Source organism: Pseudoalteromonas luteoviolacea (genome assembly GCF_021654285.1).
GTDB classification, from domain to species: domain Bacteria; phylum Pseudomonadota; class Gammaproteobacteria; order Enterobacterales; family Alteromonadaceae; genus Pseudoalteromonas; species Pseudoalteromonas luteoviolacea_J.
In genome coordinates, this window is the sequence record NZ_JAKFZS010000034.1 from 1 (window position 1) to 54,418 (window position 54,418).

Below are 54,418 nucleotides of genomic sequence, written 5' to 3' on the forward strand. Positions count from 1 at the left end.
ATATGAGTTCGATTAAGAGATTTTGTTCAATACTGAGAAAGCGTTCTGCAGAGCATAAAGAAGCGATTAATAAAGTGCAGGGTCTGCACGGCATAGTGGTTTCAATCCTACGACAAGAACTAGACTCAATGGTACGAGCTATTTATTTGCTTAATATTTCCGAGCAGGATGAGTTGGAAAGGCTTGTAAAGCAAACCCTTGATGGGGAGGTTTGGACAGTATTAACGGCAAAAGGGAAAGTAGCAAAGGTGACTGACAGAGATATGGTTGAATTATCAAATGAGCTGAATGGATGGACGCGCTCAGTTTACAAATTTGGATGTTCTTTTATACATTTATCAAATTACCATGACTACAGCAGTGAAAACCCTTTTGATCAATTAACTGAAGATGATCAAGCCAGTATTTTAGAGCATATGCGAAAATATCACGGTGGACCAATGAGTGATTCACCAAGCTTTACAGAGTTAGCTTATTACTTTCCCAGTGTCTTTAAGAAGATCTCTGGTAATCTGGAATGTTATATTAAAGAGTTAGAGTCAAAAGAACTGCAAAACTAAAATGCAATATTGGAATACGAAATCGAGGGATAAAAGTGGATAATTACGAATACACTATTGATGAATTATCTTATAATGAAATACAAGTCTTACTTTGTGAGATAGCGCAAAAATCGGGACTTATGCCGCCAGAATGTGAGGATGATGGGATTGTTTTAAAAGCACTTTCTGAAGCGATATCAAACAAACTTGAAAAAGCAAAGAGAACAAAAGTTAAAACACCATTTTGACTTTTTTTCAAGGGGTTAACTCAACCGCGACTTAATCCCCTGACTCCCTCTAAACACCCGAATTGAACTAGTCACAACCCCTTCAAAACTAAAATCGTCATAAGCATTAATTTGAACGGGCGGGTACTCTGGTGATGCAGACAGCAATCGGCCATTTTTAAAATCTAAAACCTTACACACAAATTCACGGTTGTATGATGCGACAATCACGTCGCCTTCTTCTGGTCGTGTGCTGCGGTCAATAATCAGCAAGTCACCATCGAATATTCCAACGCCTTGCATTGATGTGCCAGACGCGCGGCCGATGAACGTTGCGCCCGCGTTCGGCATGATGAGCATATCTAAGCTTTGTTCAATCTCTGTATACTCTGCGCCACCATGACCAAAGCCAGTGATCCCCGCGCTTGCTTTAAGCGGAATTACTTTCATAGACTTTCTTAAAATACTGTTTGGATGTACAGTATAAATAGTTACAAGACACGGAGCAACACCACTTTGACAACCATTGCTTATTCAAAAGAACATGCGCAAATTGCGTGTGACTCTCAAACAACTGACGGCAGTGTAATTGTAAGCAACACAACTAAAAAATGGTTTAACACCCGATGTGGCTCGCGTGTGTTTTCATCTGGCGATACGCTCGACATTTATGCATTTGAGCAACACTATAAAAACGGCGCTGCACTGCCTACGTCTATGAACCTGGTTAAATACATTAGAATTACGCCTGGTCGTGTGTTTTATGGTGAGGTAAAAGGCGGAGTACTCAAAGAGGAGGCGCTAACCACTTCCCATGCAATCGGCAGTGGCGACAAATATGCCTTGGCGGAAATGACGCGCGGTGGTGACGCACGGGCCGCTGTGCAATTATCCTCAGAGCTAGACACACAAACCAATGACAACATTCATACGTTTTGTACTCAGTGCGCTAGAAAAACTCAATCATGCAAGTGTAGACAGTCCATAAGTATAAATATCTCCCCTAATCCCTTATTATTGAAATCACTGGCTTAATAACCGCTGTGTTTTTAACCAGTGTTTTCTTGTCACTTATTCTCTAAATGCGCTAAGATACTAAAGCGCTTGTTACAAACACACAATTAAGTTAACATTTGTGCAATATAGGGAATAGGGACATACCAAAATAATGAATAAGGATTAAATGATGAAGCTTAAGAAAAAAAGGTTAAAGCAGCTATCAGCCAAAGATGTGATGAATGTCAAGGGGGCTGGTAGTGGCGCTGGTACAACGGTTGAACCGCCGCAACAGGCCAGAGCAATATTCTTAACAATGGACAGATTTAGCGGTTAGAACCCGCTTATATTCTTTTAAGGAAAAGCATGGGTGACATTGTATTAGTAGTAAGATGGGCAACTATAACACTCCAAGTATTGGTTGTTTTATTTTTACTAATTAAATTCAAGCAACATAAATTGAGTTTATTTTTTGGTGGTAAAAATCAAATTCAATCCCCCAAAGATAATGAATTGCACTCGTGCTTTATTGCAGCGCTTTGTACTGCTGTTTTTTTTATTATAGGGATGGTACTAAGTAATCAGGTTTTAGCTTTAAATCTTGATAAGTTAGAGTTAAGACGTGTTTACTATTTTATTATGTCTATGAACTCATGTGCTTATTCAGTTGCAATATATTTTTTGCACTTTATAAGAAAGTGCACTTTTTCAAGTGCGGCAAAGTGCTGTTTGTATCTGTCCGTCGCAACGGTTTTACTTTGTATAATGCAACTAGTAGCACGTGGAATATTTGATTATAACGGTTTGTCGACTCTATTTCAGGTTACATTATTGGTTGTAAACGCAACGGCATTGTTCGTTGTAGCTTTGTATCCACTAAAATTAATTAAACAATCTAGACAAAATGCTAAGGAAGCGTGATGGCAATTTTAATTATTACTTTATTTGTACTTGTGGTCGTCGTGTCGATTGCCGTAGCAAGTATAATGCAGAGTGTAAATGTGAATGCACTTGAGAAGTTTGTACAGGAAAAGATAAAAAATACTTCACTATATGAAAAAATTTATCAAGAAGAACAAGAGCCTGAGCTATTTACTAGTACCAAAGCGCAAGAAATAGTTATGAATATTGGTGAAGCACAGGTTGAGTTTGGTCAAAGCTTGGAAGCATTAGATGTTACAAAGAAAGAAATTGACCGATGTATCGAAGTATATAGAAGTACAAAGCAATTACCCGTACAGTTTATACCAAAAGAAAAGCCCATTTTAAGAGTTATAGAAACTCAGGTTAATTCAAAATAAAAAGGCCGCAATTGCGGCCTTTTTATTATTCATTTCCAGTTTTATCTAGCATTTTTTCCATGCTACTTTTAGCGCCGACCAACGGCCCAACCTGTTTTAACATGTATTTCCCAGCTGCTTCAAAATCAATTTTTTCTTTGTTGATTTTAATCCAATCGAAATAGTGGTACATCATGAGGGAATCAGTAACTTTATCAACAAAATCCTGTTCAGACATTGGAGGACGTGGCGTAACTTGTTGCTTATTTTTATCAATATTTGGTGCTTCTGTTGCGGGACTTACTTGGCCAGCCTCGGGAATGGTATTTCCTGTTAATAGCCAAATAGTATATTTGCCAACTTCTGGGTGGTTTGCAATCTTTTCCATTACACCAAAACTAGGCTCTGAATCACCGACCTCACACTTTTTAAGAGATCCAACACCTATACCAAGGTAATCACAAAATTTACTTTGGCTCATACCCATTAAAAGCCTTATTTCTTTTAATTTCTCACCAACATGACTTGACATGGTATCTAAACGATCCTATTTTATCTCATACGGTACCAATGAGTACCAAAACGGTTTCTAATGATACTTAATGAATGTGTAAGCTACTTTTTATCTCAAAAACAAAGATTAGCATACCTTTGGAAACTTTAGAAACCACTTGTAAATAACGTTGAGTTACTTGTGAGGTTCAAATGGAATGTTCGAATCTAAAGAAAACACTTGAAGGTAAGCTTGTCACAAATCCGAATGATATGCTTTCTATTGGTGAAGTGGTCGTAAAAAGTGGCATGTCTAGAGCCACAATCTATAGGCTTACAAATGCATTTAAATTTCCGCCTAAATTCAAGCATGGCATGAAAAAGGTGGTGTGGATAAAAGAAGATGTAGAGACTTGGTGTTCGATGTCTCCTAATTGTTTCTACGAAAAGTATGGCGCTGCACTAGAGCTTCAACAAAAGGAGCAAGCAGCATGAACGCAGAATCTCTATACATAAAAAACTTGCGCGGTGAGATTGTCACAGGAAATGACCGCTTCATTAGAATTAAAGACGCAGCGGCATTGTGCTCGTTTGGACGAACCACGCTATTAGCGCTAGAAGAGCAATTTAAGTTCCCACCAAAATACACCATCTCGAAAGGTCGTGTTGCATACATCTTGAGTGATGTTGAAGAGTTTATGCGCTTAGGCGCTGAGAACTTCAAAGTCGTGTATGGCGAACAACTAGCATGCAGAAAAGAAGCAATGCAAGCAGCCGAGAAAGAGTTCTTTAAAGTGAATAAAGCTGAGCTAGAAAGCAACAAATCGGCAAAAGCCAAAGCACTAGCGTTGTTTACCGATATTTACCAACAAGTGCTAAATGGCACTGCGGAGGCCGCATGATTGCTCAACCACTTAACAACCAAGTACAAGAAAGTACACCGCAGCTAAAAGCCATTGACGGCGGTAAGCGCCCAATCCCGCAAGGTTTAAAAGACATTCATAAGTTGTTCGGTGATGCGCGCCACACACCTGGTCATGTTTATACGACCATGCTCAACGACAACGAACGTCAACTACTCACTTTTGTAGCTGGGTTTAATCGCATCGAGCAGGGCAAACCATGGGACCAAATGACGCATGACCAGCGCGTAGAACTTCGCAAAGCGTTGATGTTTATAAACAACATAGTCATAGCATTCATTGATGCCAACGCCATGGCCCCACATAAGTTTTACACAAACGCTGCACCGGACGAAGTTAACTACAACCCAGCATACTAAGGATTAGACCATGCGATTATTCAATATTATTTCAGCAATTATGCGCAGAGTACCGGAGGCCCCGCAGTACACAAAGCGCCGTTTAAACTCCGGTTACCCAGAAGTTTATGATAACTATATAGGTGATTGGGTACTTCAAAAGGTATCAAAAGTTACCCCCGAGCAGTACGCAGAGCTACCCGAGTGCGACAACGTAAATGAATACGTAATTGGCTTTGATTTAGCTAACACACCGGACCGCACTGCTGTTGTTCAGCCGCGCAGTGCAGGCAAGACCACAAAGCACAAAGCGATGTTAGAAGGGGCTAAGTTATGAGCTCAACTAACAGAGGTGCTGAGCGCAACAAAGAAGATTACTACGTTACCCCGCATTGGTTAGTCCGTGAGTTTTTAGAGTCGATTGACTATGGTGGCCCGAAATGTAAAACCATTTTGGATTTGGGCGAGCGAATATTAGACCCATCCGCTGGCGGGTGTGAAAAGTACGAAATGAGTTACCCCACAGTGCTTAACCAATTCAATTTTGACGTTGAAACGTGGGATATTCGTGAAGACAGCCGCGCCGCAAGAACTGGCGTCGACTTTTTGCAAGCAGAAGGCAAGGGCGAATATGATACAGTGATCACTAATCCATCATTCATACTTGCAACGCAATTTGTTGAAAAAGGATTAGAGCATGTGCGTGAACGCGGCCTTGTTATTATGTTACAGCGTTTAAACTGGTTAGGCTCAATCAAACGTTTTGAGTTTTGGGGTAAACAGCCACTGCAATCTGTTTTTGTTCACCACAAGCGCCCAGGTTTTGACCCAGAAAATCCCAATAAAACAGACTCAATCGAGTACGCACACTTTGTGTTCCGTAAAGGCTACAACAATCTTTTTGCCCCTAACCTTTATATAATTTAAGGACCGAAAATGACACATATCAAAGACCAAGTTGCGCCTGAAACAAGGGTAAAACTAAACCCCGCAGTGAAAAGAGCACTTAGGAATGCATGTAAATTTATAAGGGGCCTTAAATCAAACTTTGGCAGTGTAGACATGTTTATTTTGAGAGCCAGAGCGCCAGAGTTGTTTTGTCGTGTACAGAAGTTTTTAAAGTCGGATAACCGTTATTACATGAATGTTGATTGGGACTTTTATGTACTAAACGAAGTAAAAGCGCAGATGCAATCTGATACATACCAACACATAAAAGTTGGCCACTATCGCCCACGACCCATTGTGAAAGCATTACCTACCAGCCCACTTCGAAACGAAGTTGACGATCTAGAAGTACTCCCGTTTACCTAAAAAGGAATCACTGAAATGAACACTATCAAAGACCAAGATCTGCCTGAAAGTCGCAAGTTAGCTTTAAATATGGCTGAACTACTTTGCATACAGGCGAACGAGGCTATCAACCTAATCCAAAAGCGCGACACCAGTAGCGCAAGAATTTCCTGTGAAGATGTGCTAACAGATTTGCTTCCAATGGCGAAGTTAGTCGACGCGCATTTACCTACAGGGTTATCAAATGGAATCACAAATGTAATAGAGCAGCTATTAGAAAATGCTGAGTGTATTTCCAATGTGGAGATAGTGCTGTGATTTTAGAAAATGAAATCATTGTTGATAACTTTGCAGGTGGCGGTGGTGCGTCAACGGGGATAGAGCAAGCGTTAAATCGCCATGTCGATATTGCAATCAATCATGACCCTGATGCCATTGATATGCACAAACTCAATCATCAAAAAGCAAAGCATTATTGCGAGTCAGTTTGGGATGTAGACCCTGTTGAAGCGTGTGCAGGTCGCCCAGTTGGGCTAGCTTGGTTTTCGCCTGATTGTCGGCACTTTTCAATTGCCAAAGGCGGTAAACCCGTAGATAAAAACATTCGCGGTTTGGCGTGGGTTGTTGTGCGTTGGGCTGCGCTGGTACCAATGCGAGTATTTAAATTGGAGAATGTCGAAGAGTTTTTGACTTGGGGACCACTTGTTGAAGTGTCGCCAGGTAACTTTAAACCTGACCGAAAAAGGCAGGGTGAAACGTTCGACGCATTTATTAAATGTATGACCACCGGCTTAAACAAAAAACACCCAGCTTGGACAGAAATTAAAGAGGCACTTGGCGATAACTTTCCGTATGCCAAGCTTGAAAAAGGCTTAGGTTATAAATTAGAGCATCGCATTTTAGCTGCATGTGATTACGGCGTGCCTACAACAAGGAAGCGTTTGTTTATGGTTGGCCGAAATGATGGCAAAGCAATTGTTTGGCCCAAACCTACACATGGACCAAAAAACAGTGGCTTAAAACCTTACAAAACAGCCGCTGATATCATTGATTGGTCAATTCCTGTGCGTTCTATATTTGGTCGAAAACGGCCATTAGTAGAAGCAACGCTAAATAGAATAGCGAAAGGAATCCAGAAATTTGTAGAGTGTGAAGACCCATATCTGGTTCCCGCAGAAAATGTGATCCCATTTATTAATGAGCATGCCAACGCATCAAATCAGCGGGTGATGAGCGCTAATGAGCCATTACGTACAATATGCTCCCAAGTTAAAGGCGGGCACTTTTCTATTGTTACAAGCCACGTAATTAAGCTCAGAGGTGACAATGTAGGGCACAGAACTGATGAACCTTTACATACGATTTCAGCGGGCGGAAATCATCTAGGTGCGGTTCAAGCGTTTTTAATTAAATACTATGGGACTGGCGCGCCAAAAGCTGCAAACGAACCTTTGGGAACGATCACTTCAAAAGACCGTTTTGGAATTGTTGTTATCAAAGGTGAAAAATATCAGATAGTTGATATCGGCTTACGCATGTTTGAACCGCATGAATTGTTTGCTGCAATGGGATTCCCTAAAGAGTACATTATTGCATACAACTCTAGTGGTAAGAAAAACAGTAAACGTATTCAAGTGGCTAGGTGCGGAAATGCTGTATGTCCGTTGGTCGCGAAAGCTTTAGTAGAAGCGAACTTTATAACTGAAGACAGCAGAATTGCAGCGTAAATCATGACTGATTTAGCCACTTTGCAATTCAACGTATCCCCGCCAGTCGTAGCACTAGCGCAGGCTATTGAGAACCAAGAGCATAGGCAGTATTTGCTCTCTGGACTCAGGCTTTTTTTGCCGTTCACGCAATATAAATTAGCTAAGAAGTACATTAGCAAAATTGATAACACCCCTAGTCGATTTGAAGACAGACCTAATTGCCCATCTAAGGCTGCCCATGATTGGCTGTATGATTTTTTAAACACAGTACCAGCGCGTTATGAACTAGAAGGCACTCATGTAAAACGCGCTGCTAGAAAGCTGTTAGATAAAGTTGAGGATAATTTTCAGCACAACTATATAGCTGAAGAAATCATACAAACAAACATGAAATCGAGCTTACAGCCAATTTTTGTTCGCAGAACATTACAGACGTTTAAATCTCATAAAAAAGTTAAAAAAGAATACAAAGAGCGCCAAAAGAATGCACCCCTTGACTTAAATATTGAGACCCTTAAAAAGCTGTCACCTAGTACAGTTTCGAGTGCAGTTGAGCAGCTTTTAGAAATCATAACAGATAAGCAAGATAGAGATTTTGTTCATCGTTGTTTGGCATTTGTACCAAGACCTTTGCAAATGCGCTTTGCTAAACGTTACTTAGATAAATACGACCATAGCAGCGCTAAAAATCAGTACTTTGCAAATGATTGGTTCAGACGCAGTGTGACCAGGTTAAAACCGAGATTGAAGATTCTTGAGCAGATTATCGCTGATATGCCTTTGCCTTGGCACATTATTAAAAGTGTTGAACGTACCAAAAAACATAGTGGCGATTTAGCACAAACAGTCACACAAATGATGACTGATTTGAGTCAAGAAAACCCCACGTGGGACATAATTGATATTTATATCGCGGTACAAAACTTTGCAGAGCCATTAGGCGTTAACCTTGATTACTCAAACAAGTTAGAAAAGCACTATTTGCAAGCTGAAGAGGCTGAATGTGCTTTGCTCAAAGCCCAGTGCCAAAGGTTTTGGTGGCGCAAGTTAAAGCTTATTAGAGCGCGATATTTAGAATATTTGGAAATTGCGACGGGTGAAGTTGGTAAAGACATTTTTAGCCATGCTAACAAAAAAGGCGACCAGAAGTGGGGCCGTAGGGGTGTTAGCGCTTATTGTTCAAAGCAAGCGGTTAAAGAGCACAAAATAAGCCGAGAAAAGGGCCGTAGATTTTTAGAAAGCCTAGAGCTGGTAAATGAATGCAGTGATGTGATCAAGCTAATGACTGCGGTAGAAAAGGGCATGGGTAACCCTGAAAACATGCGTAATGAATTAATGTTACGACTACGCGAGACTGAAGAATTAGCTATGGAAATGGGCTATCAGGGCGGCTTTTTTAATATCACTGCACCTAGCCGCTTTCATGCAAATAGCGCAAGCTGGGATGGCTCAACACCGAAAGAGGCTAGCCAATATCTATGTAAAGTATTTGCCCAAGCCCGAGCAAAACTAGACCGCCTAGACATACCTTATTTTGGTGTACGGGTAGCAGAGCCGCATGTTGATGGATGCCCTCATTGGCATATGCTGTATTGGGTACCAGAGCGTTACTATTACAAGTTTAGCCACGTATTACGCCGCTATTTTTGTAAAGATGACCGTAAGGTGTTTTTTGAGCGTTTTAAAAGCCGTAAAAAGTTAAAAGCACAGTATACCAAAGCCCGCAGAGTATGGGGTTTGAACAAAAAGCGTAAAAGATTTACGCAAGAACCGAAGAAAGACTATTTTCCAAGTTCACCTAGATTTTTAGCCATAAAAATGGACCCGCCAACAATTGATGAAAATGGCAGGTTAAAAGGCGGTGCTACTGCCTACATAGCAAAATACATCTCTAAAAACATCGATGGCTTTTCTCTTGCCAATGAATACGACGCGGAGTCGGGCGAGTTGCTACAAGAGTCGATTAATCCGGTTAAAGCTTGGGCCAGCACGTGGGCTATTCGTCAATTTCAATTCCAAAAGTCACCACCGATTACTATTTGGCGCGAACTGCGCAGAATACGTGATGAGATAGAGGGCAATGACGAAATGGAAGCAGTACGCGCTGCGGCAAGCGGTAGCGATTTTAAAACATATGTAAAGCTAATGGGTGGCATGGGTATTGGCCGTGATGCGCGTTTTAAAGTGACGTATGAATACACTGAATATGGGAACAATTATGGTGAGCTAACTAAGCGTCTCAAGGGAGTTTTAGACACGCATGGCCTTTATTGCTTGGTCACACGTGTTCACACGTGGGAAAAGCAGCCTATGGGCACCGCAGCCGCCAACAGCACCGTTGATGAGGCATGGCAGGATGCCAATATCGTCGGCGCAGCCGACCTGTCTTGGACTAGTGGGAATAATTGTACGCTAAGCACGACGGGGCATAGCGACGAGTTGATCTTAGATATGCCAGGTTTTTCATTAGATGAGATCAGGGATATGAAAAAGGATCTATTAATGGGTCGAAAGGTCAAAAGAAACGACCATGTTTACTTCATCAAAGACAGTAAATTAGAAATTTGGGACGTTGAAAAGTGCAAAATTGAGCAGCGGAGAAGTGAGATTGAAGCTGTAGCACAAAATGAGGCCTACAAATCGTCTGTTCTTGGCGGAGGTGTGTCTGCTACTTGCTGCAATCACATGTGGTCAAAGCTCAGTCTTGATCAGGTTAGAAAGCTGCGGGCCGGTGATTGCATAGATTTTGATGGTGCTGCCTATTTTGTTGAAGGAACAGATTTACTGTCGTTCTCAACTATGAAAGTAGGGCGCATTAAACATGATGTATGGCCGCTATTCCCAACGCAATTAGGGTTCCAGCTTAACAAGCCTATTTTTGAACCATCGTTAGGTGCTGATGGTGTTGGCGCCGTTTGGGAAAATGAAATCAACAATACAGGCAATCAAGATATGTATAGCTCATCAATTGGCTATGACGGCGAGGCTGTTGTGTTTGAAGATCACGTTTACTACGTGCAAAACGGTGAGCTGTTCTCGTTCGCCAAAGGGGTGAGCACAGAAGCGCCAGACATAGAACCAAGCTCAAAACATTGGGATTACGCGCGTGATTTGGTTGCACTGGCTTACACATCTGCAGAAGTTGCTGATAGAGAAGAGTTACTTCGCTCCGAAGGAAGCAAGCATTTTGTAATCGGTGATTTGGATTTAGCTCGACTTGTGTTGAGCGGTGAGGCGTCTGCAATCAGTGACAATGATTGGTGGGCAAATGGGTTTAAGATGGCGTAAGGAAAATATATGAAAGTTCTAGATTGGAATGAGTTAGCTGAGTTAGGTTTATTAGCAAAGATTAATAAAGAAATACTTCACCCTTTGGGGCTTGCAGCGGTGCGAGACTCTACAACAGGACAAAGCGCGGGTGCATTGGTGTCAGATGATGGGGTTTGGGAGTACGATCCAAAGGTTGAGTTACCAGAGTTTGATGAAAAAAAGATAAAAGGTTACATAGCTAATATATGAGTGATAGAAAAAGGGGCGCTAGCCCCTTTTATTTACATACTGAACAGTGTAATTATTGCGACTGCAAGATTACATAAACCATTTAAGGTTTGTTCAGAGATTTCGATTGAAAAATGAATTTTCAAAGAAAATACTCCATCAAAATGCATGAAAATCTTGCTGTACAAAAATCTTTGTTATACGCTGTCGTTGTGAAATCAAGCGAAAGAAGTTTGCACAGCAAGCCCTTTTTTCGTAGCGGCACTATGCGCCAACATGGTGCCGTGACTTCAAGCCCCAACCTTTGATAACCTGTATATATCTAGGTCCAAATGCTGTTCACTAAAAGCACTTAAGAAATAGTCATTTCTCTACAAAGCAATAAGATAGAGCCGTTACAAGATATTTGCAATAGAACAACTTCGCTCAAATTGTGGATAACATTGGGATAAAATATCAATGTTAGTAGTCACTATCACTATATTCGCATAAAGTTAAAAAACACCATAAAAATCAACTGCGGTTCGATGTTTTTTTCTTTTTTTAATTAAAGAACTGAATATTTTTTTTATCGAGTCTTAATACCACATAGTGTGTTAATTTGGCTTGCATAACACAATATGTGGTTATTGGTTTTCGATGAGGTGAGGTGAGTTGGATATGTATTCAAAGGGAAATTAATACTCGCTCTGCATCGCCAAAAAAATAAAAGTTTTGGCCACTCGTTCTTTACTGATCCAATAATTCAATCTGCATTGGCTTCGGTAAGTTCTTCAACACTCCCGCAGCCAACCTTGCCACGTCACCACGCGGCGGATTTAGATAATGTTTAAATGCTAATGTTGATACGAACGTTGCGCCGCAATCTTTTACGTTAGTGCATGAAACGTATAAGTCATGTACGTTATCAGCTATGTTTTCCCTAGATGTTATGGTCGCCTTACTTCCGCAGTGTGGGCACGTCACTCGCATTGTTACACCTTCAAATCTCAACCTAGATACTGTGATTATATACAGTCATATGTATGTCGCAAACTTGAATATTAAAATGTACTTTCGCCCACCCAAATATCATCAACTCTTAAGTACCGCTTTCTCATTCACCTTCTGTATCCCACCATTCGAAATGCTAAGACACTTTGCACTTTAACGTACCCTCAGGCACCATTTTTAACAGATGATTTGCAAGCCCTACTACCATGAGTGAAGTTCTCGAAGTGAAGTAGGTAAAAGGGCGAAAAATTCACTCCTCCTCGCCATGCCTGCCGGATTTGAAACGAAAAGTTGTGACATGGTGACAACCTTTGCCACAGCCTAGCTCAATGAGTTTTGATTTCATAACAGCGACTTAAAGGATCAAAAAAGATCAAAAATAAAGATCAGCGTGTCACAGTTGTGACATGCTGTGACAACTCAGTGACATTAGAACTAGAAAAACAGAGAAAAAAGTGGAAAAATGAATTATAGTAAAATTATTATGACTTAACTCATAACTATTTTATGAAATATCTTTTTAAAGGAATGCAAAGCCAAGAGCGGTTCGAACTGCTTTTATCGCTGACTCGAATACAGAGTGAAAGTGTGATTAGTGCACTTAAGGATTATTTAGTCCGTGGTATGGATAAGAAAGCAGCGGCATTAATAAACCATGTTGAAATGCCGAATTTTTCAGCGGCACTTAAAAAGCTTGAGGAAAAGGCCGCTGTCGTTGAAATGATAAAAGAGATTGATGGGTTATAAGTCTATTTTCCCCTGAACTTATTGATTACGTTCAGCGGGTCCTTGCTAAATTTTTTACCTAAATTATTAAGTCCTTCAAACAAGTGTGGTGCCATGTATGCACCTACACCGATAAAGCCAGGTCGCGCACTTTCTGCAACGCCCAAGTACTCACAAAAACTTGAAACTAAGTAGGCTGCAAGCAAAGCCATAATAACGTTTATTAGGTAGCGGCCAAATGTGAACTTGTGTGGGCTCAAGTGCAGTTGAATAGCTGCGGCGGCCAATGCGATAACACCAAACTTCGCAGCGTGTTTTAGGCTTTCTAAGTCAATCATGCCGCTTCCTCATTTGGATATAAATCCGAATATTCTGGTATCGAAAAGTCTATATACAGGTGCGCTGGTAAATATAGATTGATATCTCTCATTGTTTGTTGAAGTGGCACTACTTCGTTGTTGTAATAAGAACGCGTGATTTTGTCTAAATCACCAAAGCCAGCCTTTTCCCCTGAACGTTGACCGGACAATGCTTCCTGTGCTCTGTGCATGCTAAGCATGTCGTTAAGGGTGATTTGTTTAATTCGCTCGAATTCATCCTTTGTTGATATGTCGCCAACAGGAGTAATTTTGATTGCTTTGTCTGCATCAACTCCATTAGTTTTAAAGTTAAAAAATAGGCTGTTGAAGTTACCAACCCCTTTGGATTTGCTAATGGCGTCCTTGAGCATTTTTTCATCTTCTTCACTCAAGTTAGGGTCTGCCATACTAAAAATAAACCCCATATGTGCGCCGTTCTTGTAATATCGGCGTCTAAATAGAGTGGCGTCTTCATTCAGCAAGGCGCTTTGAATACCACCATAGTATTCTGGTATCCCATAAATCCCCTGCGCTGGGTCGTACTCTTTAATATGAATAACTTCACCAATGTTAAACCTAATTGGCTCCAATGTTCTGTTACTTAATTGAGCATATACACCGCGCTCTGTTGTGTAGCGCATATTGAGTGCGGGTAAATGCTTTAAGCGAATAATTTGATCGAACTTGTTTCGAATGATTTGTAAATAAGCGTTCCCAGACCACAGGTAGTCATACGCAAACTTTTTGAAGGCGGTATTACTAAGTATAGAATTAGGTTTGAACCACTTTAAAATCATATTGCGTTTAAAACCAAGGATCGGGCCGTGCTGCGCATTGACTCGCAATAGCTTTACTAGTCCTTGTAAGTTTATCGGTGGTGCGTAAATACCGTTGTGATCAGAAAACACGCCAACGTAATCAGTTAAGCGGCTATCCAAACATGCCTCGGGATCACCAAATGAATAGACATCGCTCATTGCTGTGTATTGCGGAGCACTGCCACTTTTTACGTTTTTCATCCTTGGTTTAGTCATTAAGCTGCCATTCCTACAGAAGTTTGACGGCCTGATGCATTACCGTCTAAAGGTTCAAATTTCATTGCATGCATAATTGCCCACGCTATATCAGCATGCCCAGTTGATTCAGTTCTATTTGTTGCGTATGTGATGGCATCGCCAACTACTTTACGACGAATATTAATAAACGAGCTTGCTATTGATACGGCATCTTTATCAAATTCGAAGCGACGATTTTTAATAACGTTCAGTGCTTTGATCACCATTTGGTTTTTAATGATGGGGTTGTAATGAATGGGTTCAGCATTGGGGAAAAACTTAGAAATCAATTCCCAAACCCCGTAACCCATACCGGTTGTGTCTACGCCAATATGTTGCACGTTATAACGTTCGGTGAGTTCTTTGATTTCTCGTGCCATGGCTTCAAAATCATTACCGCTCAAATCAATAGACTCAAGTAGCCTGAACTTTTCGCCAGGTTTCATAGGCAAGCTCAATACAGCTACAAAGGCTTTATCACCATAGCGGGCAGGGTCAAAACCGATAACAACGGGTTTGAGTCCAAAAGGTCGCTCATAATCAAGGTCGAAGTCATCCCACTTGCTTGAGTCGCCGACACAGGCCATGAGTTGCTTCAGATTAAATGCGCTGTGCGCATCATCAATGAACTTACACATGAACAGGTTATCGAACTCATCTTGTGAGTATTCATTCTCAAGGACTTCTATATCAATTCTGTCAAAGCCGCTCTCTACAACATCATGCACTGTTAGCATTTGTCGCCAAATACCGTCGTCGCATTCTAGACCATTTTTAAGTGCCTTATGGCTGACGTTTACAGCAAACTCAGGATCATTACACGCCTTGGTTTTACGGTACCACTTGCCATTCCAGTGATCATACGCTTCATGAGAAGTAACGGAAGGTGTGCTGAAATAAGTAATACGAAGATGTTTATGTGTTGCCATTGCTTGAGCAAGACTTCTAAGTGTTTTGTATTTAGGTATCCAAAACACCTCATCAATATACAAATCACCACTTTCAGATTGTGCCGTTCTAGCATTAGTAGACTTGAAAATTAGCTTTACTGTTTTGCCGCCTTTTAGTGTAAGCACCATCGGTGATCCAGTTAATTCGATTCCAAAGTGTTCGTGTACGAGTGAAATAATATTGGCTTTGAACACTTCGGCCTGGTCGCGCGAAGCAGATATGAAAATCTTATTTCGCCCATTTACCACGGCATCATAAAACGCTTCAAATGAGAAAAAGAACGTCGCGCCTATTTGACGTGGTTTTAATATAAACCTTGCTCGATGGTCTTGGTTTTCAAACCAGTGAAGTTGGTGGGGATATAATAGCTTTTCTTTCAGTTCGTCCAGCATTTCAACTGTTATGCTAGAGCAATCATTTTTCTTTTTCTTCTTCTTTTTTCGACCGTGTTCGTTAGTACCGTTGCTTTCGTTAGATGCTCTTTGCTTTGATGTGGGGACTAATTTACTTTTATTAAGCTGACAAAGTTGACGGGTACAGAACTCTAGCTCTTTATAGTCAGATTCATTTTTATCAACCTTATCGACTAGTTGGTTTATTTTTTTGCTGAAGGCCATCTCAGCAGAGTAGCTTGGACACATATCTGCCCACTTTCCATCTTCTGCCCAGCGTCGAACTGTGCGCGGACTTGGCATATCAGGGAGCTCAGCAATTTCATCAAATGTGTAACCCTGCACAACGTATAAATCTTGCGCAAGTTTTCGGACTTCCGGCCCGTATTTTGGCTGCATCCTGCATTCCTTCTTTCTAGTCATACAGGCAGTTTAAGGGCTAAAAAACACCATTTCTGTAACTTCAATTCCTAGAAATTCCTAAAACGCAAATCTAGGAATTTTCAGGAATTAAACAGTTAGAAAATATAAAAAAACAGGTGCAAACTGCAATCAAGTTGAAGGAACGAACAATTTAAACGGGTAAAACATGCCAGGTCAATTACGCACAATTCCTCTAGCAATCGCGGCAGTTGGTTTAACTGTTGATGGTAGGGAAATAGATGAGAAAGACATTGACGACATTGTAGATACATACAACCTAAAAAAGTATGGTGCTCGCATCAATATTGACCACTATGGAGATTGGTCCGGTTGGAAATCTGATGCATTGTCTTCGGTCAAATTAAATGGTGGCATGCTTGGCGATGTAATTGAAGTTAGCAAAGAAAAAAATAGCGATGGCGTATATGTATTGAAAGCAGTTCTGGCTCCAAATGCGAGTTTTGTACAGCTTAATCAAGCGGATCAGCACGTGTATTTTTCGATAGAGATTGACCGTAATTTTATGGACACTGGCAAAACATATTTAACGGGTTTAGCTGTTACAGATTATCCGGCTAGCACTTACACATCCAGAGCCAAGTTTAGTAAAAATGGCAGCGAAAACATGGACGTTTCTTTTCTTCGCGCCGACCTTGGTTTGCATAGCCAAGAAGGCAAGCCACTTAAAAAGCCATTTTTTAAAAGCATATTCAACAAGGACGAAACAATGCCATTAACCAAAGAAGATAAAGCGGACATCGGGCAATCTGTAGCGGATGCTCTTAATCCAATATTTACGCAGCTAAGCAACTCCATTAACGATTTTGCTAAAAAAGATGAGCAGGGCGGCTCAGGTGGCCAACAGGATGAAGGCCAAGGCAGTGATGCCAATAACAACGAGCTGATGGAACAGCTCACCCAACTAAATACAAAGTTTGAAGAACAAAGCGGAGAGTTTAAAGCGCTCAAAGATGAATTCAACAAGCTTTCAACAACAGAGTCTGACGACACAACCGTTACGGATGATGAGCCAACAGGTAATGATGGCAAGTATAAGAACTTACTTTAAGGACAACTAAATGCGTACAACTACTGAACAAACATTCAATGAAATATGTAGTGCAATTGCTGAAACCTATGGTGTTGCTGATATTTCGGAAAATTTTGCAGTTGAAGCAACAATAGAACAACGATTGTACGACGCAGTATATGAAACTTCTGAGTTCTTATTGAAGATAAATCATGCGCTTGTGGATGATCTTGTTGGGCAGTCTGTTTTTATGAGTGCTAGCTCAGGGGTAACTGGTAGAGCAGGCGTAGAAAAAGATGATACGAAAGAGCGTCAAACGCGTGATGTGTCAAACTTAACGCCTCGCGAATATCGCTGTTTTCCTGAAGAAGTAGATGTGCATCTAACCTGGAATAAAATGGATGCCTGGGCAAAATTTCCTGACTTTCATATACGCTATAGAGGGCATGTAAACGAGCAAAAAGCCCTAGACATAATCAAGATCGGTTGGCACGGGACATTTGTAGCCGATACGACTGATAAAGATAAGTACCCACTTGGTGAAGACGTCAATATTGGTTGGTTACAACTGGTGAGACGTGATGCCCCAGAGCGAGCCTTGAAAGATGGAGAAGCCTCTGGAGTTATCAAAATCGGTGCAGACGGCGATTATGAAAATCTTGATAGCGCTGTGTATGACTTAACCCAAGGTATCCCTTTACATAAGCGTGTTGGTCTTGTTGCCATAATTGGCGACGAGCTAATTGCCAAAGATAAAGGTAAGCAATACGCGAAAAATGCTCATACACCAAGCGAGAAAGGTAAAATTGAACTTGCTCAAGTTATTGATACTTATGGAGGATTACCAAGTTTTCAGGTTTCGTTCTTTCCTCCTCGTGGAATCTTAGTTACCAGTTTTGACAACTTGAGTCACTATGTTCAATCGGGATCAACACGTAAAAGCACAGAAAACAATGCAAAGAGAAAGCGTGTTGAAGACTACGAGTCCCGCAACGCCTGTTACTACGTCGAAGATTTGGAAAAAATTATCTTTATTGAAGATACCTCTGTGAAATTTAAAGAAAAAGACGGTACTTGGGCATAAAACAATATTTGCCGCTTGGTGACAAGCGGCATCAGATAAGGAGTGTATTTAAATGAGCCTAGTTAAAAAAGCATTGGCTAAATCAAATGATATTGTAGCTGAAAGCACACAACCTTTAGTCGCGGATGAACCTCCTAAAGCAAAACCGCAAGAGACAGCAACAAAGCAAACTGACTACAAGTTTTTTGAAATAGCATTGAGTGCTGACTTGGCTCAACTAAAAACATTCAAAGATATTGCAGACAAAGCAGACTATAAAGCAACAGCGTTAGAGAAAAACGATTATCTAGATTATCTAAAAACTTATCGTATCAAGGGTGAAAACCATCCTAATCGTGTCCTTGCATGGGTGTTTATTTGGCTAGTCGATCTTAAGCGTTGGAACCAAGTTTTAGATTTATTTCCAACGTTAGTGGAGCAAAAGCAGCCATTACCAAAGCAATTTAAAACGTCAGACTGGGCGACTTTCTTAGTTGACCAAATATACGATGATGCAAATTGGTACCTAAACAATAAGCGCAAGCCAGATAAGCATGCACATACAGCTTTCATCCTAGCAAGAATCATTGACGTGGTAAAAGACCATGACTGGACAGGACGCGAAATCGCAGGCGGCAAGTTGTACGCCATTGCTATGAAGCTGGAAGCAGCACAAAACAACTTTGGTAATGCCATTCGTTATGGTCGGCTTGCTCAGCAAATCAATGATAAAGCGGGCGTTAAAACACTACTTGAAAAGCTTGAAAAGAAATACAGCTCAGATGAGCTAAAAGAAACGACTCAATCGCAGCCGCAGGAAGCTTAGCTTACTTTGTTTCACTAGATAACATTTGTAAGTCTAAGCCTATCCTGCACCCAATAGGAGGGGTTATGAATATTAGCAATATGCCAATGGCCGATCAGAAAATGCATAACATTGTGGTGCCAGGTGATGGATATTATCCAGATTTGGAAACTGCATTTTTTATAAAACGCTATGCGATCCCCTCTGAAATCGCGAACGACGAAACAACGTTAGTGAGCATTTTAAAAGAGTCACGGGCACAAGTGGATTTTGAGATTAAAACAGCACCTCTATCAAATGGAACACCACTTGATGCGCAGCAAGTAATTTTTTATAAAGCGGCAGTTTACAACTTGGCTAAGTCTAAAAGTCTTGTGTCAAAACTGAGCACTACACATAGGGAACGAGCTAATGCACAAGTAGAACAAGCGTCAGACAATCTTGAATTTTGGCACAGTGAGTACCGAAATAATATTAATTTGCTACAGGCATTGAGTCCGAATATATCGGCTGAGTTGATATGAAAAGCAAACTAGATCAGCTAAACGATTTTTTGAAGTCTGCCCAATATCAGGGGCGGTTGCTGGCAAATCCAGAGGCGTTTGATTGCTGGACGGAGGGCGGGAAAGTTGAACCATGCTCAAAACGACAAAATGGTGATGGGATCATTGCTGCACGGTTCGTGTATCAAGGAACGATTTCTATTAATCCATGTTATGCGCCATCAGCGCTTGTAAGTACGTTTGTCGCATGTTGGATGCAAGAGCATTGTGGGAAGTATGACAGTGAACGCTTTGAATTTTCCAACGATTTGAACGATGACAATTCGTCTGACTTTGAGCTCACAATTGCTGAGTTACACGAAGATATTGAGCTTGTACTTACTGAAAATGCGCCGTTTGTAATAGGAAAGCAAAAGTATGATTTTGGTGAATCGAGCCTATGGATTGCTGAGCAATTCAAATTAGATGCGACTGTGGTAAGTGCTTAACGTTCATTTTGACGAAGGCCAAAGCATTGAGCAACTGGAGTTCTTGATGTTAAAGCCGCAAAAGCGGCGCAACATTTTAAGATCGGTTATTCGTGATGTGCGTAAATCATCACGAAAACGAATACAAAAAGAGCAAAGCTTATCTGGTCAAAGCTGGCAAGCACGAGCAAATGGTAAAAAGAAGAAAATGCTCGTGAAGTTGAAAAAGCATATGCAAATTAGGTTTGGCCCGAATAGAGCTAGTGTGTATTTCAAAAGTCCGTTAGTAGCTAAAACAGCGGCGGCACATCAACAAGGTGCAACGCTAGAGTACACGCCTCGCAAATCGGGCAACCAGAATAAAGACGGTATGGCAACCAAGAGACAAGCAATTGCATTGAGAAATGCGGGCTACAAAATCCCAAGAAATAGGGGCAAAGGCTCTAAAAAGCCATCGTTGAAGTGGATACAAGCGAACCTGACGCAGAATCAAGCTGGGTTCATTTTACGAGAATTAAAGGGTGGCTCAGGTAAGAGCAAATGGCAGATTGATTTGCCCGCCCGCTCATTTTTGGGCGAGTCTGAAAAAGAGTTTAGAGATCACAAAAGTTTTATCTTAAACAAAGCCATGCAAGTGGCGTAAGGACAAATTATGGCACAGGGAAGAGTTTCCGTTGCTGCATTGCAAACAGGCGGCGGAGCGGTAAAAGAAGTTGAGCGGTCAGTTTTATTCATCGGCGAAGCGCCAGAGCGCAACGGGCAAATTCACCCGATTAATGCACAAAGCGATTTTGACGTGCTTTTCGGTGAATCGGAATCGCCACTCAAAACACAAATAAAAGCATGGCAGCGCAATGGTGACGATTTAGTGAGTGGCTACGCGATTTCACACGGGGCCGGTGACAACATTCATGCATTAATTGACAAAGCAATGGATCAGGATGTGAGCCCTGAACTCATTGTTGTCTGTACACCTGTGACGGGAAAAGCTGAAGTCGAAGCCTACCAAGCCAAAATGCTCGAAATCTTAGCGGGTTATGCTCGGTTTATTCGTTGTTTAGTTGCAGCGCCTGGTCTTTCTAGCAATCAATCGTGGAGTGAATTAGTCACAGCTCTAAAACCATTGATTGACGGCGTAGCCGCTGATCGTGTTGGTGTTGTCCCGCTGTTATTTGGTGACGAACTTGGCGCACTGGTTGGGCGTTTATGTAAACGCTCAGTAACCATTGCAGATAGCCCAATGCGGACACAAACGGGTGCTATGTCACTAATGCCATTGCCAACAGATAAAAATGGCGACCCCTTGACCAATTCAATCACTGCCGCGTTAGACAGTGCCAGGTTCAGTTGCACTCAATTTTATGCGGATTTTGATGGGGTTTATTTTGGTGACGCCAATTTACTCGATGCTGAAGGGGGCGATTATCAACGGTTGGAAAACGCCCGTATTGTTGACATGGCCGCACGACAAGTGCGCATAAGAGCGATTTATGAAATCAAGAATCGCCAACTTAATAATAGCCCTACGGGTATTGCTTACGGCAAGCGCAGATTAGGAAAACCGCTACTCGATATGAGTAAGTCGGTGAACTTGGGTGCTGATAAATTCCCCGGCTTAATTGATGCACCCACTGATGACAGCATTGGCTTGACCTTTTTAAACGAAACAACGTTGCAGGTCACTCTAAAAGTGAAGCCAATACAATCACCTAATACAATCATCGTCGGCATTATGCTCGACAGATAAGGAGATCAAGATGACTAGAAAAGTGCTCGGCGGAAAGGATTTCGATTGTTTCGTTGGTAATTCGATGATTATCGTTTCTGAAGCTTCTGTAAAGATCACCGATGGTCGGAAAGTTACAACTACTCGCGGTGTACCCAATGGAATTGTAGATGGTCCCGTAGAAGCAGAGGTTACGCTCAAACTGAATCATGAAAACTTCTTGATATTACAAGCTCATGCTCAGCAAGCCGGTAGTTGGAAGTCGATTGAACCCATTGATATTTCTTTTACTGCAAGCGTTGCCGCAGGTGATATGGTTGTTGACGTTTTTGGCTGCGCACCTCAACTGGAAGAGTTGTTAAATATTAAAGCAGAAGGTGGTGAAGAGAATACGTTCTCAATCAAGTGTCTTGTTACCTCGAAAGATTTTGTGCATATCAACGGAGTGCCTTATCTAACGTCTGACGAAGTAAGGAACCTATAATGTTAGCGCTTAGCAAGATAACAACTGATGCGCTACTTGAAACGATGACGGCGAGCAAATTCAAGGTATTTGAAGGCGAACTCAATTTGAACATCATCGGCGTGCGTGCAGCAAATACGCGTGCAAACACATTCAATGATGTGATCTGTGTACTGTATCAACAAGACAAAAAGTGGCAGTTAAAACTGTATAAAGCCACAACCGATGCGGGTACATATTGGCGCAAAAACCCAATGAACATTGACGGCACAGCCGTACTGGTGCCTGGTCAACATCGTAGCTTATGGAAACTCGGCTATCACCAAGGTAAATACCGTGCACTTGTACAAAACAAGCCAGTGATCGTACTCAGGGACAATGACAAAAATGACGAGATTGAAACTGATTACCGAAGCGTTGAGTTACAAGAGGGCTATTTTGGCATCAATTGTCATCGAGCCAGTGCGCATATTGAATCAAAGCGAGTGGATAAGTGGTCCGCTGGGTGCCAAGTATTTGCAAATCCCAATGAGTATAACGAATTTATTGAACTTTGTGTTCACTCTGCTGCTAGCTATGGCAACACTTTCAGCTATACGCTATTGGATCAAAATCAACTACAAGGACAGAAAAGCAATGAAAAACATGAAAATTGAAGTATCACACGGCGAAATCGATTACGAGTTTTTGGTCACTGCTCAGAAATACAATAAATACATTAATAGTGTGACACCGACAAACAAAATTCAGCCTGCCATAAATTTCTTAATGAGCGTGGTTAAAAAGGAACAGTGCGACCAGCTAAAACAGTTACTTGAATTACCTGGTGCGGCGCTTCATCTGGTGGGGGCAATCATTGAAGACTACCAGCCTGAGTTTAATTTTACAGTAAAGAAATCGAGCGTCGAGCAAGAAGAATAAAGCACAATAAGGTAGAGCAACTATTCGCATACCATGTTAAACACTTTGGAAATATGCGAGTTACAAAGGACAGCTTGGCGCAAGCATTATTTTTAGAAACACAGCAACAGGAGTTGCAGACAATTGCCGTTAACAACGGTATTTGTATGGCATTAAACGGCGACGAGTAGGGATACTATGAGTTCACTCAGTAAAATGGATAAGTTGCAATATTCGATTGGGTTGATTGATAAAGTCACGGGCCCAGTGAATAAAATTATGTCCAAAATTAATCAACTGAGTGAACAAGCCGCAAGTGCCAAAGAGCAGTTATCAGGCGGCTTGATGAGTGCGGCGGGCGGGGCAATGATGCTAGTCGGCTCGCTCAATCCTGCTATTGAAGCACAAGCCGCTTTAGGCGAGGTGCAATCGCTTGATGTATCAAATCAAGCGCTTACTCAACTGAATAACACTGCAATGAACTTTGTGAGTAACTACGGCGGTAATACAGCCGAAGTTATTCGCAGTTCTTACGACATTCAATCTGCAATCAGTGGGCTCACGGGTAAAGAGCTAGCGCAGTTTACTGAAAGCTCCGCAATTCTTGCAAAAGGTACCAAGTCAGATGCTGCAACAACAACGGACTACTTCGGTACCATGTACGGTATTTATCAAGATACAGCCACAGAAGTTGGTAAATCTGAGTGGATACAGATGCTTACAGGACAAACCGCTGCATCTGTGCGGATGTTTAAAACAACGGGTTCAGAAATGGCGGGAGCGTTCAGTACATTGGGTGCTGAAGCAAACTCTCATGGCATTACCATGAATGAATCTATGGCGGTGTTAGGTCAGTTACAAGCCACCATGTCAGGCAGTGAAGCGGGTACCAAATACCGTGCTTTTTTAGGTGGCGTTGGTAAGGCTCAACAAAAGCTGGGCATTCAACTCTCTGACGCACAGGGGCGCATGTTACCCATGGTTGAAGTGATGAATCGCATACATGAAAAGTTTGGGATCATCGACACGGTTGCAGAAAGTGACGCACTTCAAAAAGCATTTGGTACCAAAGAAGCCGTGGCTTTGATTAAGCAGCTCATGCCTCAAGTTGATCAGCTTGAAAACAACATAAACCAACTTTCTAATATTTCAGACATGGGGGTGGCTGTTGAAATGGCCGAAGCAATGGGCAGCGCATGGGACAGATTTGGCGGCTCGCTTAACGCTGCGTTAGTTAGCTTGGGACAAGCTGTTTTACCTATTGTTGAACCCATCGTCGACTTACTCGCAAAGCTTTTACAAGGGGTGGTGTGGTTAACTCAAGAGTTTCCCACTCTTACTGGTGTTGTTGGGGCGCTTGCGGTGGGGCTCATTGGGTTAACGGTGATCACTGGCACGGTTAACGCCGCAGTTGGATTGTATCGTCTAACAATGCTGCAAGCAGGATATGCGACAAACCTATCTAGCATATTTTCAAAAGCATGGGCCGCAGCGCTTGCAATTCAAAGTGCGGCGGTACGTACCGCAACATTTGCAGCGGCCAATTACGGGAATGCTCTGTTATTTGCGGGCGGTATGCTCAGTAGACTCAAAAACATGGGGATTGTCGGTACCCTAGGCTTAGTTGCATCTAAATTGGGAATGGCAACAACGGCAGCTTGGGGGTTCTCAGCAGCATTGTTTGCAAACCCCATAACTTGGGTGGTTGTTGGGGTTGTTGCTGCAATCGCGGCAGTTTCAGCGCTCGTTTATTATTTTGATGAAATCTCAGCTGCATTCAGTGAATGGGCCGACAACTCAATGCTTTGGCAGGGGATGCGTGTAGCGCTCGATTTGATCACTTTGCCTTTGCAAATCATTTGGTACTTAGTTAAATCAATCGGCTCTGCGCTCTATGATTATGTTGCACCTGCATTCACAGCAATGAGTGACATCGTGGGGACATTTACGGGTTTTATAACGTCTGAATTTTTAGCTGTGTATGCCCCTATTGCTGACATATTTTCGAGCATAAGTGATGTTATTTCGGGTGTGTTTGATGGTGCAGTTTCGAGAGTGAGTGCATTTTTTAAATTCTTTAGTGACATATCAAGCAAAGTCACAGGGTTTCTAAAGAGTGTTGCCGATAATGGCGTTTTAAATATGGTGATAGACTTCTTTAGTGATGATAAAGAAGTGCAACAAATTGCCCAGCAGCCTAGCGCCATTCAACAGACGTCAAAATTAGATACTCCGGTGCAGGCGGTCCCAAATAATGTTGTGCCTTTTAAGCCAGATCATGTTTTTACTAACAATGCTTCAAACCAAATTGTCGAGCAAAATGCACAGGTATTAGAGCAAGAACAGACACAACTCAACGCCACGTATGTCGCAAAGCCAAAAAAATCAGAGTTTTTGCAGCAGCTTGCAAAAACAAACAATATCAGTACGACCAATGCAAGCACTGACAATTCTAAAAACATACACATTGATTCTTTAACGCTGAAATCAGATAACCCTGAACGCTCGTTCGATGACATGCTGGAGCTTGCATCATGATGACGTTTGACGATATCGAGCTGCACATAGATTTAAATGTTGTCGATGGGGACTTTGTGCTTAATGACTCGTTGAGTCCTGCAACGCTCAAAAAAGCAGATGTAATCGCCCAAGACATAAAACACCGAATTTTAGAAAGTGGCTTGCTTGTGAAGCTAATTGGACTGCGCAACGAAAATGGCATCAAACCAATACTGACAGAGCTTGAATTGCTTATTGAGCAAGATAACAGGTTAAAGCCAGGCACCATAAATATAACAAAAAACGCTAACGGATTATCAATTGACGCAAAAACAAGACAGTACGGGGGCAATCATGAAATTTAAGTCCTTGATGAAAGATGCGGGTTTACCACTAACAGAAGAAAAAGCAGCTGAGCAATGGCGTGCAGAGCTCAAAAATCAAAACATCACAGTAGCTAATGACTCTCCATTTGGCCCGTTTTGGCGCACGATTGAAGCGCTGATCACAAAGCCTGTGGTTAAGTTGTTTGTGTGGGTTGCCGAGCGTTTGATGCCAGATCTATTTATCATGACAGCGAGCCGTGATGCGCTGATTGAAAAGCATGGGCCCAGCAGAAATGTGTATATTCAAGCTGGCGTAAAAGCACGTGGTTTGCTGACTTTTTCACGCTCAAATAACGAGGGGGAAAGCTCAGTTGTTGCAGGCACTGTGATCACTACGGATGTGATTGGCTCAAAAACGTATGAACTCACATTATTACAAGACGTTAATTTTAGCCATGGAGTAAGCACCGCGAATGCACTTGCAGAAGCCCGCGATGTTGGTGCCGCGTTTAACTTACCAGCCCATGCTTACCTTTATTTTCTAGAACAACAGGACGACATTTCGGTAACCAATTTAGATGACTGGTTGCTACAACCCGGTGCGGACGAAGAGGACACTGAGAGTTACCGAAATCGTATTCGAAATGTGTTTGGTACCGCCGCACGTTGGCATACCAACGATGTATACAAACAGATAATTTCGGGCTTTCATGTGCCGATTGACAATATTGTAATTGAAACAAATGGTCCGCGCGGTGCGGGTACCGCAAATGCGTATATCTATTTAGATGTGGGCACGGTACCAACTGCGTTACTAGATGCTATAAATCGTCATATTCGTGAAAACGGCCACCATGGCCTAGGTGATGATGTCATTGTATACGCGATGCCAACGCAAACATTCAATATGTCCGTTGTTTATACGTTACATACAGGCAGCGATATTCAATCACAGTTAATCAATTTTATTGAGTCTGCATTTCGTAAAAATGCGGCGTATTCGCCAACACGTGTAAATCATGATTCGGTGTTTTCAATCAGTCAGTTGATTAGCGAGTTGCACGAAGAGTTTGAACAGCTCAAATCCATTCGAATCAATATTGACGATATTGAACCGCAAAACTGGTTGCCAACTCTGGGAAATCTGCAGGTGACTCGTGGCTAATCAAATTGCAACTTGGCTGAATAAAGGCTATGCCGAAAAACTGGTAAAGGCGGCCACTGGCTACTGGAATAAAACCAGTGAATTTGTCATGTGGGCCGTGAATCAAAAAGACGAACAGCAGAATGAAGAACCTATTTTGAGCTTTTTGGCGTGGGAGCGTTTAACAGATCGCTTGTCTGATGAGCCACTAGAGCTATATAGAAAGCGTGTTCAACATGCGCTGGTAAACACGATTGACGCGGGCGAGTTCGCGAGCGTCAAAGACATTTTTGCGCGGCTTGATATTGAAGTCTTGAACGTACGTGAACGCATTGATGGGCGAGAATGGGACATCATCGCTATTGATGTGACTGATAATGCACTTGCGAACAATAACAACTTATTGCCAGAGCTAATACAGCTTTACGGGCGTACATGTAGGCGCTATGAATTGACAGTTCACAACAAAGCGGAAGTAGCAATATCATTGGGCGGAACACATGTGCAGTGGGATAACTGCCACGTACCGCATGCATTGCACTTACAAGCCCACAATCATGCTGCACAGCAATACAACCATGGTTTTATATCACTACAAAATGAGTCGAGTTCAGCGCCTTCATTGCCGTTAAAGCATGATGTAAATCACTCAATATCGAGTGAGTGCTTAAATTGCTTTTTAGGACTAGATAACTTTGTTGTAACTACTTCACTTTTAGCAACTCATTTTAATGTACAGCACAGTTTAGCAGCACAACCGAAATATGGATTTATCAGCAAGGAGGGTGGTATAAGCCACGCGATATTATGAGCCAAATAATTACAGGGATTATTACAAACGCAGGTAAAGCGCATATAGCAACAAGCGCTTTAAATAATCATGGTTTAAACATCGTTGAAATGGTGTTCGCTAACGTCCCCAATTTAAATGAACACGCGACACGAAACCCTAATGAAACCTTGCCGCCGTCGTTGCAAATCGTGCATCGCCGAAATATAGACGTTGAGGGTAAAGTGGACGACAACACGGTGGCTTGGGCGGTTGTTTTAGAGCAAGACATTGGCGATTTTGACTATAACTGGATAGGACTAGTTACAGACACCGGCTTGCTATTAGCTGTTGATTACTTGCCGATGCAGCGAAAGCGTAAAGGAGTTAACAACGTGCATAACCGCTCGTTTGTACTCAAGTTTGCAGCCGCCGCAGCACTGGCAAGAATTATTATTCCAGCCCAATCTTGGATGTTTGATTACTCGCCACAACTTACCTCGTTAAACAATACAGTTTTTGCGCTCTCAAATAGCTTATTAAACATGATGATACAACGAGTTCAATCAAAAATAGGAGACACCCATGTCTAACGGACTAGAAACATTGATCAGTAAGGCTGAGCAATTAACAAGCGCTGTAGAAAACCATGCAAGCGACATACAAACACAAATGTCTAACATGAAATCGCAGCAAACAACTGCGATCACGGAATTAAATAATGCTGTTAATACAGCTATTTCTACACAATTGAAAAAAGAATTCTACATAAACGCAGTAAATGACGATGACAGTGTAACGAATCACGTTAAAAGCATAGCAGAAGCTGTGCGAAGAACGCCAGAACACGGCAGGTGTATTTGTAAAGTTGAAGGGTCAACAATAGTTGATGAATTAATCTATGTTGGTGATAAACATCTAGAAATAATCTTTTCAAACTACACTGACGAATTAATACAAGCCACACCCGCAGCGGGGTTTCGAATCGCGCCTCACGCGTCTATTGCTGTTATCAAAGGGGTAGCAAGAACCGCTTTAGGTGGTCAACCAACGGATTATAGTGCGTTTTTTAAACGCCAAGTGATGTCTTCACCAATTTTACGTTTCTATGAAACTGAAATTAAACTCGGAGATCATGATTTAGCCGCACTCGGCAGTGATGCAAATACAAAAATTGAATTTGTAATGAGTAAATCTAAAATCAGTAAAATAGGAACTGAAAACAGCCATCTACTACGGTTCAACGGTTGTGCATCAATTGTCATAAATGGATTAAGAAACGAGGTGGGGGTTGCATTTGTTGATCTGATAAGCGGAGTTATCAGAAGCAGAGCAGGAATACCTCTCAATATTGTTTCAAATGTTGATTTTTCAAGCACCGCTGCATAGGAGTTATAAAGTGATAATTTCTTTTATATTCAATAATGTTGAATACATAGCTTGGCATACAGACTCTGATGAGTTCAAAGCGCTACCTGAAGATGTTAAGGCTGCTGCGCTTAATGCATAGCATTGCTGTTTGCTGTAATCAAGCTAAGTGCAAGATGCAAGCGGGCGTTGTTTTGCTTGCCCAAACGCTTAGAGATAACACGCGCTGTGGCAGCCCCTCTTCATTTAATGGGCTTTTATTTAGTGCAAGTAGCTCAAGTGCTGGGGCGTTGGCGTCACAGCTTCAGACAATTAATGACGTATGTCCGATTCCTGAGCTTATTACATGTTCATCGTATGCCAAAAGTCTTAGCACTCTTGAGCAAGACAAATTTATAGTTTATGAAGGCCAAAGCCTTGAATGGCGAGAGCTGAACTTACAGAGCTTAAAATTATTGCAGCAAAAGCAAATTAGTGAAGAACTCGCGCTTGTTAATGAGCAAGCGCAAAGTTTGATCACAAATATTGATGAGGCATTAGCAGAAGCTACAGAGCTTAAGGCGGCAAGGGACGAGCGGTTAAATCAGTCATTTTCACCACAAAACACAGGGGTTAGCTCTCAATTATTCACAAGCTCTAGCGCTGAGTCACTTGCGCGTCAGGTCGAACAACAGGGCGATGATTCAGAATTTTGGGCGTTGTGTTTATTTGTCGGGGAAATCGATGAGCTGAACAAAATCAAGGAAGTACTGTGATATCAATTGATGGTTGGCAAGTACCAGGTTATGACACGAAAGTAAGCGCAGGTATCAAGCTCGCTGGCTCTGACTTATCTGGTTTCGGCTCTTTTTCACTGAGCGCTGACAACGGAGTAAAGCCAGGTGTTTTAAACGTTAAAACAAAAATCGCGTTTGTTGATAGCAACGAACTGGCATCACTCATCACAAAAGCCAAAGCGTTAGACGAAAACGGCGCTAGGGTTGAATACACAATCAACAATGATTTGGCAGAAGCATATAAGATCCGAAAGGCTAAGTTCGACGGCGAAGTAAAAGCAACGGAACTTGAAGATTTAAAAGGCTGGCAAGTCTCGTTTAAATTGCTAGAAGTGCGTTCAGTCTCGGAGCGTGAACAGCAACAGCTAGACGAAACATCTAACCAAGTTAGTGAGCAGCAATCAACTGATTCACAAGCGCAAATACAGCAAAAATTCGAACAAGTTGAAGGGCCATAACGTGGGTGCGCGCTTATCAGATTCTTTGCACATCGGCGGCGTTGCTGTAACAACGGTTATCAATAAACAAGTACAGCTCGATTTAAACAGCGCGGGCCGTGCACGGTTTGAAGTGGTTACAGAAGCAGAGCCAATAGGGTTGATTGAGCTACACCTAGGCTATGAAGTATCGAATATGACCCCCTATTTTTTAGGTGTTATCGAGTCAAAGCATTTTGCAAATGGGCGCTGGTATTTGACATGTAGAGAGCTGTTAGGTGCACTCGCATATCAAAATCCGTTCTCACTGCGTCACCCAACAATTACGCAAGTGTTAGAAGCTCTGGACGAACACATAGAGTTCGTGACGCCAAATGCTGATTACATGCAAATTAAAGTACCCATGTTTTGTCATGCAGGCACTGGCATTGATGCACTAAGGCAAATTGGTCGCGTGTGGCAAATTCCACAATTTATATTTCAACAAAAACCGGACGGTAAAGTTTATGTCGGTAGTTGGCAAGATAGTCGCTGGCCAATTGTATCGATTGATGATTTCCCCGAACATAGTGTTAAAGCAATGAGTTCAAACACGGGGGAGCTAGTCGCAATCCCAAAGTTGAGACCAGGATTAAAATTAAATGGGCGTTACATTCAGGAAGTGACGCTACAAAACGATAGGATGCAAATAAGATGGTCAAACAGGCTATTAAGCGGCTAATACAGCGCTATTTTCCAGAGCTAAGCGAGCGCAAGCACTTACCACAATTAGCACGTATCGAAAAAATATACGATTTACCAACTAATGGCGGCAAGATAAGCACGCCTTTCAGAGCATACAAAGCGGTTGATATACAGCTACTAAATCCTGCCACACATGAGCCAACAGATACACCTGTGTTTGAGCAAGTCACTTTAGCAACTGGGCAAGCGAGCGATTCAGGTTTGGTAAATGAACCTAAACCGGGTATGCATTGCCTAGTTCAATATATTGATGGGTTAAATAGCCACCCTGTGATAACAAGCTTGTTACCATGGTACACGCTGGTGTCAGAGCAAAAGCACACTGACGTAGGTCTCAAACAAAATGCTCGAGCACAAATTCAGGGGCGTGACGGGAATTGGCAGATTGAAACAGACGATTCAATCATGCAAGTGAGTGATTCTAGCAAAGTACGAGCTCGTGAACGTTCAGAACAATTTCACGTTAAACAATCGAAGATAGCAACGCATGAAACAAACCAAATCGATGGTAATCAAATCAACGAAATCATGGGAGCCTTAAAAACTGTAGTTGGTGAAAAAGCTTTGCTCACAGCGTTGGATTGCGTATTACTTGGTAGTAAAAAGCAATTTGATATCAAAGCTCATGAGAATGTAAATATTGAGTCTCTCATGACGCTACACGCCAAAGCTGCGGAATTAGCGAAATTTGAGGGGGCGACTGTGTGGGTGGGCAATAACTCAGTAAATGCTGTGCAAATTCTTTTAGAGCTAATAAACTTGGTTAAAGATCTTTGCGCAGCTTTAGAGAGCCATGGGCATGGGAAGCAGGGAGCAGGGGCTCCTTTTAATAGTGCTGATTTCGCGACTGGTGGTAGTACCGCCGATTCTCTCAAGACTTCTGTAGAAGAAATTGTATAACTGAACAAAATTGTTGATAATCAAGCTGTATTTTATCTGAGTAATTCTGAATCGCCATGTCTAACAATGACACTAACTATGACATGGGTTGTTTTTACTTAATAAATCCTCACTAAAATCATTGTTTTTAAAGGTGTTTATTTTATATGTGTGAGCTATTAGGTATGTCAGCGAATGTGCCGACAGATATTTGTTTTAGTTTTTCCGGGCTATTAGAGCGCGGGGGGAATACAGGCCCTCATAAAGACGGGTGGGGGATCACCTTCTATGAAGGCAAAGGGTGTAGAACGTTTAAAGATCCTGAGCCGAGTTGCCAGTCCGAAATTGCCAAGCTCGTTAAAGCGTATCCGATTAAGAGTGTGTCGGTGATAAGTCATATCAGGCAGGGAAATCGAGGTCGGACGTGCTTGGAAAATACGCACCCTTTCACTCGAGAGTTGTGGGGCAGAGAGATCTCTTATGCGCATAATGGCCAGTTGTCGAATTATAAAGACCTGAAGCCTGAATATTATAAACCGGTCGGCAATACAGACAGTGAACTGGCGTTTTGTTGGATCTTAGATAAGATCCGAGAAAAGTACCCAAAAAAGCCATCCAATATGGCAACGGTATTTCGCTATGCGGCGAAATTAGCGGATCAGCTTAGAGAAAAAGGCGTGTTTAACATGCTGTTGACTGATGGTGTGTTTGTACTGGCATATTGCAGTAATAATTTGCATTGGATAACGCGCAGAGCACCGTTTGGCAAAGCGACCTTGATTGATGCTGACATGGTAGTGGACTTTCAAAAAGAAACGACGCCTAATGACATCGTTTCTGTGATAGCGACTCGTCCATTGACCAATGATGAGCAATGGACCAAGATGGAGCCGGGTGAATCGGTGCTATTTAAGCTTGGGGAGAAGTTGTAAAACAGGTGCTTATGCACCTGTTTTTATTTATTTTTTGACTGTTTGGGCAGTCATTTGAATTTGAAATTGCTCAACACCATCTTTTCCTTTCAGCATTTGCACCAGCATGTAATCATATTCTGGTGCAAACCAAGCAAGTGCATGGCGTTTATTATTATCGTACAGGCGTTTGACTTTGACTGTTTTGACATTACCAATTGGTAAGGTGATAGTTTCTTCCCCAACGACTTTAAAATTGTACATGCGGACATTTCCGTTTTTGTCGATGATCGGATAACTAAATTGTGTTTTTCCTTGCTTGAGCTCATTTCGAAGCTGGTTTTGGTAAGAAAGTACATCTTGTCGGGATTCATCCCAATCAACTTTTAACGGATATTCTTGTGCTTTGGAAAATAACTGTTTGTTTTCTCTATCGAACTTAATCTTAAAGCTTTTATCTGGTCTTGTGCCTTCTCGGCTTAAGCTATAGTGCAGTGGTTTTGTTTGCCCACCTTCAAATTTGAACAGGCTTTGTTCAGTACGTTTTTCTGTGAAGATCATCCACTTCACATCAGTCTCATAGCTCAGTGCGTAAGTATTCTCTGCAACTTGTAGAAACTCTCTGGTTGCGGTGCCATGAATTTTCCCTTTTCTAAGTACATTGTACTCGGCTGTGTATTCGGTGAGCGTAGAAGCATGAAGGGAAGAAGAGAAAACAGCGCTTAAGCCAAAGAGCAAAGCGCTGTGGATTTTAATTTTAGCTGTAATCGACGCCTTGCGTTGGAAGGGGTTGTTTATCAAAAACTGCATAGTCTGCTTCCATTGTTAGTCTGTGTTCACTGAACCACTTGACCACCAAAGGATAAATGACATGTTCTTGTTCATGTACCCGCTTCGCTAGTGTCTCTGCTGTGTCCTCTGGCAAAATAGCAACTTTTGCTTGGACAATCACAGGACCACCGTCTAGTTCTTCTGTTACGAAGTGAACACTAGCGCCATGGTACGCATCATTTGCGTCAATTGCTCTTTGGTGGGTGTTCAGCCCTTGATACTTAGGCAACAAAGATGGGTGAATGTTCAACATTTTCCCTTTAAATTTTTGCACTAAGTCAGGAGTTAGAATACGCATAAATCCAGCCAATACAACTAAATCTGGATTACAAGAGTCAATTAATTTTGCTAGTTGCTCGTCATAAGCCTCTCGACTATCAAAGTCTTTGTGGCTTAAAACATTTGTATTGATCCCTGCTTGCTCAGCTCGAACAAGACCAAAAGCGTCCGCTTTATTGCTGATGACATTGACGATTTCGCCATTGATATCACCCGATTGGCAATGGTCAATAATTGCTTGTAAATTAGAGCCACTGCCAGAGATCAAAACAACGATCCGAGAGGGTGCCATTACTGGGCACCGCCTAAGATTTCAACCTGCTCTTCACCTTCAACAGCATCTTGGATTTCACCAATGTGCCAAGCGTTTTCGCCTTGCGCCGTTAGAATTTCTAAGCTTTGTGCTAGCTTATCAGCAGGAACTACTAGGATCATACCTACACCACAGTTGAATGTGCGGTACATTTCATGTGTGCTGATGTTACCGTTTTCTTGAAGCCAATTGAAAATAGCAGGCCATTCCCAGCTATCACCTTTTACAACCGCTTTTGCAGATTCAGGTAGTACGCGAGGGATATTTTCCCAGAAGCCGCCGCCAGTAATATGTGATAGCGCGTGCACGTCTACGTCTTTTAGCAATTCAAGAATTGGCTTAACGTAAATGCGAGTAGGCTCAAGTAAATGTTCGCCTAGGGGTTTACCCGCATATTCTTCGTTTGTATCAGCGCCAGACACTTCTAACACTTTACGAATTAAAGAGTAGCCGTTTGAATGAGGTCCGCTTGAAGCAAGTGCGATAAGTTGGTCGCCTGCTTTTACTTTAGTACCATCGATGATCTTTGACTTTTCTACAACACCTGTACAAAAACCAGCCATGTCATAATCATCGCCTTCGTACATGCCAGGCATTTCTGCCGTCTCGCCGCCGATTAGGGCACAGCCAGACAGCTCACAACCTTTACCAATACCGCTTACTACATCAGCAGCTGTATCAACATCTAGCTTGCCAGTTGCGTAATAGTCTAGGAAGAAAAGCGGCTCTGCGCCTTGTACGATTAAGTCGTTTACACACATTGCAACAAGGTCGATACCTACCGTGTCGTGTTTTTTAAGGTCAATGGCTAAACGAAGCTTTGTGCCCACACCGTCAGTACCAGCAACCAAGACAGGCTCTTTATAACCAGTTGGAAGTTCGCATAGTGCACCAAAACCACCGATGCCGCCCATTACTTCTGGACGACGTGTTTTTTTCACTACGCCTTTAATGCGCTCTACTAATGCGTTACCCGCATCAATATCAACGCCTGCGTCTTTGTAGCTCAGAGACTGTTTTTGTTCGCTCACAGGTTTTCCTCAAAATAACAGTATAGATTTGCTTAGAAACGCGCGTATTTTACAACAATTGCGCGCAAGCGGCTAGTTGAATTAAGTCGCCAAAACAAAGGTCATAAGATTACTTATTTTTGGTCGCTTAAAAAATATAGGTTAACTTTAATTTTCAATATGTTAAGCGGTTACTATGTTGCGTTAGATCAAAGCCCCATTTATGCATGCGCATAGTATTTTAGATACGGCATGACGCGATATGAAATGAATTGGCCTGCAAGCGGATAATAAATAATGCGGGGACCCAAGTTAGTCAAGGGAATAGCATGACGTCTTTTGATAGATAGCACTAAGCGAGGGCTAAACATGTGTGTGAAAAGTTGCAGCTTGATAAAAGAGTTACCCGAGTTTAAAGCTAAAATTATTGAACGAAAGGTAACAGATGCTGATTTTGCGAGACTCTTAGCTGATTATTATGCACTTGAGCAACAAATTGAGATGTGTGAAAAAAGCCAGATAGCTCAAGATGAAGTAGCATTAAAAGAGTTGAGAGTTCGATGCTTAACTCTCAAAGACAGGCTGTATATGTGCCTTAAACATAGTGAGTGAATTCTGTGTTAAATCAGCGCAGTTTGCCACGCAGAGTATGAATACTGAACTATAATAACGACAGGTTTTGTTGATAGGCAGCTTTTTTGGAAACCTTGAGTCTTTGCTTAATACTGATGGGACTGATTTTTTTGTTGTTATCAATCAAACCCGCAGTAGAAATATGTGGTATTGCACAATCTAAAGGGTGGTGGTTACTTCTGTCTTTGATTTGCATATTCACTTTTGGCTATGCAAGTTTTGCGGCATATGTTTATTTGAATGTCGATCGTTCACAGGTAGTTTTGGCGCTATCTATGATACTCGCATTAGGCGGTTTGTTTGTCATCGTGGTTGTTCACTTAGGCAAGAGCAGTTTAGTACGCCTACAGGCCTCTTTAGATTTAGAAAAATACAATGCGCAGCATGACCATCTTACTAAGCTTCAAAATCGCCCTCAATGTTTTGCGTGTATTGAGCAAAGAAAGCAGCAAAAAATCGATTTCGCAGTGGTGATATTCGACCTATACAACTTAAAGCAGATCAATGATGCGATGGGGCATTTTTTTGGCGATCAATTACTCGTTGGCTTCTCAGAGGCGATTTCAAATAGTCTTTTACCCGGTAGTGAGCTTTTTAGAATTGGGGGAGATGAGTTTGCTGTTGTGAGTGAGGCGAGAAATGAGGCGGCGCTATTTGCTCAAAATAATGCGATTTTAAGTGCATTGCACAATGGGTTAGTGGTTGAACAAACGGCAGTAGATGTCATTTACAGTTCAGGCGCAATATTAAGCATACCCCGCGAAGATATTTCAGCTCCAGAGTTGCTCAAGCGTGCAGATATTGCCATGTACGCGGCCAAAAGAAGTAAGCAAAGTTTAGTGTTATTTGATAAAGCCTTACATCAAGGGGTTGTCTCTGAATTTCATATGCTAAATGACTTTAAGGGGGCATTAGCTCGTGGTGATTTAATGGTGTTTTATCAACCCATTGTGGATACCCAAACGTCTAAAGTACATGGCGTAGAAGCCTTAGTTAGGTGGCCATCAGAGGACGGTAATTTCATCATGCCCGAGCGATTCATACCGATCGCTGAAAAGAATAATATGATCAAGTATTTGAGTGCTTATGTGATCAATACTGTATTCAGTGATTTGGGTATGTTATTGAAGCTCAATCAACAACTCACAGTGCATATCAATCTTTCTTGCCAAGATTTATTGGGTAAAAACTTAATTAATGTTTTGAATAGCCAGATAAGCAGTAAAAATGTTGACCCCAGCCGCATTATTTTTGAGCTTACAGAAAGCATGGTAATGACAGACGTAGAGCAGACAAAAGCCTTGATAGAGCAGCTCATTGAAATGGGGTTTGCAGTGAGCATTGACGATTTTGGTACTGGTTTTTCTTCATTTTCTATTCTTAAAGAGCTGCCTATTTCGCAAATCAAAATTGATAAATCCTTTGTCACACAGTGCTTATCTCAAGATAAAGACAGAGCCATCATTGAGACCACATTATTTCTTGCCAAGCGGCTAGGTTGCTCCGTCGTTGCTGAAGGCGTAGAGAATGATGAGACAACACATTACTTAGCCAAGCAAGGGTGCAAATATATACAAGGCTACAACATCAGCGAGCCGCTATCATTGGGCGAAATCAAACGATGGATATCAAGTAATGGCCTAGTACACACTGCGTTAAGGAAGTATTAAGGCTTCAATCTATATAGTCACGCGCCTTTTACTTTGCGAGGGGCAAAAAGCAAAGATAATTGTCAGAGGCGCGTCCATTCAGACCTCCAATGAGTTGAATCAATCAAAAAGACATAAACGGTAAGGTTGCGGAAAGCTACGTATGCGAATCTGAATACGATTTAAGAGTTGTCCGGTCCATTCTATTTGGGAGAATGTATCATTCTGTAAAATCCCATACAATTTTTGACAACTTTTGCGATCATTAAACCGTAATATATGGCTTCGTTTATTCAAGTCTGTAGGCGGTGGTTGAATAATTAAACATGCTTTCACATTTGAGCCGTGTGGAGCGACAACATTTTTAGAGGAATATAAATTGAAGAAAGTCATCAGCTTTTTATTGTTACTTGTTTGCTCAACGATGGCTATGGCCAACGAGACGCCTTACCAATTGATAAATCAAGTTGGAGAGGGGCTCTTTGCGGACATAAAAAAGGTCAATGCAGGAGGCAAGGCAACATCACAGGAAATGCGCAGTATCGTCAAAACACAATTAATGCCACATATAGACACGCGCTTTGTATCAAGAAAGCTACTTGGTAAACACATTAAAGGGCTTAAACGTCAAGAAGCCATAGAATTTATTAATGCAGTGACACATTATCTTGAAGTGACATATGCAAGTGCACTGATGCAGTATAAGGGGCAAGAAGTCGTGTTCGAGAAGGCCCCAGTGCCACAAGACAGTAAATATGCGACGGTTAAAGCCGTAATTAAAGAAAGTGCAGGGCCAGATATCGACTTACATTTCAAGTTTCGTAAAGGGAAAGATGGTAAATGGAAAGTTTATGACTTAGTAGCTGAAGGCATCTCTTTACTTAGCGCAAAACAAAAAGAGATTGTTTCGCGCATTTCGCAAGTTGGCTTAGCTCAAGTGACTGCTGAACTAAACAAAAAAGCTTAGTAAAAGTTTTTTGTTAACCTCGAGGAGATAGAAATTGACCTGTTTCTATTTCTTCGCGGGTTTTTAATGCAAGCTGATTGAGTACACCAATACTTCTTCCCCGTGATGTTAGCTCATGTTCGATGTCAATAATATCAATCTCTTCAAACCCTGACAGTTGTGCTATACGTGCAAATGTATATGCGTGCTTATATTTCTTTTGTTTATAAAAAATACTCACAAGGGCTTTGTACACCTCTAAATCGGGTGTTTCACCAGCTTGATTTAGCTCCAGTACGCGATAGAGGAAGTCGATGGTTTTGTCATCATCGAATTTGGCATAGTAAGTTGCCAAAAACATTTGTATCTCTTGGCTTTGGCGTACATACGGCTCATCTTCTTGGCGCAGCAATTTATTCATTGCATACTGACTATTGTTTCGAGACCAGTGATAATAAAGCAAACCTGGATGAGAGGTTTGTTTGGTATCTTGATATATGCGATTCATTTCTTTTAGGCTGGTGAGGTGGCCTTCAACACGAGACGTCGTCTTTTCTTTTAGTTTGATATGTTCAATTTGTGCTGCAAGGGAAACACATGAATTATAACTTTCGAACTGCTTTAAAAGTTGGTATTTGTTTTCGTCAGTTGGGTCTTTGTACTCAACATAACGACCGATGATCACAGATGCTCTTTCCTCTTTACAATGACTATCTTTGTTCAAATCATTGCAAAAACCAGGGGTTTCCTCACACACCTTTGCCAATGTCAACGGTTCTTCACATCCACTCAATAATGTTAATAAAGAAGCGCTAACGATGGCTAGCATCCACTTATTAGCCATTGTTTATCCTACGTAATATTTAATCGCGCACAACATACCACTTTTGCTCCTTTTGAAACAGCCCCAATGCACCTAACGCTGTTAACTTTGATAGAAGGGTTGCCCTTTTACTACTAATTACCTAGTTTAGTCTGATATTAAAAATAAGGTATACGCATATTTTCTTCAATAAAGGGAAAAAATAAGACATTTTTCTGTCTTTTGACTGTTCCCTTTACGAAAACAAAAGGAAATGTATGGCTAAGAGTGGAGAATAATTGCAGATTAAATTAGAATGGCGGTGCCCAACAGGGCTATCCGTTCAAAAAAATTGTTTATTAGGCAGAAAAAATGACCTTATCTCACGAGCAAGAATATCAAAATAGCTGGCAAGAACGCCAAGACTACGCTGAAAATATGCAACCTATTATTGGTCGCTTATACCGTAACTTGGGTGTTGAAATTGCTGTTTATGGCCGTCCACTTGTTAATACAAGCACAATTGACGTAATTAAAGCACATAAAACAGTAGCACGTTTTGAAGAGACTAAATTGCGTCTTCGTGAAAGCTTCCCTTTCCTAGAAGCTATCAGCAAAATGGAGCTTGCACCTGGTCGTATCGATTTAGGTAAGTTAGCTTATGCATACATTTACAAAAATGCAGGTGAAGGCCGCTCTATCGAAGAGTATTTAAATGGCGAGCTTGCTGACTTATTAAATAAAGGCACAGGCCCAGAACCGCGCGATGTTGTATTGTATGGTTTTGGTCGTATTGGACGTTTATTAGCGCGCCTGCTTATCGAGCGCGGCGGCTCTCACGCTGATTTACGTTTACGTGCAATTGTTGTGCGTGGTGGCCGCGATGGTGACCTTGAAAAGCGCGCAAGTTTATTACGTCGCGATTCTATCCATGGTCCATTTGACGGTTCAATTACTGTTGACCATGAAAAGGGTGCGATTAAAGCAAATGGTAACTACATTCAGGTGATCTACGCGAACTCACCAGAAGAAGTAGATTACACTAAATACGGCATTGAAAACGCACTCGTTGTGGATAACACAGGTGTATGGAAAGATGAAGACGGCTTAGGCAAGCACCTTGCGTCTAAAGGTGCATCAAAAGTACTACTTACAGCACCTGCTAAAGGCGACATCAAGAACATCGTATACGGTGTAAATAACCTTGATATCCTTAACGAAGATAAAATTGTATCGGCAGCAAGCTGTACAACAAATGCTATCACGCCAGTACTTAAAGCATTAAATGATAAGTTTGGTATTAAGAGTGGTCACGTTGAAACTGTTCACTCTTACACAAATGACCAAAACTTAATTGATAACTACCATAAAGCAGAGCGTCGTGGTCGCAGTGCTGCACTAAACATGGTTATCACCTCAACTGGTGCTGCTAAAGCGGTTGCTAAGGCTTTACCTGAGCTAGCTGGTAAGTTAACTGGTAACGCAATTCGTGTTCCAACACCAAATGTTTCAATGGCAATTTTGAACTTAAACTTGAAGGCAGAAACGACTTCAGAAGAGTTGAATGAGTTCTTACGTGAAACATCATTGTATTCTGATCTTCGTGACCAGATTGACTACACTGCCTCTACTGAAATCGTATCAACCGATTTAGTAGGTAGCCGCTATGCAGGTGTTGTTGATTCTCAAGCAACAATCGTGGATGGTGACCGTGTAGTACTATACGTTTGGTATGATAATGAGTTTGGCTACAGCTGTCAGGTAGTACGCGTAATGCGTGACATGGCAGAAGTTGCTTTCCCAAGCTTGCCATAATTTCGCTTTGACGATGAAAAAAGCCAGCATTTGCTGGCTTTTTTAGTTTTTGATCTGTGTGATGTGTGGTAGGCTCATCAATGTTTTTAGCTACATCTGGCTAACATGAATAACAATTCATTAGTTAGCGAAAAAAACGCAATATTACGGCAAGAATCTTGCCATAAATTTTAGGGTATATATGAGAATTTCTAGTAATTTTGACAGTGGTAATATCAAGGTAATTTCGGCACAGCAGCCTCACGATATTCAACTTGAAATCAACAAAGACAACAACTCAGACTTTTTTCAGTGGTTTCACTTTCGTCTAGAGTCGACTCCTTTTGTAGAACATAAATTACACATAAATAATTTAAAAGCATCTGCATACCCTGAAGGGTGGGATGATTACCAAGCGGTTGCATCATACGACAGACAAACTTGGTTTAGAGTGCCAACAACTTATCAAGACGGTCAGTTAGTTATTGATTTTGAACCTGAGTATAGTCATACCTTCTTTGCATACTTTGCGCCATACAGTTATGAGCGTCACTTGGACTTATTGTACTGGGCTCAAAGTCATGATGCATGTCAAATTGAAACACTTGGCGAAACCATTGATGGCAGAGATATCAGTTTATTGGTAGTGGGCGAGCCAAGTGAAACCAAGAAAAAGATATGGATCACGGCAAGACAGCACCCTGGTGAAACCATGGCTGAATGGTTTGTTGAGGGCTTACTGCAGAAGCTGTTAGATGATGAAGATCCACATGCAGCAGCGCTGTTGTCAAAAGCAGTATTTTATATCGTGCCAAACATGAATCCAGATGGCAGTGTCCGTGGTCATTTAAGAACGAATGCAAACGGTGTTAACTTAAACCGTGAGTGGAAGACACCTAGCATCGAAAATTCTCCAGAAGTCTATTATGTACTTGAGAAAATGCGCGCGGTAGGCCTTGATTTGTATCTAGATATTCATGGTGATGAGGCCTTGCCATATAACTTTGTGGCTGGTAGCGAAGGGATCCCAAGCTATGATACACGCCTAGAAAGCTTGGAAACACAGTTTAAAGATGCATTGCTTGCTATTACACCTGATTTCCAAGATGTGTATGGCTATCCAAAAGATGAACCGGGTCAAGCAAACTTAACAGTCGCTTCTTGTGCAGTGGGTGAAGAGTTTAAAGCACTGTCTTACACAATTGAGATGCCATTTAAAGATAATGCAGACCTACCAGATCCATACTATGGCTGGTCAGACAGACGCTCTCATCAGTTTGGACAAGACACGTTATCAGCAATAGTGAAAGTTGTTGATAATCTGAGATAATCAAAAACTAAGGCAGCCTATGAGGTTGCCTTTTTTTATATAACAACAATTAAAAGAGGATAAGTCGTGGACGTATTAGGAAGTTTTCTTGATAGCTTAGATGCCATGCTGGGGGGCTCGTGGTGGTTTCCTTATGTATTGCTGGGGGTGGGATTCTTTTTCACAATATATTTAAAGTTCCCACAAATTCGCTATTTTAAACATGCATGCCGAGTAGTCTCTGGTAAGTATGATAAACAGTCTCATGAAGGTGATACGACCCACTTCCAAGCACTATCAACAGCATTGTCCGGCACGGTCGGGACAGGCAATATCGGCGGTGTCGCACTTGCCATTTCAATCGGTGGACCTGCAGCACTATTTTGGATGTGGATGACTGCATTTTTTGGTATGACAACCAAATTTGTGGAAGTCACATTGTCACATAAATACCGTGTAAAAACAGAAGATGGCACCATGGCTGGTGGTCCAATGTATTACATGGATAGACGTTTGAATATGAAGTGGTTGGCGATCTTATTTGCGATAGCCACTGTTATCAGCTCGTTCGGTACTGGTAGCTTACCTCAAATTAATAATATCGCCGTTGGTATGGAAGCCACTTTTGGTTTTGAAAGAATGGCAACAGGTGCTGTGCTATCTATTTTACTGGCGTTGGTTATTTTAGGCGGTATTAAGCGCATTGCAGCGATCACCTCTAAAGTTGTGCCTATTATGGCAGTCGTTTATATCCTAGGTGCTTTTGCTGTTATTTTCTACAACATTGAAAATATTGGTCCATCATTCGCGTCTGTTTTTACTAATGCATTTTCTGGTTCAGCGGCGGCAGGTGGCTTCTTAGGCGCATCGTTTGCATACGCATTTAACCGTGGTGTAAACCGTGGCTTATTCTCTAACGAGGCAGGTCAAGGTTCTGCGCCAATAGCGCACGCATCAGCAAAAGCAGATGAGCCTGTATCTGAAGGTATGGTGTCTATTTTAGAGCCTTTCATCGATACCATTATCATTTGTACTTTAACCGGCTTAGTTATTTTATCTTCGGGTGTTTGGACTGAAAAGTTTGAAACTGAATTTGAGCGCTCTTCAATGACCTTTATTAAAGGGAATTATGATGAGGCGAACGAAGCAGATCGAACTGAGTTATACAAGTACTTGAATGGTTATTCAGACCATCAAGTGGAAGAATACAGTGGTTCTATTCAAGTGGTACAAGGTATTGCAGTCAATAAAGACTTCACAGTGATCCACTCGCGTTCTATCGGTGAAGATATTCGCTTTGGTATCACGGATAAACATCAGTATACGGGCACCGTTGAGATTGAAGGTGGTATTCCAGCCGATCCGAGCATATCTGTTCAAGGTAAATCACTGGTACACTCCGCTGAGTTGACAACTAAGGCGTTTACACGAGGCTATTTCGGCGATAGTGGTCAGTATATCGTTTCTATTGGGTTATTATTATTTGCTTTTTCTACTGCGATCGCATGGTCATACTATGGCGACCGAGCAATGACTTATTTATTGGGCCCGCGTTCTGTTATGCCGTATCGTGTCTTTTACGTTGCTGGTTTCTTTTGGGCATCCTTTGCAGATACGGAGTTAGTTTGGAAGCTGGCTGCAGTAGGTATTGTTGTGATGACTTTACCCAACCTGTTCGGCATTATGGTTTTGAGAAAAGAAATGAAAGAAACCGTCGATGACTATTGGGAAAAGTTCGAAAATGGAAAAGGTCAAGCGCTAGATGACGATAAAATAGAAAAATCTCGCGATATCCAATAGGACAAAGTAGCTCAAAACAAGTAGAATAGGGCGCCATATGGCGCCTTATTTTTTATTCGGAGTAACGTAAGTATGGCAATAGCCCAATGCCCGAGTTGTAGTAAATCAATTTCATCAAAGCACACGGTTTGTCCACATTGCGATGTTGAAATTGGAAAAATAAGTGATGATGAATTACGTCGAATTGCGGTCAAAAACCGTATAAAGAAACAGCAGAGTATTATGAATTACTCGTTTCTGGCTTTGATTTTATTTTTGGGTGGTTTTTTATACCTTTATTGGCACCACCCAGTTGAAGGTAGCATTGAAATGTATGCTGCAAAGTCCGCTATTGGTATCGGCATGGTCTGGTACCTGATTAATCGCGTGATGTTGGTTATTTTGAAAAAGAAAAAGTGACGATGAATGTAGATAATTTGGTAAGTAGCATTACCCCAGAAGTATTCGAACGCTTGCAGTATGGTGCCTCTACAGGTCGTTGGCCTGATGGCACTGAATTAACTGAAGCACAAAAAGAGCAAACCGTTCAACTCGTCATGTTATATCAGGCAAAAATCGCTAAATCTAACGAGCAGTTTACGATAAATGAAGACGGTGAGATGGTTCAAAAATCGAAACGCGAATTGCAACAAGAATTTAAAGCAGAAAACGAAATAGCTAGGTTCACTGAAAATGATCTTTAAACACTTATTTACACCTAAATGGAAGCACCCTAAGGCGCAAGTGCGCTTAGCGGCGGTGGATAAATTAGATACAACCAAGGATGTCGAAGCACTAACAACGCTAGCCCTAGAGGACGATTCAATTCAAATAAGAAAAAAAGTCCTTAACAAGATTGATGATTTAGGTCTGTGGTGGAAAGTCTACAAGCAGGATCAAGAACTTAAAGATATTGCTGAGCAGCATATTAGCCACGCTGTATTATCTGGTTCCCAGATGTTAAGTAATGATATTCGCGAAGAATATATCGATAGATATGCACCACAAAAGACCTTAGAAAAGCTGGCTTTTTCAGACATTGCGCAGACTCAGAGAGTCAAGTTACTAAAACGCATCGCTAACGCACGTCTAATTGAAAAAGCTTTCAAAGAAGGTGAAGAAGCACTGCAAGTTGCACTTCTGGAACTTGTGTACCAATACGACTTAACCAAAGCCGTGCTGAAAAGCGCGCAAGGTGACGCAAAAAACCAGTTAGATGCGCATCTGGAGCAAGCTCGATTGGCAAAAGTGATGCCAAAACAAGTTGCTGAGCAGGTTAAACTGATACTTGCGAAATTTAATGCACTGAGAGAAAAGCTTGACTACCAAGTGGTCAATACTCAATTTAATGAATTGAGTCAGCAGTGGCAGAGTCTTGAATTAAAGTGGCTTGATGAAGAAACGCTTAATGTACAGTCGAGCAAGTATCAAGTCTTGACCGAAAAGCTGACGGCTCATATTGAAAAGCTTAAAGCGCAGTTTGATGCTGATTTGGCCGCTGAAAAAGCGCAACAAGAAAAGCAGCAAGCTCTGTCTGACTACGCGACAAAAGTAGATGCTTTTGAATCTGTTTTAAATGATGCAGTCAGTAAGCTAGATGTTGAATCACAGGCTGCGCTTCAGAGTCAGTTTGAACAACTACAAAGCATGCTCAATGAGTCTGAATACCAAGTAGAGGTCAAAGATTTATTACAGCGTTTGGTTAAGCTAGAGACCTTACTTAACACACTGCCTGAGATGATCGCAGCGACGAAAGAGTTCCAAGTTACACTAGAGAAGCTGAAACAGATCGAAGCGAGTGATGATTTGGCACAATTAGATGAATTATTGGCGACGCAAAAATCTGCATATCAGGCATGTAATAATGTATTAAAGTCTTTACCAGGCGAGTTAAAGCAAAATGCGAAAAGCGATCTTGCTGAAGTGTCAAAAGCATTTTTGGATGCGATGAAGCCTTTAGTTGAGCAGCAACAAAAATTACTGAAAGAAGCTCGTAAGAAAGCGCGTGATGTGCAGAGGCTAATAGAGCAAGGTCGTTTCAACATCGCTTTTGGTGTTTTTAATGGCTTGTCTGAAAGTTATGAGTTGCTAACTGAGTCACACAAAGAACAAGTAAGCAAACAGTACGAAGGCCTGCAAGCACAGCTGGCAGAATTTAAAGATTGGCAAAAGTATGCATCTGCACCGAAGCGTACGGAATTGCTTGCGCAATTAGATGAGAAGCTTGCTGAAACTGACATTGATCCCAAGGTAAGAGCGTCTGATGTTAAGATGCTTCGTATTCGCTGGAATGAACTTGGTCGTATTGAAAGCGAAGAAGAAAAACAACAAGCTAAAGTCTTTGATGAAAAGATTGAGCTGCTATTTGCACCTTGTCGCGCATACTTTGCAGAGCAGGAGGAAGCACGCAAGCAGGTGATCGTTGATCGTGAAAAGCTGATCACGCAAATGCAAGAACTTGAGCACTTCTCTGTCGAGGAAGAGGGCAGTTGGCGTAAGCTTGAAAGTCAGTTTAATCGTATTAACAAGCTGTGGAGAGGCGCAGGTAGTTTAGATGCACAAACTTATCAGGCTTTAAATAACCAGTATCGTGATGCTTATGGCAAAGTGAATGGACGTTTAAAAGCGCATCATCAGAATAATGCTGAGCAAAAACAAAAATTGGTTGATGAAGCATTAGTCCAGGTTGAAAGCGATAATGTGGCTGAGGCATGTGAGGTACTGAAATCATTGCAAAAGCAGTGGCAAGGTATCGGCTTTGCGGGTAGCAAAAACGAACATGTATTGTGGCAGTCGTTTAGACAACACAATGATGCTGTGTTTGCTAAACGCGAAGAAATAGTTGCTCAACAAAAGCGCGAAAATGCGGCATTGGAAGTAGAGCAACGTCAGCAGCTAGCCAATTTCGATAGTTTGGTTATTGACGCGAAAACACAATCAGAGTTGACTCAGTTGCAAGAGCAGATCAGTAATCTGGAAGTGCTAGGTGGTTTGAACAAAATCAAAAAGTCACTGCTTGAACAGATTGAAGTAAAACTCAACGAGCTATTCTCAACTTTGAACCGTGAAAAGTTTTCAGAGCTTGTTACAGCAGTTGAAAATAACCAGGAAATTCCTGCTTGCTGGCAAGGAAAAAACACCATGGATATCAGTGCAGCGCAGTTATTATTGAGGCTTGAAATTTTAACTAATGTAGAATCTCCAGCAGATGAGCAGCAGGCTCGAATGGCGGAGCAGGTCGCGCTGTTAGACGAGAAGCTTCAAGGTGAATCGCGCAAGCTTGATTTTTACTTGGTGTGCTATTTTGCACAAGCTAAGATTGAAGGTATTGAGTTCAATTCAAGCCGAATTTTAAGTGTGCTAAACGCATAATATGGAAGGCCCTGTTTAGGGCCTTTTTCTTTTCTATCTCGTGTTGTCGACATCGAGTGTAAAATTACATTTTTTCTACATGCACTGCTCAAAGCTTTACTTTGTTTTATTTTTATCAATCAAAAGTTTCTCGCCTTTTTAATCAATTGCAGTCGTTTTAATTTTTGGTATTGTTTTGAACAGCAAGTTCAACTTTATCTTTTAAATTTATACTTTTAATTTCATCTATTTATATTTCTAGAGTAAGTGTAAGGTTTTTTTAGATGACACTTACGCTTTCAATTGTGCAGTTATTATCATTAATTGGATTGAAATTGGGCGTTCTGTCATCTACTTTTAGCGAGGAAAGTGACAAATATTTATCTCGGAAATAATAATCATTATCACATAAATGGTGTTTATACCGCCCATTAACTTTATAAATTAGCGTAACCTAGTGAATTTAGTGTATTTTGCGGCGCAAACTAATACTAAAAAGTGCTTTTTAGTTAAATGATTACTAGCGCTTTAAATTTAGGGTAAAATAACCCTGATTTATATATGCGTATTACTGCCTGACGAGGTTCATATGAGTTTGTATACTGAGTACTTGGAAGAAATCCAAACCCGTAAAACGGAACTTGGACTTAACCCAAAACCAATTGATAGCGCTGATCTGCTATCAGAAATTATCGCCCAAATTAAAGACACAGAGAACGAGCATCGCGAAGATTCTCTTAAATTCTTCATCTACAACACACTTCCTGGCACAACTAGCGCAGCTGGTGTAAAAGCACAATTCCTAAAAGAAATTATTCTAGGTGAAGAAACTGTCGCTGAAATCTCAGCTGAGTTTGCTTTTGAACTACTTTCACACATGAAAGGTGGTCCTTCAATCGCTGTGCTTCTTGATCTTGCACTTGGCAATGATGAAGCAGTTGCAAAGCAAGCTGCTGATGTACTAAAAACACAAGTATTCCTATACGATGCGGATACTGCTCGCCTACAAGAGGCTTTCAAAGCAGGTAATGCCGTTGCTAAAGATATTTTAGAAAGCTACGCGAAAGCGGAGTTCTTCACTAAGCTTCCTGAAGTTGCTGAAAAAATCGAAGTTGTTACTTTCATCGCGGGTGAAGGTGATATTTCTACTGACTTACTTTCTCCAGGTCACCAAGCGCACTCACGTGCAGACCGTGAACTTCACGGCCAATGTATGATCACACCTGAAGCACAACAAGAAATCGTTGCGCTTAAAGAAAAGCACCCTAACGCGAAAGTAATGCTTATCGCAGAGAAAGGCACAATGGGTGTTGGTTCTTCACGTATGTCTGGTGTGAACAACGTCGCACTTTGGGCAGGTACTCAAGCAAGTCCATATGTACCATTTATAAACATCGCGCCAGTGGTTGCGGGTACTAATGGTATCGCACCTATCTTCTTGACTACTGTTGATGTAACCGGCGGTATTGGTCTTGACCTTAAAAACTGGGTTAAGAAAGTAGATGCTGATGGCAACACAGTGACTGACGAAAATGGCGAACCAGTATTAGAAGAAGCGTATTCAGTAGCAACTGGTACAGTGCTTACAATCGATACTAAAGCTAAAAAGCTTTTCAACGGTGAAGAAGAGCTATCTGATATCTCATCTGCGTTCACACCACAAAAAGTTGAGTTCATGAAGGCTGGTGGTTCTTACGCGGTTGTATTCGGTAAAAAGCTTCAAACACTAGCGGCAGAAACGCTAGGTGTTGATGCGCCGACTGTTTATGCACCTTCGAAAGAAATCTCACATGAAGGGCAAGGTTTAACAGCGGTTGAGAAAATCTTTAACCGTAATGCGGTAGGCGTTGCTTCAGATGCACCTCTACACGCTGGTTCTAACGTTCGTGTTAAAGTTAACATCGTAGGTTCACAGGATACAACAGGTCCTATGACATCACAGGAGCTTGAAGCTATGGCTGCTTCAACGATTTCTCCACTTGTTGACGGTGCATACCAGTCTGGTTGTCATACCGCGTCTGTATGGGATAAAAAAGCGCAAGCGAATATTCCAAAGCTAATGGCTTTCATGAACAAGTTCGGTCTTATCACTGCTCGTGATCCTAAGGGCATCTACCATTCAATGACTGACGTTATCCACAAAGTATTGAATGATATTACAATTGATGACCGCGCTATCATCATCGGTGGTGACTCACATACACGTATGTCTAAGGGTGTAGCCTTCGGTGCTGACTCTGGTACTGTTGCACTTGCACTAGCTACGGGTGAGTCGGCTATGCCAATCCCTGAGTCTGTAAAAGTGACGTTCAAAGGCAGTATGGCTGAGCACATGGACTTCCGTGATGTTGTTCACGCAACGCAAGCACAAATGCTTAAGCAATTTGGCGGTGAAAACGTATTCCAAGGCCGTATCATCGAAGTTCACATTGGTACACTAATGGCTGACCAAGCGTTCACTTTCACTGACTGGTCTGCAGAAATGAAGGCGAAAGCGTCAATCTGTATTTCAAACAATGAAACGCTTATCAAGTCAATTGAGCTTGCTAAGAGCCGTATCCAGATCATGATCAACAAGGGTATGGAAAATGAAGCGAAGACGCTACAGGGCCTTATTGACCTTGCTGATGAGCGTATCGCAGGTGTTAAATCTGGCGAGCAACCAGCGCTTGCACCAGATGACAATGCTAAATACTATGCTGAAGTAGTTATTGACCTAGACGAAATCGTTGAGCCAATGATTGCTGACCCTGATGTAAACAATGAAGACGTATCTAAGCGTTATACGCACGATGTAATTCGCCCTGTTTCATACTACAACGACAAGCCAGTAGATCTAGGTTTCGTTGGTTCTTGTATGGTTCATAAAGGCGACATGCAGATCATTGCACAGATGCTACGTAACCTTGAGAAGCAAAATGGTTCGATTGAGTTTAAAGCACCGCTAGTTGTTGCGCCGCCAACATATAACATCGTTGATGAGCTTAAAGCAGAAGGTGATTGGGAAGTGCTAGCTAAGTACGCTGGTTTTGAGTTTGACGATGAAAAGCCAAAAACAGCAGCACGTACTAAGTATGAAAACATCCTTTACCTAGAGCGCCCAGGGTGTAACCTTTGTATGGGTAACCAAGAGAAAGCTGAACCTGGTGACACTGTAATCGCAACGTCTACACGTCTATTCCAAGGCCGTGTTGTAGCTGATACATCAGAGAAGAAAGGTGAGTCACTACTTGGTTCAACACCATTAGTAGTACTTTCAACTGTATTAGGTCGCTTCCCAACGATGGACGAGTACAAATCTGCGGTTGAAGGTATCGACCTAACAGCATTTACTCCGCTTGAAGAAGAACTAACAACTAAGTTCGGTTCTGAGCAAGCAGTGCCTGTTAAAGTCGTTTAATCGTTACAGACTGACTACGAAAAAGCGCGTTTTAAAACGCGCTTTTTTTATGGCTGCTCTTTGAGTCGCTATCCTAAGTTTCAAATTTTCTGCATTTTTTATTGACTCCCATAGCTTCTTGTCACGGATTAATTATCAGCCCATATACTTTGTTTTAAATTATTGCAGCATTGAGCTCAACGGTGTGTTTGCTGCGGATTTGAGTTAGTGATAAAAGTAGATACTTCAATTAAAAGGCGAATTTGGTAGGTATTTTTGCTGTACAAGTCTAAACTTTAACTCTGCAGAATCGTTATATAGTAACATAAGTAGAGTACTGTACTGTGCTCTTCACAAAGCGCTAATAATAGGGAGCTCGGGTATTATGAATGATCACAGCAGTTTTTATTTCCAAAGTTATGAGCAGTGGCGCCATGCGATCACTGTGCGTTGCAATATCACTCTCACCCCAGAATATGCACGAACGCGTATTGCTGCGTTAAAAGACGCAAGCGATACCCATACAAAGGAATTTGCAGCAAAATATGGTGAGGCATACCTAAACCAGGTGATTGATTGGTTTAGTAGAGCAGAGCAAGAAGCCTAGTTTTATCAATTGTCGGATTACTGCGACTTGCTCAAATAAAATATATTAAAAATAAAGCGTAAGAATTGAGCCCAACCTTTATAAAATAGTTGGGCATTAGAGAGCGATTGCTCAACTTATCACGATTCTATCAGTTCTTGCTCCATGGACTGGCGCATTTTAAACTTTTGCAGCTTACCTGTGACAGTCATAGGGTATTCTTCCACTACCCGGATATGCTTTGGTACCTTAAAATAAGCGAGCTTATCTTTGAGGTACGCTCTAATATTGTCCTTATCTATTTCGTGTTCTGGCTTTGATTGCAGCCAAACACAAACTTCTTCACCATACTTTTCATCATGTACCCCAAATACTGCAGCATCTTGAACACAGGGGTGATGATAAAGGACTTCTTCGATTTCTCTTGGGTAAATATTTTCACCCCCGCGTATGATCATTTCTTTGATCCGCCCGACAATAGTGACATAGCCATCATTGTCCATAACGCCTAAATCACCAGAATGAAGCCAGCCTTCTTCATCAATGGTGTCTTTTGTCTTTTGATCATCTTGCCAGTAACCTTGCATGACGCAATAACCTCGGGCACATACTTCTCCAGTCGCGCCAATTGGTAAGGTATTTCCTAACTCGTCTATGATTTTAACTTCTGTATGTGCCATAGCTTGTCCAACTGTGGTCACACGTTTTATGAGGGGCGCATTGGTGTCTGTGATGTGATTGAGTGGGCTACATTCAGTTTGACCATATCCGATTAACACGTGCTCCATGTGCATTTTATTTTGCACTTCGCGCATTACTTTTTCAGGGCAAGTAGAGCCTGCCATAATGCCAGTCCTTAAAGATGATAAATCGAAGCGGTCAAATTGCTCATGCTCTAACTGGGCGATGAACATGGTCGGTACACCATGAAGCGCCGTGCACCTCTCTTCTTCGACTGTTTTCAAAGTGATATGTGGGTCAAAGCTGCTACTGGGAAAAACGGCACAGGCGCCCTGACTGATACATGCAAGGTTTCCTAATACCATGCCAAAACAGTGATATAAGGGAACTGGAATGCAAAGCTTGTCTTTATCTGTTAGTTGCATTGCCTGTGCAGCTAGGTAAGCGTTATTTAAGATATTGTGATGGCTAAGGGTTGCGCCTTTAGGGTTGCCTGTTGTGCCTGACGTAAATTGAATGTTGATGGGATCATCTGCAACGAGGTGTGTTGAGTATGCTTTTACATGCTCAAGATCTTGTGGTGTTACTCGCTCTAATAGTAAGTCAAATAAGCATAAGCTTGGTAACTTAAGCGTACTTTCCTTATCGCCTATGATCACGACATGACGTAGGGTGGGTAATTTAGCTGCTTGCAACTGTCCAAACTGACATGATGATAGCTCAGGCGCTAGGCTTGTGAGCATTTCAATATAGTCACAGTGTTTACTATAGCCTGCCATTATAAGCATTTTGCAACCGACATTATTAAGTGCAAATTCAAGCTCTGACGGTCTATAAGCGGGGTTTATACACACCATTATTGCCCCAATACGAGCGGTGGCAAATTGCACTAATGACCATTCAAGACAATTGGGTGACCAAATACCGACTCTATCACCTGGGCGAATACCGCAATTGAGTAATGCAGCGGCAAGTTGATCAATGTGGGTTAGATATTGTCGATAAGTGAGCCGAATATTTTGGTGCTTTACTATTATCGCGTCGTTATCGGGGAATATATTTGCTATATGCGCTAAATAATCACCAATTGTGTAATTTATAAGGGGAAGATCAGATGGACCTTGTTGGTGGCTGTATTGCTTTTTGTAATCTGTTGTCATAACGGTTTCAAATCCTTGTATCCATGATGCTTTCTTTGCCTGCTCTAAGTGACTGCAAACACGCTACCTTGTTATAAGGTATAGCTATAAGAAATATTAAAAGTGGGCAATATGCAAGCTGGACAAGGTGAGTAGTGCCGAAATTAGACTAAAGGAGTAACGAATTAGCTAATATTATAGCTGCGGTGTCGCATTATCTTAAGCTTGTTAATCTAAACGCGCTTGAACTTTACTTTAGTGCTTTGTATTAATGGGTTTTATTTTTGGTTTTATTTTTGGTTTTATTTATTTTTTTATTTATATTGTTTTTTATTTGATGAATTTTTTGGGACTTAAAGAGTTTAAGCGCTTTTTGCTTTTATGTATCTTGCTGTTTTTAATGTGGATTTTTATTTGTCTTTTGTTTTTTGTTTAGTTATTTTCATTTGTTTTAATATTAATATATTAATTTGATTTTCATGTTGATTTTAAGTTTTTTTTGTATTAGTTTTATTTTGTTTTTTAAGTTAATAATAAGGAAATATAATGAAAAAACTATTATCTTTAATCTTTGCGTTGTCTCCTCTTGCTGTTTCTGCTAATTCAAGCGATGAGGGAGCTGTTGAATCATCAAGGTATTATGGCCCTATTACCATTTGTGAGTATTATTGGACAGGCGGGTACCATAATGGTGGCGATGACCCATACCCTCACTCTGTTATTAGGCCTGTTGATAGTACCGTAGAATATGAAGATCCTGACGTGCATACCTTTAAAGTAAGAGGGCACAGTTATAAATGCTTGGAACCAATTTATATGGGTCCTTATAATCGCGTGTTTAAGTTGTTTGCAGCCCGCCGTACGACAGGGTATTTATAATTTTTAATATAAATGTGCATGGTTTTAATCATGCACATTTATAAATTTAGC

At 41.5% G+C, this 54,418-nt stretch carries 62 protein-coding genes; 51 read left to right on the forward strand and 11 right to left on the reverse strand.

What is annotated here, in order from left to right; all coding sequences use genetic code 11:
* Positions 1-560, forward strand: a 560-nt coding sequence (locus L1077_RS23115; RefSeq protein ID WP_237139197.1) for a hypothetical protein, incomplete at its 5' end; no start/stop codon positions are given.
* 35 nt (positions 561-595) lie between these two features.
* The gene (locus L1077_RS23120) at positions 596-790 is read left to right on the forward strand and encodes a hypothetical protein (RefSeq protein ID WP_237139198.1); all 195 of its coding nucleotides are present in this window, start codon (positions 596-598) and stop codon (positions 788-790) included.
* Positions 791-805: 15 nt separating this feature from the next.
* On the opposite strand, the gene L1077_RS23125 is transcribed toward L1077_RS23120, so the two are convergent.
* Complete coding sequence (locus L1077_RS23125) at positions 806-1,219, reverse strand: LexA family protein (protein WP_237139199.1); 414 nt, start codon at positions 1,217-1,219, stop codon at positions 806-808.
* Positions 1,220-1,285: 66 nt separating this feature from the next.
* Between L1077_RS23125 and L1077_RS23130 the strand changes: the two genes are divergently transcribed.
* The 4 genes from L1077_RS23130 to L1077_RS23145 all read left to right on the forward strand — a co-directional run bounded on the left by L1077_RS23130 (position 1,286) and on the right by L1077_RS23145 (position 3,066).
* Positions 1,286-1,804, forward strand: coding sequence for a hypothetical protein (locus L1077_RS23130; RefSeq protein ID WP_237139200.1), 519 nt, complete (start codon positions 1,286-1,288; stop codon positions 1,802-1,804).
* A 148-nt stretch (positions 1,805-1,952) separates the two neighbouring features.
* Positions 1,953-2,102, forward strand: a complete 150-nt coding sequence (locus tag L1077_RS23135; protein WP_237139201.1) for a hypothetical protein — start codon at positions 1,953-1,955, stop codon at positions 2,100-2,102.
* A gap of 29 nt (positions 2,103-2,131) precedes the next feature.
* Positions 2,132-2,686, forward strand: coding sequence for a hypothetical protein (locus L1077_RS23140; protein ID WP_237139202.1), 555 nt, complete (start codon positions 2,132-2,134; stop codon positions 2,684-2,686).
* The gene (locus tag L1077_RS23145) at positions 2,686-3,066 is read left to right on the forward strand and encodes a hypothetical protein (protein WP_237139203.1); all 381 of its coding nucleotides are present in this window, start codon (positions 2,686-2,688) and stop codon (positions 3,064-3,066) included. The genes L1077_RS23140 and L1077_RS23145 overlap by 1 nt, the downstream gene beginning before the upstream one ends.
* A 25-nt stretch (positions 3,067-3,091) precedes the next feature.
* Here L1077_RS23145 and L1077_RS23150 read toward each other — a convergent pair whose 3' ends face one another.
* Positions 3,092-3,577, reverse strand: coding sequence for a helix-turn-helix domain-containing protein (locus L1077_RS23150; RefSeq protein ID WP_237139204.1), 486 nt, complete (start codon positions 3,575-3,577; stop codon positions 3,092-3,094).
* A gap of 173 nt (positions 3,578-3,750) precedes the next feature.
* Here L1077_RS23150 and L1077_RS23155 point away from each other — a divergent pair, with 173 nt between their 5' ends.
* Genes L1077_RS23155 through L1077_RS23200 form a run of 10 tightly spaced genes read left to right on the forward strand, consistent with a single transcriptional unit; the run spans position 3,751 to position 11,319 of the window.
* Positions 3,751-4,032: a helix-turn-helix transcriptional regulator gene (locus L1077_RS23155; protein ID WP_237139205.1), complete on the forward strand. Its 282-nt coding sequence runs from the start codon at positions 3,751-3,753 to the stop codon at positions 4,030-4,032.
* The gene (locus tag L1077_RS23160) at positions 4,029-4,439 is read left to right on the forward strand and encodes a helix-turn-helix transcriptional regulator (RefSeq protein ID WP_237139206.1); all 411 of its coding nucleotides are present in this window, start codon (positions 4,029-4,031) and stop codon (positions 4,437-4,439) included. Before L1077_RS23155 ends, L1077_RS23160 begins: the two co-directional genes overlap by 4 nt.
* On the forward strand, positions 4,436-4,819 hold the full coding sequence (locus L1077_RS23165; protein WP_237139207.1) for a hypothetical protein: 384 nt from the start codon (positions 4,436-4,438) through the stop codon (positions 4,817-4,819). The genes L1077_RS23160 and L1077_RS23165 overlap by 4 nt, the downstream gene beginning before the upstream one ends.
* Before the next feature lie 10 nt (positions 4,820-4,829).
* On the forward strand, positions 4,830-5,135 hold the full coding sequence (locus L1077_RS23170; RefSeq protein WP_237139208.1) for a hypothetical protein: 306 nt from the start codon (positions 4,830-4,832) through the stop codon (positions 5,133-5,135).
* Positions 5,132-5,725: an SAM-dependent methyltransferase gene (locus tag L1077_RS23175; protein WP_237139209.1), complete on the forward strand. Its 594-nt coding sequence runs from the start codon at positions 5,132-5,134 to the stop codon at positions 5,723-5,725. Before L1077_RS23170 ends, L1077_RS23175 begins: the two co-directional genes overlap by 4 nt.
* A gap of 9 nt (positions 5,726-5,734) precedes the next feature.
* Positions 5,735-6,112: a hypothetical protein gene (locus L1077_RS23180; RefSeq protein ID WP_237139210.1), complete on the forward strand. Its 378-nt coding sequence runs from the start codon at positions 5,735-5,737 to the stop codon at positions 6,110-6,112.
* 15 nt (positions 6,113-6,127) lie between these two features.
* Positions 6,128-6,409: a hypothetical protein gene (locus L1077_RS23185; protein ID WP_237139211.1), complete on the forward strand. Its 282-nt coding sequence runs from the start codon at positions 6,128-6,130 to the stop codon at positions 6,407-6,409.
* Positions 6,406-7,818 carry a DNA cytosine methyltransferase gene (locus tag L1077_RS23190; RefSeq protein ID WP_237139212.1) on the forward strand — a complete coding sequence of 471 codons (1,413 nt, stop codon included), beginning with the start codon at positions 6,406-6,408 and terminating at the stop codon, positions 7,816-7,818. The genes L1077_RS23185 and L1077_RS23190 overlap by 4 nt, the downstream gene beginning before the upstream one ends.
* Positions 7,819-7,821: 3 nt before the next feature.
* Positions 7,822-11,088, forward strand: coding sequence for a replication endonuclease (locus tag L1077_RS23195; protein WP_237139213.1), 3,267 nt, complete (start codon positions 7,822-7,824; stop codon positions 11,086-11,088).
* Positions 11,089-11,097: 9 nt separating this feature from the next.
* A complete protein-coding gene (locus tag L1077_RS23200; RefSeq protein ID WP_237139214.1) occupies positions 11,098-11,319 on the forward strand; it encodes a DUF7415 domain-containing protein in 222 nt (73 codons plus the stop codon).
* 708 nt (positions 11,320-12,027) lie between these two features.
* On the opposite strand, the gene L1077_RS23205 is transcribed toward L1077_RS23200, so the two are convergent.
* Positions 12,028-12,270 (reverse strand): ogr/Delta-like zinc finger family protein, encoded by a 243-nt coding sequence (locus tag L1077_RS23205; RefSeq protein WP_237139215.1) that lies wholly within the window; start codon positions 12,268-12,270, stop codon positions 12,028-12,030.
* Between the two features lie 528 nt (positions 12,271-12,798).
* Between L1077_RS23205 and L1077_RS23210 the strand changes: the two genes are divergently transcribed.
* Positions 12,799-13,038 (forward strand): adhesin biosynthesis transcription regulatory family protein, encoded by a 240-nt coding sequence (locus L1077_RS23210; protein WP_237139216.1) that lies wholly within the window; start codon positions 12,799-12,801, stop codon positions 13,036-13,038.
* 2 nt (positions 13,039-13,040) lie between these two features.
* Here the strand turns inward: L1077_RS23210 and L1077_RS23215 are convergent, their stop codons facing one another.
* The 3 genes from L1077_RS23215 to L1077_RS23225 are packed head-to-tail and all read right to left on the reverse strand — an operon-like array spanning position 13,041 to position 16,173.
* Positions 13,041-13,355: a phage holin family protein gene (locus L1077_RS23215; protein ID WP_237139217.1), complete on the reverse strand. Its 315-nt coding sequence runs from the start codon at positions 13,353-13,355 to the stop codon at positions 13,041-13,043.
* The gene (locus L1077_RS23220) at positions 13,352-14,410 is read right to left on the reverse strand and encodes a phage portal protein (RefSeq protein ID WP_237139218.1); all 1,059 of its coding nucleotides are present in this window, start codon (positions 14,408-14,410) and stop codon (positions 13,352-13,354) included. The genes L1077_RS23215 and L1077_RS23220 overlap by 4 nt, the downstream gene beginning before the upstream one ends.
* On the reverse strand, positions 14,410-16,173 hold the full coding sequence (locus tag L1077_RS23225; protein WP_237139219.1) for a terminase large subunit domain-containing protein: 1,764 nt from the start codon (positions 16,171-16,173) through the stop codon (positions 14,410-14,412). The genes L1077_RS23220 and L1077_RS23225 overlap by 1 nt, the downstream gene beginning before the upstream one ends.
* Positions 16,174-16,363: 190 nt before the next feature.
* Here L1077_RS23225 and L1077_RS23230 point away from each other — a divergent pair, with 190 nt between their 5' ends.
* The 22 genes from L1077_RS23230 (at position 16,364) to L1077_RS23330 (ending at position 33,028) form a co-directional block, all read left to right on the forward strand.
* On the forward strand, positions 16,364-17,266 hold the full coding sequence (locus L1077_RS23230; protein WP_237139220.1) for a GPO family capsid scaffolding protein: 903 nt from the start codon (positions 16,364-16,366) through the stop codon (positions 17,264-17,266).
* A gap of 10 nt (positions 17,267-17,276) precedes the next feature.
* A complete protein-coding gene (locus L1077_RS23235) occupies positions 17,277-18,311 on the forward strand; it encodes a phage major capsid protein, P2 family (protein ID WP_237139221.1) in 1,035 nt (344 codons plus the stop codon).
* A 52-nt stretch (positions 18,312-18,363) separates the two neighbouring features.
* Positions 18,364-19,116 (forward strand): phage terminase small subunit, encoded by a 753-nt coding sequence (gpM, locus tag L1077_RS23240; RefSeq protein WP_237139222.1) that lies wholly within the window; start codon positions 18,364-18,366, stop codon positions 19,114-19,116.
* 65 nt (positions 19,117-19,181) lie between these two features.
* A complete protein-coding gene (locus L1077_RS23245) occupies positions 19,182-19,619 on the forward strand; it encodes a phage head protein (RefSeq protein WP_237139223.1) in 438 nt (145 codons plus the stop codon).
* Positions 19,616-20,086, forward strand: a complete 471-nt coding sequence (locus L1077_RS23250) for a phage tail protein (protein ID WP_237139224.1) — start codon at positions 19,616-19,618, stop codon at positions 20,084-20,086. Before L1077_RS23245 ends, L1077_RS23250 begins: the two co-directional genes overlap by 4 nt.
* Entirely contained in the window at positions 20,079-20,708 is a 630-nt protein-coding gene (locus L1077_RS23255) for a phage virion morphogenesis protein (RefSeq protein ID WP_237139225.1), read from the forward strand. Before L1077_RS23250 ends, L1077_RS23255 begins: the two co-directional genes overlap by 8 nt.
* Before the next feature lie 9 nt (positions 20,709-20,717).
* Entirely contained in the window at positions 20,718-21,812 is a 1,095-nt protein-coding gene (locus L1077_RS23260) for a DUF2586 domain-containing protein (RefSeq protein WP_237139226.1), read from the forward strand.
* A gap of 10 nt (positions 21,813-21,822) precedes the next feature.
* Positions 21,823-22,275, forward strand: coding sequence for a phage protein (locus L1077_RS23265; protein WP_275424244.1), 453 nt, complete (start codon positions 21,823-21,825; stop codon positions 22,273-22,275).
* A complete protein-coding gene (locus L1077_RS23270; protein ID WP_440589564.1) occupies positions 22,272-22,910 on the forward strand; it encodes a hypothetical protein in 639 nt (212 codons plus the stop codon). The genes L1077_RS23265 and L1077_RS23270 overlap by 4 nt, the downstream gene beginning before the upstream one ends.
* Entirely contained in the window at positions 22,891-23,175 is a 285-nt protein-coding gene (locus tag L1077_RS23275; RefSeq protein WP_237139229.1) for a putative phage tail assembly chaperone, read from the forward strand. The genes L1077_RS23270 and L1077_RS23275 overlap by 20 nt, the downstream gene beginning before the upstream one ends.
* A gap of 53 nt (positions 23,176-23,228) precedes the next feature.
* Positions 23,229-23,345: a DUF6890 family protein gene (locus L1077_RS27730; RefSeq protein ID WP_440589562.1), complete on the forward strand. Its 117-nt coding sequence runs from the start codon at positions 23,229-23,231 to the stop codon at positions 23,343-23,345.
* 7 nt (positions 23,346-23,352) lie between these two features.
* The gene (locus L1077_RS23280; protein WP_237139230.1) at positions 23,353-25,692 is read left to right on the forward strand and encodes a phage tail tape measure protein; all 2,340 of its coding nucleotides are present in this window, start codon (positions 23,353-23,355) and stop codon (positions 25,690-25,692) included.
* On the forward strand, positions 25,689-26,018 hold the full coding sequence (locus L1077_RS23285) for a DUF2590 family protein (RefSeq protein WP_440589563.1): 330 nt from the start codon (positions 25,689-25,691) through the stop codon (positions 26,016-26,018). The genes L1077_RS23280 and L1077_RS23285 overlap by 4 nt, the downstream gene beginning before the upstream one ends.
* The gene (locus tag L1077_RS23290) at positions 26,008-27,144 is read left to right on the forward strand and encodes a baseplate J/gp47 family protein (RefSeq protein WP_237139231.1); all 1,137 of its coding nucleotides are present in this window, start codon (positions 26,008-26,010) and stop codon (positions 27,142-27,144) included. The genes L1077_RS23285 and L1077_RS23290 overlap by 11 nt, the downstream gene beginning before the upstream one ends.
* The gene (locus L1077_RS23295; protein WP_237139232.1) at positions 27,137-27,934 is read left to right on the forward strand and encodes a hypothetical protein; all 798 of its coding nucleotides are present in this window, start codon (positions 27,137-27,139) and stop codon (positions 27,932-27,934) included. Before L1077_RS23290 ends, L1077_RS23295 begins: the two co-directional genes overlap by 8 nt.
* A complete protein-coding gene (locus L1077_RS23300; RefSeq protein ID WP_237139233.1) occupies positions 27,931-28,485 on the forward strand; it encodes a phage tail-collar fiber domain-containing protein in 555 nt (184 codons plus the stop codon). Before L1077_RS23295 ends, L1077_RS23300 begins: the two co-directional genes overlap by 4 nt.
* Positions 28,478-29,281 (forward strand): hypothetical protein, encoded by an 804-nt coding sequence (locus L1077_RS23305; RefSeq protein ID WP_237139234.1) that lies wholly within the window; start codon positions 28,478-28,480, stop codon positions 29,279-29,281. The genes L1077_RS23300 and L1077_RS23305 overlap by 8 nt, the downstream gene beginning before the upstream one ends.
* Before the next feature lie 113 nt (positions 29,282-29,394).
* Entirely contained in the window at positions 29,395-30,015 is a 621-nt protein-coding gene (locus L1077_RS23310) for a hypothetical protein (protein WP_237139235.1), read from the forward strand.
* Positions 30,012-30,494, forward strand: coding sequence for a hypothetical protein (locus L1077_RS23315; protein WP_237139236.1), 483 nt, complete (start codon positions 30,012-30,014; stop codon positions 30,492-30,494). Before L1077_RS23310 ends, L1077_RS23315 begins: the two co-directional genes overlap by 4 nt.
* A gap of 1 nt (position 30,495) precedes the next feature.
* On the forward strand, positions 30,496-31,194 hold the full coding sequence (locus L1077_RS23320) for a hypothetical protein (protein ID WP_237139237.1): 699 nt from the start codon (positions 30,496-30,498) through the stop codon (positions 31,192-31,194).
* Positions 31,167-32,117, forward strand: coding sequence for a hypothetical protein (locus L1077_RS23325; RefSeq protein ID WP_237139238.1), 951 nt, complete (start codon positions 31,167-31,169; stop codon positions 32,115-32,117). Before L1077_RS23320 ends, L1077_RS23325 begins: the two co-directional genes overlap by 28 nt.
* Positions 32,118-32,263: 146 nt before the next feature.
* Positions 32,264-33,028: a class II glutamine amidotransferase gene (locus L1077_RS23330; RefSeq protein WP_063362211.1), complete on the forward strand. Its 765-nt coding sequence runs from the start codon at positions 32,264-32,266 to the stop codon at positions 33,026-33,028.
* A gap of 27 nt (positions 33,029-33,055) precedes the next feature.
* On the opposite strand, the gene L1077_RS23335 is transcribed toward L1077_RS23330, so the two are convergent.
* The 3 genes from L1077_RS23335 to purM are packed head-to-tail and all read right to left on the reverse strand — an operon-like array spanning position 33,056 to position 35,461.
* Positions 33,056-33,817 (reverse strand): DUF3108 domain-containing protein, encoded by a 762-nt coding sequence (locus L1077_RS23335; RefSeq protein ID WP_196760611.1) that lies wholly within the window; start codon positions 33,815-33,817, stop codon positions 33,056-33,058.
* Positions 33,765-34,409 (reverse strand): phosphoribosylglycinamide formyltransferase, encoded by a 645-nt coding sequence (purN, locus tag L1077_RS23340; RefSeq protein ID WP_237139239.1) that lies wholly within the window; start codon positions 34,407-34,409, stop codon positions 33,765-33,767. The genes L1077_RS23335 and purN overlap by 53 nt, the downstream gene beginning before the upstream one ends.
* Positions 34,409-35,461: a phosphoribosylformylglycinamidine cyclo-ligase gene (purM, locus tag L1077_RS23345; RefSeq protein ID WP_063362209.1), complete on the reverse strand. Its 1,053-nt coding sequence runs from the start codon at positions 35,459-35,461 to the stop codon at positions 34,409-34,411. The genes purN and purM overlap by 1 nt, the downstream gene beginning before the upstream one ends.
* Positions 35,462-35,809: 348 nt before the next feature.
* On the opposite strand from purM, the gene L1077_RS23350 reads away from it, so the two are divergent.
* The 3 genes from L1077_RS23350 (at position 35,810) to L1077_RS23360 (ending at position 38,689) form a co-directional block, all read left to right on the forward strand.
* A complete protein-coding gene (locus tag L1077_RS23350; RefSeq protein ID WP_063362208.1) occupies positions 35,810-36,052 on the forward strand; it encodes a YdcH family protein in 243 nt (80 codons plus the stop codon).
* A 131-nt stretch (positions 36,053-36,183) separates the two neighbouring features.
* Complete coding sequence (locus tag L1077_RS23355) at positions 36,184-37,743, forward strand: putative bifunctional diguanylate cyclase/phosphodiesterase (protein WP_231098109.1); 1,560 nt, start codon at positions 36,184-36,186, stop codon at positions 37,741-37,743.
* Positions 37,744-38,146: 403 nt separating this feature from the next.
* Positions 38,147-38,689 (forward strand): MlaC/ttg2D family ABC transporter substrate-binding protein, encoded by a 543-nt coding sequence (locus L1077_RS23360; protein ID WP_196760613.1) that lies wholly within the window; start codon positions 38,147-38,149, stop codon positions 38,687-38,689.
* A gap of 13 nt (positions 38,690-38,702) precedes the next feature.
* Here L1077_RS23360 and L1077_RS23365 read toward each other — a convergent pair whose 3' ends face one another.
* Positions 38,703-39,512, reverse strand: coding sequence for a DUF2989 domain-containing protein (locus tag L1077_RS23365; RefSeq protein ID WP_063362206.1), 810 nt, complete (start codon positions 39,510-39,512; stop codon positions 38,703-38,705).
* A gap of 330 nt (positions 39,513-39,842) precedes the next feature.
* Here L1077_RS23365 and L1077_RS23370 point away from each other — a divergent pair, with 330 nt between their 5' ends.
* The 8 genes from L1077_RS23370 (at position 39,843) to L1077_RS23405 (ending at position 51,689) form a co-directional block, all read left to right on the forward strand.
* On the forward strand, positions 39,843-41,285 hold the full coding sequence (locus L1077_RS23370) for a glyceraldehyde-3-phosphate dehydrogenase (protein WP_237139240.1): 1,443 nt from the start codon (positions 39,843-39,845) through the stop codon (positions 41,283-41,285).
* Between the two features lie 181 nt (positions 41,286-41,466).
* Entirely contained in the window at positions 41,467-42,594 is a 1,128-nt protein-coding gene (locus tag L1077_RS23375; RefSeq protein ID WP_237139241.1) for a M14 family metallopeptidase, read from the forward strand.
* 66 nt (positions 42,595-42,660) lie between these two features.
* A complete protein-coding gene (locus L1077_RS23380) occupies positions 42,661-44,373 on the forward strand; it encodes an alanine/glycine:cation symporter family protein (protein ID WP_211037339.1) in 1,713 nt (570 codons plus the stop codon).
* 72 nt (positions 44,374-44,445) lie between these two features.
* Positions 44,446-44,772 (forward strand): hypothetical protein, encoded by a 327-nt coding sequence (locus tag L1077_RS23385; RefSeq protein ID WP_237139242.1) that lies wholly within the window; start codon positions 44,446-44,448, stop codon positions 44,770-44,772.
* 2 nt (positions 44,773-44,774) lie between these two features.
* Positions 44,775-45,056, forward strand: a complete 282-nt coding sequence (locus tag L1077_RS23390; RefSeq protein WP_063362201.1) for a YeaC family protein — start codon at positions 44,775-44,777, stop codon at positions 45,054-45,056.
* The gene (locus L1077_RS23395; protein ID WP_237139243.1) at positions 45,046-47,724 is read left to right on the forward strand and encodes a DUF349 domain-containing protein; all 2,679 of its coding nucleotides are present in this window, start codon (positions 45,046-45,048) and stop codon (positions 47,722-47,724) included. Before L1077_RS23390 ends, L1077_RS23395 begins: the two co-directional genes overlap by 11 nt.
* A 568-nt stretch (positions 47,725-48,292) precedes the next feature.
* A complete protein-coding gene (locus L1077_RS23400) occupies positions 48,293-51,103 on the forward strand; it encodes a bifunctional aconitate hydratase 2/2-methylisocitrate dehydratase (RefSeq protein ID WP_237139244.1) in 2,811 nt (936 codons plus the stop codon).
* Positions 51,104-51,467: 364 nt separating this feature from the next.
* The gene (locus tag L1077_RS23405; RefSeq protein WP_237139245.1) at positions 51,468-51,689 is read left to right on the forward strand and encodes a hypothetical protein; all 222 of its coding nucleotides are present in this window, start codon (positions 51,468-51,470) and stop codon (positions 51,687-51,689) included.
* 119 nt (positions 51,690-51,808) lie between these two features.
* Here the strand turns inward: L1077_RS23405 and L1077_RS23410 are convergent, their stop codons facing one another.
* A complete protein-coding gene (locus tag L1077_RS23410) occupies positions 51,809-53,509 on the reverse strand; it encodes an AMP-binding protein (protein WP_237139246.1) in 1,701 nt (566 codons plus the stop codon).
* A 525-nt stretch (positions 53,510-54,034) separates the two neighbouring features.
* On the opposite strand from L1077_RS23410, the gene L1077_RS23415 reads away from it, so the two are divergent.
* A complete protein-coding gene (locus L1077_RS23415; protein WP_237139247.1) occupies positions 54,035-54,367 on the forward strand; it encodes a hypothetical protein in 333 nt (110 codons plus the stop codon).
* Positions 54,368-54,418 lie beyond the last annotated feature (51 nt).

Bases quoted from the DNA above. Each gene is read 5' to 3' on its own strand.
- L1077_RS23125 (WP_237139199.1), bottom strand. From the start codon at position 1,219: ATGAAAGTAATTCCGCTTAAAGCAAGCGCGGGGATCACTGGCTTTGGT.
- L1077_RS23135 (WP_237139201.1), top strand. From the start codon at position 1,953: ATGATGAAGCTTAAGAAAAAAAGGTTAAAGCAGCTATCAGCCAAAGAT.
- L1077_RS23140 (WP_237139202.1), top strand. From the start codon at position 2,132: ATGGGTGACATTGTATTAGTAGTAAGATGGGCAACTATAACACTCCAA.
- L1077_RS23145 (WP_237139203.1), top strand. From the start codon at position 2,686: ATGGCAATTTTAATTATTACTTTATTTGTACTTGTGGTCGTCGTGTCG.
- L1077_RS23150 (WP_237139204.1), bottom strand. From the start codon at position 3,577: ATGTCAAGTCATGTTGGTGAGAAATTAAAAGAAATAAGGCTTTTAATG.
- L1077_RS23155 (WP_237139205.1), top strand. From the start codon at position 3,751: ATGGAATGTTCGAATCTAAAGAAAACACTTGAAGGTAAGCTTGTCACA.
- L1077_RS23160 (WP_237139206.1), top strand. From the start codon at position 4,029: ATGAACGCAGAATCTCTATACATAAAAAACTTGCGCGGTGAGATTGTC.
- L1077_RS23165 (WP_237139207.1), top strand. From the start codon at position 4,436: ATGATTGCTCAACCACTTAACAACCAAGTACAAGAAAGTACACCGCAG.
- L1077_RS23170 (WP_237139208.1), top strand. From the start codon at position 4,830: ATGCGATTATTCAATATTATTTCAGCAATTATGCGCAGAGTACCGGAG.
- L1077_RS23175 (WP_237139209.1), top strand. From the start codon at position 5,132: ATGAGCTCAACTAACAGAGGTGCTGAGCGCAACAAAGAAGATTACTAC.
- L1077_RS23180 (WP_237139210.1), top strand. From the start codon at position 5,735: ATGACACATATCAAAGACCAAGTTGCGCCTGAAACAAGGGTAAAACTA.
- L1077_RS23185 (WP_237139211.1), top strand. From the start codon at position 6,128: ATGAACACTATCAAAGACCAAGATCTGCCTGAAAGTCGCAAGTTAGCT.
- L1077_RS23195 (WP_237139213.1), top strand. From the start codon at position 7,822: ATGACTGATTTAGCCACTTTGCAATTCAACGTATCCCCGCCAGTCGTA.
- L1077_RS23200 (WP_237139214.1), top strand. From the start codon at position 11,098: ATGAAAGTTCTAGATTGGAATGAGTTAGCTGAGTTAGGTTTATTAGCA.
- L1077_RS23205 (WP_237139215.1), bottom strand. From the start codon at position 12,270: ATGCGAGTGACGTGCCCACACTGCGGAAGTAAGGCGACCATAACATCT.
- L1077_RS23210 (WP_237139216.1), top strand. From the start codon at position 12,799: ATGAAATATCTTTTTAAAGGAATGCAAAGCCAAGAGCGGTTCGAACTG.
- L1077_RS23215 (WP_237139217.1), bottom strand. From the start codon at position 13,355: ATGATTGACTTAGAAAGCCTAAAACACGCTGCGAAGTTTGGTGTTATC.
- L1077_RS23220 (WP_237139218.1), bottom strand. From the start codon at position 14,410: ATGACTAAACCAAGGATGAAAAACGTAAAAAGTGGCAGTGCTCCGCAA.
- L1077_RS23225 (WP_237139219.1), bottom strand. From the start codon at position 16,173: ATGCAGCCAAAATACGGGCCGGAAGTCCGAAAACTTGCGCAAGATTTA.
- L1077_RS23230 (WP_237139220.1), top strand. From the start codon at position 16,364: ATGCCAGGTCAATTACGCACAATTCCTCTAGCAATCGCGGCAGTTGGT.
- L1077_RS23235 (WP_237139221.1), top strand. From the start codon at position 17,277: ATGCGTACAACTACTGAACAAACATTCAATGAAATATGTAGTGCAATT.
- gpM (WP_237139222.1), top strand. From the start codon at position 18,364: ATGAGCCTAGTTAAAAAAGCATTGGCTAAATCAAATGATATTGTAGCT.
- L1077_RS23245 (WP_237139223.1), top strand. From the start codon at position 19,182: ATGAATATTAGCAATATGCCAATGGCCGATCAGAAAATGCATAACATT.
- L1077_RS23250 (WP_237139224.1), top strand. From the start codon at position 19,616: ATGAAAAGCAAACTAGATCAGCTAAACGATTTTTTGAAGTCTGCCCAA.
- L1077_RS23260 (WP_237139226.1), top strand. From the start codon at position 20,718: ATGGCACAGGGAAGAGTTTCCGTTGCTGCATTGCAAACAGGCGGCGGA.
- L1077_RS23265 (WP_275424244.1), top strand. From the start codon at position 21,823: ATGACTAGAAAAGTGCTCGGCGGAAAGGATTTCGATTGTTTCGTTGGT.
- L1077_RS23275 (WP_237139229.1), top strand. From the start codon at position 22,891: ATGAAAAACATGAAAATTGAAGTATCACACGGCGAAATCGATTACGAG.
- L1077_RS27730 (WP_440589562.1), top strand. From the start codon at position 23,229: ATGCGAGTTACAAAGGACAGCTTGGCGCAAGCATTATTTTTAGAAACA.
- L1077_RS23280 (WP_237139230.1), top strand. From the start codon at position 23,353: ATGAGTTCACTCAGTAAAATGGATAAGTTGCAATATTCGATTGGGTTG.
- L1077_RS23285 (WP_440589563.1), top strand. From the start codon at position 25,689: ATGATGACGTTTGACGATATCGAGCTGCACATAGATTTAAATGTTGTC.
- L1077_RS23290 (WP_237139231.1), top strand. From the start codon at position 26,008: ATGAAATTTAAGTCCTTGATGAAAGATGCGGGTTTACCACTAACAGAA.
- L1077_RS23300 (WP_237139233.1), top strand. From the start codon at position 27,931: ATGAGCCAAATAATTACAGGGATTATTACAAACGCAGGTAAAGCGCAT.
- L1077_RS23305 (WP_237139234.1), top strand. From the start codon at position 28,478: ATGTCTAACGGACTAGAAACATTGATCAGTAAGGCTGAGCAATTAACA.
- L1077_RS23310 (WP_237139235.1), top strand. From the start codon at position 29,395: ATGCATAGCATTGCTGTTTGCTGTAATCAAGCTAAGTGCAAGATGCAA.
- L1077_RS23325 (WP_237139238.1), top strand. From the start codon at position 31,167: ATGGTCAAACAGGCTATTAAGCGGCTAATACAGCGCTATTTTCCAGAG.
- L1077_RS23330 (WP_063362211.1), top strand. From the start codon at position 32,264: ATGTGTGAGCTATTAGGTATGTCAGCGAATGTGCCGACAGATATTTGT.
- L1077_RS23335 (WP_196760611.1), bottom strand. From the start codon at position 33,817: ATGCAGTTTTTGATAAACAACCCCTTCCAACGCAAGGCGTCGATTACA.
- purN (WP_237139239.1), bottom strand. From the start codon at position 34,409: ATGGCACCCTCTCGGATCGTTGTTTTGATCTCTGGCAGTGGCTCTAAT.
- L1077_RS23350 (WP_063362208.1), top strand. From the start codon at position 35,810: ATGTGTGTGAAAAGTTGCAGCTTGATAAAAGAGTTACCCGAGTTTAAA.
- L1077_RS23360 (WP_196760613.1), top strand. From the start codon at position 38,147: ATGGCTATGGCCAACGAGACGCCTTACCAATTGATAAATCAAGTTGGA.
- L1077_RS23365 (WP_063362206.1), bottom strand. From the start codon at position 39,512: ATGGCTAATAAGTGGATGCTAGCCATCGTTAGCGCTTCTTTATTAACA.
- L1077_RS23370 (WP_237139240.1), top strand. From the start codon at position 39,843: ATGACCTTATCTCACGAGCAAGAATATCAAAATAGCTGGCAAGAACGC.
- L1077_RS23375 (WP_237139241.1), top strand. From the start codon at position 41,467: ATGAGAATTTCTAGTAATTTTGACAGTGGTAATATCAAGGTAATTTCG.
- L1077_RS23385 (WP_237139242.1), top strand. From the start codon at position 44,446: ATGGCAATAGCCCAATGCCCGAGTTGTAGTAAATCAATTTCATCAAAG.
- L1077_RS23390 (WP_063362201.1), top strand. From the start codon at position 44,775: ATGAATGTAGATAATTTGGTAAGTAGCATTACCCCAGAAGTATTCGAA.
- L1077_RS23395 (WP_237139243.1), top strand. From the start codon at position 45,046: ATGATCTTTAAACACTTATTTACACCTAAATGGAAGCACCCTAAGGCG.
- L1077_RS23400 (WP_237139244.1), top strand. From the start codon at position 48,293: ATGAGTTTGTATACTGAGTACTTGGAAGAAATCCAAACCCGTAAAACG.
- L1077_RS23405 (WP_237139245.1), top strand. From the start codon at position 51,468: ATGAATGATCACAGCAGTTTTTATTTCCAAAGTTATGAGCAGTGGCGC.
- L1077_RS23410 (WP_237139246.1), bottom strand. From the start codon at position 53,509: ATGACAACAGATTACAAAAAGCAATACAGCCACCAACAAGGTCCATCT.
- L1077_RS23415 (WP_237139247.1), top strand. From the start codon at position 54,035: ATGAAAAAACTATTATCTTTAATCTTTGCGTTGTCTCCTCTTGCTGTT.